Origin of the sequence: uncultured Campylobacter sp., from assembly GCF_938041645.1 — a bacterium.
GTDB lineage: Bacteria > Campylobacterota > Campylobacteria > Campylobacterales > Campylobacteraceae > Campylobacter_B.
In genome coordinates, this window is sequence record NZ_CALIST010000037.1 from 1 (window position 1) to 57,671 (window position 57,671).

Below are 57,671 nucleotides of genomic sequence, written 5' to 3' on the forward strand. Positions count from 1 at the left end.
GATAAAATCTGAGCTATTAGTTATTGTTTCATATGAAACATTGGTAGAATTCCTAGCTGCAATTTCATAGCTAATCGGAGAGTATGAAAGCTCATAAAGCGCCGATATCTCACAGTTTGCAGCCGATCTGCTTTCATAAATTTTTAGAATTTTACCTTCTTTATATAGCCCTGCAGAACCCACGAAAATGATTTCACTCGGCAAGCTTTGCCTATTTTCGCATAAAAATTTAGTCAAATTTATACTCATATCCATTAGCCCTACGCCCATAGGCAGGGCAAAATCAAAAATTTCATTTCGTCCGGCAGAGATTATCATTTACGCATTCACGCTTTCATTATTTTTCACTAATCATAGCAAAATGACGATAAATTTAAGGCTAAATTTTGAAATTCTTTCGTCGTAAAGTATCGGGTGAAATTAAAATCAATTTAAGCAAATATCTATGAGAGCTGTACTCTTACCTTTCATAATGGTAGCAGTGCAGGTGGCGGGTAGAAGATGTAAAAGTATCATAAAAAAGTTTATGATTTAGCTAAAACGAATAAATTTTATCTAAGCAAAAACGATGCTTGCAAAAAACTTGCAAGATAATAAAGGCTGAAATAAAATTAATTATTTGGTCGCTTTGGCGGCTAAGTTTCAACCCTGCGGTATAAATCTGACCAAATTTACAGTCTCACTTCGATGCCTTGCTCCTGCAGATATGCTTTTAGCGCCTTGATTTCGATCTCTCTAAAGTGAAAAATCGATGCCGCCAGGCATGCGTCCGCGCCTGCTAAAAATGCGTCCTTAAAATGCTCTATTTTACCCGCACCGCCGCTTGCGATGACGGGGATGTCGAGCGCGCTAAAAATCCGCGTCAAATTTAGCTCAAAGCCGTTTTTAACGCCGTCGCAGTCCATCGATGTGAGTAAAATTTCGCCCGCACCGCGCTCCTCCACCTCTTTTGCCCAAGCAAGCGCGTCTCTGCCGGTATCCAGCCTACCGCCGTTTATAAACACACTATAGCCGCAAGGTTCGCCGTTTTTAGTTAAAATTTCATCCTGCGAGCCGCGTGAGATCTCTCCAAAATTCCGTGCCTCATTGCGTAAATTCGCATCCGAATTCCGTGCGCCGTCGTACAAACTCTCGCTCAAATTCCTTGCCGCACCATATAAATTGCCGCGCGAAATTTCATTCGAATTTCGTTTTGCGTCGATCGCTACCACGACGCACTGCGAGCCGAATTTATTCGCCGCTTTGTCTATTAAATTCGGATTTTTTATCGCGGCGGAGTTGAGGCTTATTTTGTCACAGCCGACGTTTAGTAGGCGCGAGATATCATCGATCGTGCGGATCCCACCGCCCACGGTCAGCGGGATAAAAAGCTCGCGCGCGACACGCTCTACGACGTCTACGATCGTATCGCACCCCAGATGCGACGCCGTGATATCGAGGAAGCACAGCTCGTCCGCACCCTCCTCGTTGTAGCGTTTGGCGACCTGCACCGGATCGCCCGCATCCACGAGATCTACGAAATTTACGCCCTTTACGACGCGTCCGTCTTTGACGTCGAGGCACGGGATGATCCGCTTTGCAAACTTGTTCACGGCGACCTTCCTTCGGTTAAATTTTATAATTTTAGCCAAATTTTACTTAATATAATGACTTTATAAGTAAAATTTGGATAAACTCTCGCGATGATTAGGGCGAAAAAAGAGTTCGGGCAAAATTTTTTAAAAGACGAAGCCGTTTTAAATAAGATCATCCAAGCGATTCCCGAGAATGTACAGAATGTCGTTGAGATCGGGGCTGGCTTAGGTGATTTAACTCGCAAGCTTTTGGAATTTTACAGATTAAAAAGTTTCGAGATAGATGAAGATTTATATCAAATTTTAAGCGCTAAATTTGCGCAGCAGATCGCTAGCGGTGAGCTTGAGCTCGTTTTGGGCGATGCTTTGCGGATTTGGCAGCAGCGGGGTCTTGAGCGCGGCGAATATTTTTTAGTCGCAAATTTGCCCTACTACGTCGCTACAAAGATGATTTTGCAGGCGATCGACGATGAGCTATGCGGCGGATTTTTGGTGATGATCCAAAAGGAGGTCGCTTTAAAATTCTGCGCTAGAGCAGGGCAGAGCGATTTTAACGCTCTTTCGATCCTGGCCGATCTTGCGGGCGGTTGCGAGCTTCTGTTTGACGTTGAGCCTGGCTGCTTCGAGCCTGCGCCAAAGGTGACCTCATCGGTGATTAGGCTTGTAAAGGGCAAAAATTTCAAGCCCGGTGCCGAGGAAAGCGCGGAGAGTTTCGGCGCAAAAAGTTGCGCCCGTTTCCAAAGTCTCGATGAATACGAGAAATTTAAAAGCTTTTTGCGCGTATCTTTCAGTGCGCCGCGAAAGACGCTTATTAAAAATTTAAGCGCAAAATTTGATAGAGGCTTAGCCGAAGAGATCTTTTTAAATTTGAAAATTCCGTCCGCGGTTCGGGCGCACGAGTTAAATTCCACCCTTTTTTTAGAAATTTTTAAAAATTTAAAGGCAAAAGATGGAAGAAAACAGAAATGAAAACGGCGTCGAACGACTCAAAAAAAGCAATCGCTATAAAAAACGCAAGGAAAATCTAAAAAAATCTATCGCAAGCGAAGGCTCTGCGGGCGATGTGGAATTCGGCGGCGAGCATGAAAACGGCCCCCGCAAAAATAAAGGCGCGAAAAACGCGCAAAATTCCGCTCGTTCAAAGGGTTCAAAAAACGGCTCCCGCAACGGATCGAATTCTGTGGGTGGCGCGTCAAATGGCGGTTTAAATGCTACGCATTCAAACGGCGCGAGCGGTGCGCATTTCGGCGGTGCATATCCAAAAAGCAACGAAAACGGCGCGGGCGGCGCAAATTTAAACGGTGCCGCAAAACCGGGCGGCAATAACGCAAAAGGCGCAAATTCTAACGCCTCGGACGATACGAACTATTCGGACTCGCAGAAAAGGAAAAAGCACAAAAAGCGCTCAAATATGCCAAAAAGTCTTACTGGCAACGAGCCGTGGCAAAAGGCGATGGACGATGCGATCGCGCAAAACAAGCTGATCCACGAGGAGCGCCTGCACCCGCTTAAAGACGCTAATCGCAGCGATGAGACGGTGCGTATCACGCCGCTTGGCGGACTGGGCGAGATCGGCGCGAATATGACCGTTTTTGAGACCAATACGAGTGCGATCATCGTCGATGTGGGCATGAGCTTTCCGGAGGAGAGTATGCTTGGCGTGGACATTTTAATCCCCGACTTCGATTATGTTCGCAAGATAAAAAACAAGATCAAAGGCATCATTATCACCCACGCGCATGAGGATCATATCGGCGCGATGCCATATTTTTTCAAAGAATTTCAATTCCCGATCTACGCTACACCGCTTCCTTTAGGGATGATAAGCAATAAATTTGAAGAGCATGGCCTAAAAGCCGAGCGTAGCTACTTCCGCCCCGTGCAGAAGCGCCAGCTTTATCAGATCGGTGATTTTGAGGTCGAGTTTATCCACATAACGCACTCGATTATCGATGCAAGCGCGCTTGCGATCACGACGAAGGCGGGCACAATCATCCATACGGGCGATTTTAAGATCGATCACACGCCGATTGACGGCTATCCGACCGATCTGAACCGCCTGGCGTATTACGGCGATCGCGGAGTTATGCTTTTGATGAGCGATAGCACAAACTCGCACAAAGAGGGAATCACAAAGTCTGAAAGCTCGGTAGGAAAGACCTTTGATACGATATTTTCAAGCTGTAAGGGGCGCGTGATAATGAGCACCTTCAGCTCAAACATCCACCGCGTCTATCAGGCTATAGAGCGCGGCGTAAAATACGGCCGCAAGGTCTGCGTCATCGGACGAAGCATGGAGCGAAATTTATTTACCGCGATGGAGCTCGGCTATGTAAATTTAGACAAAAAAATCTTCGTCGACGCCGATCAGGTCTCCAAATACCCTGATAATGAGGTTTTGATCGTAACTACTGGCTCGCAGGGAGAGACGATGAGCGCGCTGTACCGCATGGCGACGGACGAGCACAAATACATTAAGATCAAATCCACCGATCAGGTAATCATCAGCGCCAAGGCGATCCCCGGCAACGAAAGCAGCGTCTCGACCGTGCTTAATTACCTGCTAAAAAGCGGCGCGAAGGTCGCGTATCAGGACTTCAGCGAGATACACGTAAGCGGGCACGCCTCGATCGAGGAGCAAAAGCTCATGCTGCGCCTGATAAAGCCGAAATTTTTCTTACCCGTGCACGGCGAGTACAACCATATCGTAAAACACAAAGAGACTGCGATGGAGTGCGGCATCGAGGAGAAAAATATCTATTTGATGAACGACGGCGATCAGATGGAGGTTTGCGAAAAATACCTAAAGCGCGTCAAGACCGTCAAGACGGGCAAAGTCTTTATCGACAATCAGATCAACAAGCAGATCTCCGACGAGATCGTCAAACACCGCCAAAATTTAGCCGATGCGGGCGTCGCGGTCATCATCGCGCAGATCGACAAAAACGAAAAGAGGCTCATTCAGACGCGCGTCATCACCTACGGGCTCGTCGCCGATAATCAAACGGCGCACTTTACCAAGGAGATGCAGGGCATCATCGAGCAGTTTTTAGCAAATTTAAAAGATGAAATTTTGCTCGATCACTGGGCGCTGGAGGGCAAGATTCGCCAGGCTGTGCGAAAGCATATCTTTAGAAAGATCAAAAAATATCCGACCATCGTGCCGGTGATTTATTTGATGTAGGCGCGGCTAAATTTAGTGAGCAGGGGCGACTTTGATCTGCGACAGGCAAGTGAAATTTTAATGGCGCCGGTTAGCGTTCGGGCGTGAAATTTTGCGACGTAAGTGGGCTTTGCAGCGTTGGAATTTCAAGGCGGCATTAGCAGGTCTTGCAGCGCGAAATTTTAAAGCGGCGAATAAAATTCAAGCGTAAAATTTTGGCGTAAGGCAAAATTTAAAGAATGCCTAGGAAGCCTGCGGCAAGCGGGCAGAGCGGCGCAGAATTTCGCGGATTAAAATTCTATGGCGCAAATTTCAAAGGCGCGAAATTTCAGCTAGCGTAAATTTAGGCGTGGCGCAAAGAGGCGTAAAATGAAAGCAAATTTTAAAAAGAAGGTTTAATGAGTGAAATTTTAGATACGGCACGAGAGGTACTGAGGCTCGAAGGAGCGGAGCTTTTGCGGCATGCGGATCTTATCGGCGACGAAATTGAGCGAGCCGTAAACTTGATCCTTGCTTGCAAAGGCAAAGTAATCGTCACTGGCGTGGGTAAGAGCGGTCACATAGGCGTTAAGATCGCCGCGACGCTTGCTAGCACCGGCACGCCGTCGTTTTTCGTCCACCCTACCGAGGCGCTGCACGGCGATCTGGGTATGATCGGCAAGGACGATATGGTGCTTGCGATCAGCTTTAGCGGCGAGAGCGAGGAGCTGGTTAGAATTCTGCCTCACCTCAAACGCTTCGGCGTGAAGATCATCGCGATGGCGCGCGATAAAAACAGCTCGCTCGGCAAAGTTTGTGATGAGTTCATAAGCCTTGGTATCGTCAAAGAGGCCTGCCCGCTCGGCGCCGCGCCTACGGTTTCTACGACGCTAACGCTCGGTTTGGGCGACGCGTTAGCGATCTGTTTGATGAGGCAGCGCAGATTCGGCAAGGAGGATTTTGCAAATTTTCACCCAGGTGGCAGCCTCGGCAAGCGACTCTTCGTCAAAGTAAAAGACGTAATGCAAAGCAAAAATTTGCCAGTTGCAAAGCGTAACGCCAGCTTAAAACAAGCTATCGACGTTATGACGCACGGAAAGCTCGGCACCGTTTTGTTAGTGGACGAAAAAGGCGCGCTCGAGGCGATTTTAAGCGACGGCGATCTGCGCCGCGCTCTGATGCGAGAGGATTTTGACATCAATGACGGCGCGCTGAAATATGCCACCAAAAATCCTAAAATGCTGGACGATAAAAATATGCTCGCAATAGATGCGCTAAATTTGATCGAGCAGTTTAAAATTCAAGTCCTGCCCGTGGTCGAAAACGGCGCGCCCGTGGGGATATTGCATATCCATGATCTAACGAGTCTGGGGCTAAAATAATGCAAAAGATGCGTCTGAATAAATTTATCTCTCATAACACCGGCTACTCACGCCGTGAGGCGGACGAGCTGATCAAGCAGGGCAAGGTTAGCATTAACGGTCGCGTCGTTAGCGATTTTATAGAGGTTAGCGGCGAGGAGAAGATCCGCATAGGCTCGCGCCTCATTAAGCCTAAGACGGAATTTACGATGATCGTTTATAACAAACGCAAAGGCGAGTTAGTTACTAAAAAGGACGATCGCGGCAGGCGGACGATTTACGATAGCTTGCCGGAGGGGTTTAGCAGATTTGTTAGCGTGGGGCGTTTGGATTTTGCAAGCGAGGGGCTTTTGCTGCTGACCGATGCGCCGGCGATCGCTATGGCGCTGATGAACAGCGACATCGAGCGAGAGTACTATCTAAAGGTAAAAGGCGAGGTGAAGGACGAGGTCGTAACGTCGATCCGCGAGGGTTTTTTTGCTGCAGATGCGAGCAAAGGTGCGCACGCTAAAAGCAAGATCAAATCGATGGAATTTAAGCCCTTCTTGGGCTACCGCATAATGCCCAGCAGCGGCGGTTATACGAAAATAAAAGCGATCATTAACGAGGGGCAAAACCGCGAGCTGCGTAGATTTTTCGGCTATTTTGATCTGGACGTCGTGGAGCTTAAGCGCACGGCGTTCGGTAGAATGACGCTTGGGATGTTAAAACCCGGCAAATGGCGCTATTTCGATCAGAGCGAATATGAAGATCTGCGCGATTTTTTGAAAGAAAACAAAATCCGCTATTAAATTTAAGGAGGCGAAATGAGTTCAAAAACAAACGCCGCGCGTGTACTGGACGGTCTGAAAATCCCCTACGAGATCAAAGAATACGCGGTGGATCCTTTAAATTTAGACGCGGTACACGTGGCAAATAGCGTGAGCGAGCCGATCGAGCAGGTTTATAAAACGATAGTTTGCACGGCGGATCACGAATATGTCGTAGCCTGCCTGCAAGGCGATCTAAATCTAGATCTCAAGGCGCTCGCGCACATCTGCGGCGCGAAACGTTGCGAGCTGATGGATTTGAAGGATTTGCAAAAGGTCACGGGCTACGTCAGGGGCGGCTGCTCGCCGCTTGGGATGAAAAAGCACTTCCGCACCTTCATCGATGAAAAAGCGCTAACGCAGGAGAAAATTTACGTTAGTGCAGGCGTACGCGGAAAACAGATCGCTCTCGCGCCGAAGGATCTCGCAGTCGCAACCGAAGCGCAAATTTGCAAAATAACACATGATTAACGTGGCGTTGCTTTTGCTGCCGCTTGCGTAAGTAACGCCGGCGGCAAGCTAGCCAAAATTTACGCTGCGAAATTTAGACTTTTAAAATTTGGCGTTGCGCCGTTTATTAAAATAAGCTCCTGCGCGCCGAGAAAATACAAATCAAATTAGTTTTATAAATTTTATTGTTAAAATTCTAAGTACCGCGCATCGCAAAATATCTCAAACGAGATGACGAGCGCGCGCGGTGCGGAGTAAATCCTTTAAAGAGCATATTTTTCGCGCGATCTGTTTTGTTTGCTACGAAATTTAGCTTTGCGGCGCTCGCATTATCTGCGATGAAATTTTAAAATTTCATCGCAAATTTTCTACGTCTCGCGCTTATTTTTTGAAAAGCTCAGAGACGTTTGGGGCTTGCTTTTCTTGCTCGCTGGCGGCGAAAAATTCCGCTTTGGCGAAGTTAAAAACGTTAGCGATTATGTTAGTAGGAAACATTTCGCAGGCGTTATTATAAACCGTAACGGCGCCGTTATAAGCGCGGCGTGCGGCGCTGATCTGCTCCTCGCACTCGCCTAACGCGTTTTGTAGCTTGGCAAACGATTCGTTAGCCTTGAGGTTCGGATACGCCTCTACCGCAATGCGGATCTGCCCCAAAAGAGCCGAAATTTCGCTATTTAGCTTAAATTTATCCGCGTTAGAAGCCGCGTTGATCGCCTGTGAGCGAAGTTCGCTAACGCGCGTTAGCACGGCGTTTTCGTGGCTCATATATTCGCGCGTGGTGCTAACTAAATTTGGGATGAGGTCATAGCGCTTTTTAAGCTGCGTATCGACGGTGGAGGCGATATTTCGTACCTGGTTGCGCTTAGCGATGAACGAGTTGTAAACGCCCACTAACGCCAGAACTAACAAAACTATGACGACTAATAAAATCAAAGCCGCATTCATTTTCTCTCCTTTTAAAGTATTTCAATTAAAAATAAGAATATTTAGCTATACTGCCACTTCTTTATTCGTGTCAAGGTAGCTCAGCTGGTTAGAGCGCTGGTCTCATAAGCCGGAGGTCGAGAGTTCAAGTCTCTCTCTTGACACCATCTTTAATCCCTTTAAGAGCCGCAACGGCGCCCCAAAAAGTTCGAGATTATATCTTACTTATACTTGAAAAATAATGAAAATTAGCAAAAGCATAAAATTTACCTTCGGGCAAATGTGAGTTTTTTTGAATTTGTTGCTCCGTCTCTAAAAGATAAATTTACGCAAAGTATCTTTACCTACGAGCCTTTAAGATATTTTGGCAAAAGTTTTTTATTCGAGTCTCTTTCGCGTTTTCACATCGGTAATCCGTATCAGCATAACCTATCACATTCCGCGTAAATTCACACTATTTAGATAAAATTTTGATATAATTTCTCGCTTTAAAAGCTAAAATTCAAAGGAAAAACATGAAATTTATTTCTCACAAAATTTTAAAAAGCGCGGTTTTGCTGGCGGCATTGGGGTCTTTCGCAACTTGCGGTGCCGAGACGCAGCAACCTAACGGCTACGCCATAAGCGGCGCGGCGCTATCAGCAATAGAGGAGGACAATAGAGCGAAAGAAAATTATCTGGTCATTGATGTCAGAAGTACGGAGGAATACGCCACAGGACACATAAAACACGCGATCAACATCCCGCTTGGAGAGCTTGAAAGCAGGCTGGATGAGATAAACGCCTACAAGGATAAAAACGTCGTGCTTTATTGCAATACGGGCAACCGCAGTGGAAAGGCACTTGATCTGCTTAAGCAAAAGGGCTTTAGTATGCTTATGAATGCGCCTGGCGTGAAGCAGTACGACTACGAGCTGTATAAGGTCGGCAGCATAAACGCGGAGGGGTTTTTAAAAATAGCAAATGAGCCGAACGTACTGATCATCGACGCTAGGCAGAAGCAAGACTACGACGCGGGGCATATGAAGGGTGCGATAAATATTCCTGATGGCGAGCCTTTAGAAAACTACAAGGGCGTGCTTGAGGTCAATAAAGACAAAAAGATAATCACGCACTGCTACAGCGGCAACCGCAGCGCCAAGCTCGCCAAGGCCTTAAATGAGCTAGGCTACAACGTCACAAATCTACTCGACGGAACGAAAGAGTATAATTACGAGCTGGTGAAATAAATCGAGATTGGCTCTTGGGGTAAAATTTTACGATTGCTTTTTGCATTTGCCAGGTCTTTGTAATATGCAGCTTCGCGGCACCCGATAAGACAGGCGCCGCTAAATTTGAAATTATTTGCTCCGCCTGCTCATTTGGCGCCTACTTTGCATAAAATTTGCCTTTGATGTAGGACGTAAATTTTAAATTCTCCATACCGAGGCGGCAATAGCGCTTGGGAGTTTAACTCCTTTTAGAGGAATTTTTGAAATTTAAATCATAAAGTTGTAGCGGGAAAGCAAGTATTTAGAGCTAAAAATAGAATTTTATAAGTTAGCGCGGATTTTACGGAACGTAAAATTCAAACGAGCTCTATAAAAGTTGCGTAAATTTTAAATGCAGTCGAATCGCTTAAAAATTTTACTTCCGAAAATGGAATTTCACGCTAGTGGTGCGCGCGTTTTAAATAGCCTCACCAATTTCGATAAAATCTGCGTTTTGGCGAGACTAACAAAATCAAAGCCGAATTCTAAAAGCAAATTAAGCCCGCAACGTATTTTTAACTCCGTCATTACAATGAATCGAATTTTACGCGGGAATCAAACGCACGAATTAAATTCTGCACGAAATTTTATTCAACCAAGAATTCCTTCTTATCGATCGTGCCATGATAAAAAATCCCGAGCGTATCATCAAAGGTCTTATCCAAAAATCCATCTTTTTTTAGTCCTGCTAAAGATGTATTGATTAGCTCTAGCAGCGCATTATTGCCCTTCTGCACGGCGATTGCGTTGTAAGTTTGCTTACCTAGACCATCCAAAGCAACCTGCGTTTTATTATCGATGATTGCGTATGCGTGCAGGATTAGGTTATCATCGACATGCACGGCATTTTTCGCCCTTTTGAAAGCGCGGTAGCATTTAGCCGAGCTGGCGCAGAAATTCAAATTCTTTCTGAAGCCCGCTTTGCGTAAGAAATTGTGAATAGGAGAGTGTTTGATGACGAAAATCCTCTTTTTGCGGAGTTGATCGAAGCTCGTGATATTTTCGTCTTTTTTGGCTAACACACCTACCTGCACCTTAAAATAAGGCTCTGAAAAATCCACCTTCTTAGCTCGCGCGGGCGTCGGAGTAAAGGTCGCAATCACCATATCCGCTTCATTGCGCTGTAAAGCGCTAATGCGTCTTGAAGCCGTGATCGGGATAAATTTTACCTTGCCGGGATTATCGCCGAAAATCTCCTTACCGAGCTTTTCGCCAAGAGCAATCTCAAATCCCCTGTATTTGCCGTCTACGAGCGCACTAAACGGCGGCTGATCGTTATATACACCGATGCGAACGAGCCTACCTTTTTTGATCTGATCCAAAGAATTTGCAGATAGAAAACCAAGTAGCAGAGCCGCCAAAACAAATACTTTCATTTGCTCTCCTTTTAGTTGAAATAAGGCGCAATTATAATAAAAAGAAATTATAGCCAGCTAAAATTCTGCGATTTATGGCGCATTTTCATCTAAATTTATGAAAAGATGAAATTCGCGGAGAAATTCTATGTCCAATTTACAAACGAAATCTCGTAAAAAACTTACACGAGCGAAATAAGAAGTTCCTTTAATTAAATTTTATAGACAAAATCTACGGATGAATTTCACGCTAGAAAACCTTAGCTAAATTTACGATATTCTTAAAAGCAAGCACCGAAATTCTACGCAGATTTAGCGTCTAATTGCGAATTTAACTAAGGGGCGAAATTTAGCACTGCATCAATTATACAGAAGCCAAGCTCTTAAAATTTCGTAAAGACCAAGCCAAGATGAAACGTAGCGACCGATAAGCCTAGATCGGCATTACGCGGATGTTTGGACTAAGGTTTTCTTGCAAAACATTTTCGATCGCGTATAATGTACCGCTCGCACCGCTGGCGCAACCGCTACAAGCGCCTAGGTAGCGGATGTAGATATCGGTTTTGCCGTCGTCTGCGGGCCTGATGTCGATGACGTCGAGATTGCCGCCGTCCATCTGGAGCATCGGGCGGATATCCTCGTCAAGCACTCCTTCGACCGCTTTAAATTTACCGATCAAATTTAACTGCTCAAAGCTCATCTCGGCTCCCGCTTTCACGTTATTAGCGGCACTCGCGTCGGCTTGAGCTTGAAGTCTCTCTCGCTCCATCTCCTCTCTGGTTTGCTTTAAAATATCGACCAGATAGTAATCCTTCTCCTCGTGTCCGCCCGGGCGCACGCAGGATTTACAAAACGCGCCCGCTTTGGTGTATTGTGTGATCTCCTCGACAGTATGGAGGTCGTTTAGACGGATCACCTCTTTGATCGTGCCGAGGCTTACGCGCGCGCAGTCGCACACGATGATCTCATCCTCGAAATGCGCAGGATCGATGCCCTTATAATTCGCCGCAGCCTGCTTAATGACATCGTATGCCATGACCGAGCAGTGCATCTTTTGCGGCGGTACGGCAGGCTCATCTGGGGTATCGCGCATCGCGTGCTCTACGTCTAAATTTGTAATCTTTACCGCTTGATCGACGGTCTTTCCGATACAAAGCTCAGCCATCGTATCCGAACTCGCAATCGCCGTGCCGCAGCCGAAGCTTTTAAATTTTGCGTCTAAAATTCTATCGGTTTTAGGATCTATCAGCCAGTACAGCCGCACCGCATCGCCGCAACTCTCGGCGCCGAAGTCAGCGACCACTAGCTTACCACCTCTAGCCTTTGCTTCCTCCTCGGTGATCTCGCCCATATAGCGAGGATTATTCATGCGATCCTGCACTTTTTGCGAGTATTGCTCCCAGATTGAGCCGTTTATTAAACTATTTTTTGCCATTTTTTATCCTTTATTTTTCTCATAACCTTGCGGTGCATAAGCAAACGTGCTTGAAATCCCGCGCAGACGAGCGATAGCCTTACCTATATGCTCGATCGCGTAATCGATCTCCGCCTCCGTCGTAAAGCGCGACAGCGAAAGCCTTAGCGCCGTATGCGCCAGCTCCTTATCCGCGCCGATCGCTTCCATTATCGGGTTATTCTCGAGCGCCTCGCTCGCGCACGCGGAGCCCGTAGAAGCGGCGATGCCGGCTTTATTTAGATCCCACAGCATCGCCTCTCCCTCGACGCCTTGGATCGAGGCAAGGATGGTGTTTGGCACACGGATGCTGCGATCGCCCACGACGCTAACGTTTGGAATTTGCAAAAGCGCGTCCTCTAACTTATCGCGCAGCCTGCTTACCTGAGTGCGCTCAAAATCCATAAATTTATTCGCTAGCTCCAAAGCTTTGCCGAGCCCCACGATGCCTGCGACGTTTAGCGTGCCGCTGCGGCGTCCGCCCATATGCTCTCCTCCGTGAAGCAGGCTCGTAAGCGGCTTACTATCTTTTATGTAGAGTGCGCCGACGCCCTTTGGAGCGTGAAATTTATGCCCGGAAAGGCTCAAAAAATCCACATCCGCATCGCGTACGTTCACCTTTATCTTACCTATCGCTTGCACCGCGTCGGCATGATATAGCGCGCCATGCTCGTGTGCGATACGCGCGATCTGTTTGACAGGGAAGATCGTGCCGGTTTCGTTATTTGCCCACATCACGCTAACAAGCGCGGTTTTGTCGTTGATCTTTTCGCTAAGCTCGTCAAGATCGATCTGTCCGTTTTTATCGACGCCGAGGCGCGTGATCTTTACGCCGCAAATTTTTTCTAAAAAAGCACAGGTCGCGCTGATTGCGGGGTGCTCGACGGAGCTTATGACGATATTATCCTTCTCGCCGGTTAGAATTTTATCGTAGTAAATTCCTTTTAAAACCCAGTTATTGCTCTCGGTCGCACAGCTCGTGATGACGATATCGTCCGCATCCGCAGCGCCTAGTCCCGCATAGAGCCTATCCATCGCAGTTCTTAACGCGGGGTGAGTCTCGCTGCCGAAGCTGTGAAGGGAGTTTGGATTGCCATATTTATCGCAAAAAAATGGTTTCATCTCCTCAAAAACTTCGGGATCGACCATAGTAGTGGCGTTATTATCTAAATAAACGCGCTGCATAAAATTCCTTTCTAAAATTTGTCTGAAATTTAATCAGACAATTTCGCTCTTTTATCAATTTCGCACGATAATATAACATAATTGCTAAATTTTTCTTTAACGCTCGCCGTTTTAAAAACCAAAAGTTTTCGGAGAATTTATTAGATCGAAAAATTCCTTGCGCGTGTCGTTTCGGCTGATAAAAAGCCCTCGCAGTGCCGACGTAGTCGTGGTCGAGTTGATCTTTTGCACGCCGCGCATCTCCATACACATGTGCCGCGCCTGCAGCACCACGCCCACGCCGAGCGGATGGATCACCTCTTGGATTGCGCTTGCGATCTGCTCGGTAAGCTGCTCTTGGATCTGCAGCCTGCGCGCGAAAATATTTACCATACGCGGAATTTTGCTAAGCCCCACGACCTTTTTATTCGGGATATACGCAACATGCGCGCGTCCTATAATCGGCAGTAGATGGTGCTCGCAGAGACTATAAAATTCTATATCTTTTATCAAAACCATCTCATTGTTGCTGCTCTCAAACAGCGCGTCGTTTAAAATTTCTTTTGGATCCAGCTCGTAGCCGCTAGTTAGAAACTCATAGGCTTTGGCCACGCGCTCGGGCGTCTTCGCAAGCCCGTCGCGTTTCGGATCCTCGCCTAAAATTTCAAGCATCTGCGACACGCAGTTTTCAAATTTAGCTCGGCTTTTTTCGTCCATTTTTAGCAATTCCTTAAAGATCGATGCGCGATATTACTCAAAAACGCCTTTTATAACGCTGATAAATTTTAAAATTCCGCGCGAAATTTTATCAATCTCATTATGTTAATGATAATATATTTAAATTTAAGAAATTTTTATTTAAAATCCGCCGTTTCGATAAGCTTTATCTATAAGGAGTTCAGTAATGAAATTTAAGATGAGTTTTGGCGCGGCTTTGGCACTTTTTTCCTTTGCTTGCGCCGAACAAAACGCCGCGGCAAGCTCCGCCTCGGGCGAAAACCTAGGCGATATCGAGGTCGTAGAATGGGCGAATAACGACGACGGTTACCGCGCCGTACGCAGTGAGATCGGCAAGACGACTAAGAGAATTTTAGAAATTCCACAAACCGTAAATGTCGTAACGCAGCAGCATCTAAAGGACAAAAAGCCAGAAACCTTAGCGGAATCGCTACAAAACGTAAGCGGCATAAGCTATGCAAATACGACGGGAAATATTTTCGATGCGATCATCAAGCGTGGCTTCGGCGAGGGTCGCGACGGCTCGATTATGCGCAACGGCGTGCCTGGCGCCGTGATGCACAATTTCAACAAAACTATTCAATCCGTCGAGGTTCTAAAAGGACCCGCGAGCATGCTCTACGGCGCGCAGCAACCGGGCGGCGTCATAAACATGGTAACCAAAAAGCCGCAGTATGAGTTTGTAAATGAAATTTGGGGTGGGCTGGGCAATCGCAACTATTGGGACGCGGGATTTGATACTACAGGGCCGATTGCAGATAGCGGCTTTGCGTATAGATTTATATTCGATTACTACGCGAAGGATTATTGGCGAAATTTCGGCGGTGTAAAAAACACGCTCTTTGCGCCGTCGCTTGCGTATCAAGGAGACGATTATTCGATAAGCTTAGGCTACACCCATAGCCGCTCTACCGATCCGGTGGATCGTGGCGCGTTTTTGGTGCCGAGTACGGGTAAAATTTACGGCAGCGGCAAAGTCCGCTTCGACGAGCCGGTAAATAAACTACAAAGCAAGCTCGATACGGTTGATTTCGGCTTTGAGAAGGAATTTAACGAGGATTGGATATTAAAAGGCGCCTATGCTTTCTCGCGCAGTAAGCACGAATACGGCTACGTCCGTCCGAACAATCCATTCACGCCCCAAGGCCTTACCGGCACGACGCGATCGTATAACTACTACGATAATTTCATACACCGCACGCACGCAGCAAGCGTCACGCTAAATGGCAAATTTGAAACGGGCCCGCTTAAGCACGATGTCCTTTTCGGCACGGATTACAAAAACTACTACAGATACCGCCCGGGCGCGCTAAAAGGCACCGCAGGGCGTATCAATATGCTTACCGGACAGACCGCTTCGGGCGCCATCCTAACGAACGATAGAGAGCCAAAAATACAATATCAAAAGCTAAGAACGATCGGTCTTTACACCCAAGATAATATAAATTTAACCGACGAGTTAATACTTTCTTTGGGCGTGCGTAGGGAATTTTACGATCAAGTAGCCAAACAAAGCTGGCAAGGACCGAACAACACCGATCAGAAAAAGGCCGCTACGACCTATCAGGGCGGGCTTTTGTACCTGTTAAGCCCGCAGTGGTCAGTATATACTAACTACTCGCAAAGCTTCACGCCGCAGATGTCCATAGGCGAGGCGATAGGCGGCGATCTAAAGCCGGAGGAAGGCAAATCCGTGGAGCTCGGCACTAAATTTCAAAACGATCGCGTCACTGCAGGCGCGGCGGTGTTTAATATCGATAAAAGAAACATCCTGCGGACGGTAAATAATATAAGTGAGACGATCGGCAAGGCTCGCTCGCGAGGATTTGAACTCGATATAAACGGGCGCGTGACGCAGGGACTTAGCATGTCAGCGAGCTATGCATATACCAAAACGAGGGTGCGCGAGGACGACGGCGCTTTTGCGGTGCTAATCGGCAAACCGCTGGAAGCGACGCCGAAACACCAAGCAAGCCTATTTGCCAACTACGATTTCGCGCATCTAGGCGCAAAGGGGTTTAGGCTTGGCGGCGGCGCGCGATACTTCGGCTCGTGGTACACCTATTATATGCGCACGAACCTACCGAGCGTGCCCGCAGGAACGGCGTTTAAGCTGCCTCACGCCGTAGTTTATGACGCCTTCGTGAGCTACGATACTAAAATTTCGGGCTATGATACGAATTTTTCGTTCAACGTCAAAAATTTGACCGACAAAAAATACTACACCTCATCCTCAACCGGCACGACCACGAGCGTGATACCTATTCAAATGGGCTACGCGCGGCAGTTTATGTTTAACGTATCGGTAAAATTTTAACCTCAAGCCCGCTTTAAATTTTAAGGCAGGCTTTTAAAATTTTAAAATTTTGATAAATACAAACCGCTTAGGCTCGGCAAATTTTAGGAATTTATACTTTAAATAAGAAATTTTTTGATATATTACGAGCTATTTTTAAATTTTCTAAAGGAATTTTATGGAAGTAAAAGCAAAAATGAAAGACGCCGCGAATGCGGTGGCTGCGAGCAAGATCGAAGCAAAGCAGGTCGCGGCAAAAGTAGAAGAGCTAGCCAAAAAGGCCTCCAAGCAGCTAAGAATCGACGGATTCAGACAGGGTAAAGTGCCTACCGCAGTGGTTTTGAAGCGATACGGCAAGCAGCTTGAGGGCGACGCAAAGCAGGAGCTTCTTAAAGATATGATCGATCAGTCTCTTAAAATTTTAAAGAAAAAACAAGATCAAATTTTATCCGAGCCGGTCTTTTCTAAATTTGACGAAAAAGAAGGCGACATCGACGTGGAGATCGAAATTTCTTTCAGGCCCGAGGTTAACGTCGAGGGATACGAGGAGCTGATCCCTAAATTTAGCAGCCCGCGCGTTACTCAAAAAGAGATCGACGAGAAAGTAGCGGAATTTTTGCAGATGATCGCGCCGCTTTCTAAAACCAACAAAAAAATTCTAGCCAAAGACGATTTTGCAAAATTTGATTTCGAAGGCTTCGTGGACGGCAAGCCATTCGACGGCGGCAAGGCGCAGGATTACGTCCTTCAGATCGGCTCAAATCAATTTATCCCGGGCTTTGAAGACGGAATGATCGGACTTAGAGTGGGCGAAGAGCGCGACGTAGCAGTTAAATTTCCGCAAGATTACGGCGCGAAAAGCTTAGCCGGCAAGGACGCGATTTTTAAAGTCAAACTTCATGAAATTCAGGCTAAAAAACCTGCCAAAGAGCTCGGCGAGGAGGAGTTAAAGCAAGCGCTTCCGGGCGAGAAAGAGCCGAGCAAGGAGAAATTTGAAGCGCGCATCAAAGAGCGCATCAAAAACGATAAGCTTCAAAAGCTGATAAACGAGGATCTAAAGCCTAAATTTGCAGACGCGCTCGCCGAGAAATTTAACTTCGCGCTTCCAAAAGCGATCGTCGAGCAGGAGATTAATTTGCAATTTAACAACGCCTGGAGCGGCTTTTCAAAAGAGCAGATCGAGGAATTTAAAAACAACAAAGACGCCCTAGATAAAAAGCGCGAAGAGTTTAGAAAGGCTGCCGAAAACAGCGTCAAACTTACATTCTTAATCGACGAGCTAGCCAAAAAACGCAATATCGACGTGAGCGATCAGGAGCTCGTCCAATCGGTCTATATGGAGGCCTACACCTACGGCGCCGATCCGAAGGAGCATCTAAATAGATACCGCAACAACGGCATGCTGCCGGCCGTTAAAATGGCGCTAATCGAGGAGAAGCTATTTAACGATATTTTCTCCAAACAGGGCAAAAAAGAAGAGAAGGGCGAATAGATGGTGATTCCTTACGTTATCGAACAAACTAGTCGCGGAGAGCGCAGCTACGACATCTACTCGAGGCTGCTAAAAGACCGTATCGTAATGCTTAGCGGTGAGATCGACGACACAGTGGCAAGCTCGATCGTCGCGCAGCTTCTGTTTTTGGAGGCGGAGGATCCGGATAAGGATATCTATCTATACATCAACTCCCCTGGCGGCGTGGTTACGAGCGGATTTAGCATTTATGACACGATGAATTACATCAAACCCGACGTAAGCACGATCTGCATCGGTCAAGCGGCGTCGATGGGAGCGTTTTTGCTAAGCTGCGGCGCAAAAGGCAAACGCTACGCACTTCCAAACTCGCGCATAATGATCCACCAGCCCCTAGGCGGCGCGCAGGGTCAAGCTACAGATATCGAAATTCAAGCCAAAGAAATTTTACGAATGAAAGAAATTTTAAATAACATCCTTTCGCAAAATTCCGGCAAAGATCTCGCGCAGGTCGAAAAGGACACCGATCGCGACTTTTTCATGAGCGCCGAGGATGCTGTGCAATACGGGCTGATCGATCAAGTACTTCAAAAGAGCTTTAAATAGATGATCCTGGACGTCCTTACCTATCCGAATAAAAAGCTTTATCAAAGATCGACCGAGGTCGTGAAATTCGACGCGGCGCTGGGCGAGCTTTTAGACGATATGTATGAGACGATGATCGCAAAAAACGGCATAGGCCTTGCCGCCATCCAGGTAGGCAGGCCCGTGCGCGCTCTGATTATAAATTTAGCCAATGAGGAAAAGATCCAAGACAAAAACGACCTCATCGAGATCATCAATCCGCAAATTTTAAAAAAGGAAGGCGAGGTCGTATTCCAGGAGGGCTGCCTGTCGGTGCCGGGCTTTTACGAGGACGTCACGCGCGCCGAGTTTATTACGGTGCAGTTTCAAGACCGCGCCGGCAATATCCAGCAAATGGACGCTAGCGAGCTGCTAGCCGTCTGTATCCAGCACGAGATGGATCACCTCGACGGACATCTTTTTATCGAGCGCATCGGATACAACAAACGCAAAAAATTTGATAAAGAATTCAAAAAAAGCCTAAAAGAAAAATCGAAATGAAGTCCCTAAAATGCGCTGCCTTCACGGATGCACTGATCCCCGTAGAGGTCGAGTCGACATTCGTGCGGGGGCTGCCGGGATTTAATATCGTAGGCCTTGCGGGCGCTACGATAAAAGAGAGCGAAAGCCGCGTAAAAGCCGCACTTATGAGCCTAAATTTTAAATTTCCTGCCTCCAAAATCATCATAAATCTCTCCCCCTCCGATATGCCCAAAAACGGCTCGCACTTCGATCTTGCGATCGCACTTCTCATCGCGCTGCAAAAAGAGCGCATCGACGGCGATTTCTTCGTCTTCGGCGAGCTCGGTTTAGACGGCAGCTTAAAGAGTACGGCGAGCCTCTTTTCGATCCTGCTTTTTTTAAGCACGAAGGTGAAGCGCGCTAAAATTTTAGTGCCGCAAAGCATAGCTCTAAAGGCCTGCACGATCCCAAACTACGACGTTTATGCAGTAGATAGCCTAAGCGACGCGGTCAGATTTTTTTTAGACGAGGAGTTCGCCGCAAGCAGGCTCATGCGAGAAACCCATCCGCTTTTTAAAAACGTCGTGGAGATTGACGGGCAAGCTTACGTCCCCAACCGCGATTTTTCGCTCGATTTCAAAGACGTCAAAGGACAGAAGCGCGCCAAGCGCGCGAGCCTGATCGCCGCGTGCGGCATGCACAATATCCTCTTTGAGGGCAGCCCCGGCTGCGGCAAAAGCATGTGCGCAAAGCGGATAGCCAGAATTCTACCGCCGCAGAGCCTGGGCGAAGTGCTACTCTCGTGCGCCTACGAGTCGCTAAATAACAAAGACATCGATTTTAGCGCGCTACGTCCCTTCCGCTCGCCGCACCACACCAGCACTCGCAGCTCGATTTTCGGCGGCGGCAGTAGCGGCGCAAAGATCGGCGAGGTCGCGCTCGCAAACGGCGGCGAGCTGTTTTTCGACGAGCTGCCGCACTTCGGCAAGCAAATTTTAGAAAGCCTGCGCGAGCCGCTGGAGGATAATAGAATTTTGATTTCGCGCGTAAATTCCAAGGTCGAATACCAGACGAAATTTATCTTCGTCGCGGCGCAAAATCCCTGCCCGTGCGGAAATCTATTTTCCAAAAACCTCACCTGCACCTGCTCGCTAAACGACATCAGGCGCTACAAAAACACGATCTCCGCGCCGCTGCTCGATCGCATCGACATATATGTCGCGATGGACGAGACCGGCGCGGACGACAAGAGCGACGTTTGCAGCGAGGAGATGGCGGACGCGGTGCTGCGGGCGTTTCGCGCGCAAAAGGCTCGCGGACAGAGCGAGCTAAACGCAAAGCTACGTGACGAGGATACCGAAAAATTTTGCGTCTGCGAAAGCGCTGCGCGAGAGGTTTTGCAAACGGCGATCACCCGCTACGATCTTTCGCAACGCGGCGTAAATAAAACGCTAAAGCTCGCGCGCACGATCGCCGATCTAGCAGGCGCCGAGATCATCGCCAAGGCGCATATTTTGGAGGCTCTTAGCTTTCGCATAAGGAGCGAAATTTGAAAAAAATTTTCTTTAGCACCGAGGAGCTCGACGCGCGAGCTAGCGCGAAATTTGGACTTGGCGAGCAAATTTTAATGGAAAACGCCGCAGGCAGGATCGAGGACGAGATCAGAAAGCGGCTCAAAAAGGGCTCGCGCATTTTGGCGCTTTGCGGCGGCGGAAATAACGGCGCGGACGCGATGGCGGCGCTGCGAAAGCTAAGCGGCGATTTTAGCTGCACCGCGCTTTGCGTGCTTCAAAACAGAAGCGCGGCGGGTAAATTTCAAACGGAAGCGGCGCGGGCTGCGGGCGTTAGGCTTATCGATATCGCAAGCGCAAAAGCCGCTTACAAGCACGCAGGTAGCGCATCTAGCAAGGATGCTTGCGCGCACGAAAGTGCAAGCGGCTCCTATTTAAAAGACGCTGGCGCAAGCGAGCCGCAGGGCGAGCGCGAAAGCCTAAGCGGCGCGGACATTTCGGGCGGCGACGATAAATTATGCGCGAAATTTACAAGCGCTAAATTTGAAACCGCAGAAGACGGCGGAGATTTCGGCAAGCTAGGCAACGAATACGGCGAACCGCGCATCCTGCACGATGAGATTACAAGCGCAGACTGCATAATCGACGGGATTTTCGGCAGCGGTTTGAATAAACCGATAAGCGCTGAAATTTGTGAAATTTTATCTCTCGCAAACGGCACGAAATCCCTAAAAATCGCAGTCGATATCCCAAGCGGCATCGATAAGAGCGGGCGCATTTTAGGCTGTGCCTTTTGTGCGGATCTGACGATCGCGATGGGAGCGCTGAAGCTCGCGCTGTTTTCGGACGGCGCGAAGGATTATGTAGGGCGGATCAAGGTCGCAAATCTTGGAATTTCGCGCTCAAATTTTGAAAGGAGAAGCGAATATTTTCTGCTTCAAAAAAGCGATCTGAAGCTGCCGCTACGCATGAAGCAAAATACCAATAAAGGCGACTTCGGGCACACCTACATCGTAAGCGGACAGATGAGCGGAGCGGCGCAAATGGCGGCTCTGGCGGCTCACGCGATCGGCAGCGGGCTCGTTAGCATCGTTAGCGATGAGCCGTTAAATTTAAGCCCGATTTTGATGCAAAAAAGCTCGTTTGAGCACGCACGGGTCGTGGTCTGCGGCTGCGGCCTTGGAGAGCGGAAGATTGATCTTGCCGCACTACGGGACAAAAGCTGCGTCATCGACGCCGATCTGTGCTATGAGCGTGAAATTTTAAGCTTACTAAACGCCAATTCAAATTTAATCATAACGCCCCATCCGAAGGAGTTCTGCTCGCTTTTAAAGATCGCAGGTATCGCAGATCTTAGCGTGAGCGAGCTGCAAGAGCGGCGCTTCGAGCTTGCGCGGGCATGGAGCGAGAAATTTAGCGGCGTGCTCGTGCTAAAGGGCGCAAACACGCTCATCGCCCAAGCTGGCATCATCTACGTCTGCGACAAGGGTAGCGCCGCGCTCGCAAAGGGCGGCAGCGGCGACGTACTCGCAGGGCTCATCGGCGGGCTGCTCGCGCAAGGCTACTCGCCTCTGCAAGCCTCAATCTGCGGCGTCCTAGCCCACGCACTCGCCGCGCGAGCCTTCGCCAAAAACTCCTACGCGCTAAATCCGCTCGATCTCATCGAGGAGGTAAAATGGTTGTGAAAAAGCTCGCCGTGCTTTTTAGCGGTAGCGGCTCAAATTTGGAGGCGATCCTGCAGAAGCTGCACGGCAAAACTTTTGGGGACACCAAGATCGAAGTCGCGCTAACGCTAAGCAACAAAGCGGACGCCGGCGGTATCGCAAAAGCCGCGAGATTCGGACTTAAAAGCGTGATCCTAAATCACAAGGATTTCGCTAGCCGCGAGGAATTCGACGCCGCGCTCGTGCGCGAGATCGAAAAAAGCGGCGCGGAGCTTACGGTGCTTGCGGGCTTTATGAGGATTCTAACGCCTGTTTTTACGAGTAGGGTTCGCGCGATAAATTTGCACCCGTCGCTGCTGCCGCTTTTTAAGGGCGCGCACGCGATAAAGCAGAGCTTTGAGAGCGATATGAAGGTGGGCGGCGTGAGCGTACACTGGGTCAGCGAGGAGCTTGACGGCGGCGCGATCATCGCTCAGCGCGCGTTTGAAAAGAGCGCAGGCATGAGCTTTGAGGCTTACGAAGCCAAAATCCACGAGATCGAACATGAGCTATTGCCGCAGGTGATCGTAGAAATTTTGTGTCAAAGCTAAATTTTACGCTAAATTTAAAGCTTAGTCCTTTAAATTTAGGGGCGGTTCAAGGCTAAGCTTTAAAATTTGCTAGCTAAATTTAGAAAGAGAAAGATGACCGCAAACGAACTGGAAAAACTAAGGCTCGGCATCCTGGATGAGGCGGAGCAACGCAAAGGCACGGCGTTTTCGATAATAGTACTAGCGGTGCTAGCCTCGGCGCTGTGGCTGTTTTTCAATCTTAGAGATCAAAATGCAGCAATGGTTCTCTGCTGGATCATAGTGGTATTTAGCTGCGGCAGCATCTCTTATAGAGTAGTGAATAAAGATACCAATATAGTGCGCGTATTTATCTTTTGCATCTTGCTGTGGATGCTTGCCAAAGGCGTAGAAATGTGCGAGAATGAAACCTTGCGCTTCGTCATCGCACTCGTAACCATCTGCCTTTCTTTGTTTAATATCGCAGATGCCGCGCTGGAGCGGATCAAATACAACAGATCCAAAAAATTCGTCCGCGCCTTTAAACACCAATATATTGCGCCCTATATCGCAAGCCTAGGTTATCGCTACGAAATTTCAGGCTCGTTTAGGCCGGCGTATTTGCGCGCAAGCGGTCTTTTTGTGGACGGCATAAGCTATTTTGATTGCGAAGATAAAATTTCCGGCGTTTATGACGGAGTATTTTTTAGCTTTGCCGATGTCTGCGTGACTCATACTGACGAACGACGTAGCAGCAGGGGGATCTTTTTCTACGCAGAATTTAAAAAGCGCGTAAACTCGGTGGCGGTGATCCTGCCTTCGCTCAGCGCGAGGCCAATACTCGGCGGACTTAAGAAGATCGCTATGGACGATAGCGAGTTTAGCTCCGCATTTAGCGTATATAGCGCCGATGCGGTGTCTGCAATGTATGCCCTCACACCCGCCTTTATGCGGCGCTTGCTTCGCTTTAGAAGCGGTGCCGGCGGACCGATCAGTTTAAGCTTTTCTGGTAGAAACGTCTATATTTTCATCCGCACGGGATACGATAGTTTCGAGCCTAGCGTAGATCGCAGCGTATTTGGATTTGATCCCGCCGCGTCTATCAAGCACGAGCTTCTATTCTTTCTCTCCATAGTAAAAAGTCTAAAATTAAACGAAAATATCTGGCGAGATTAAATTCTAAATTTGACCTTAAATCCGCAAATACAGAGGCTTTGCACCGCCGCGAAATTTTAAAATTTAAAAGTACTCTTCCCGGCTCGGCGCCGCTATGATTTAGAATTTTCGCGACAAGGTCTATTACATTTTCGGCGGAGAGCGAAGTTTGAAATCTATCGCGATGAAATCCCATGCGGTTTATAAATTTTTGCGGTCCACATAGAGGAGTTGAGCAAAGATGGATACTGATATGACGATGATTGCACCGTACGCTTTCCATAAGGAGATTACCACGCTGCCTATAATCGTGCCGTAAACGCTACTTTTACCGTCGCGAGCCCACGTCAAAAAAATTGAGTGCCCATCGCGGCAATGATAGAAGAGATAATTTACTCATATTTGCATCGTTCATTTCGCCATCCTAATGCTTTTAAAAATCGACGATTAAAAAGCTCACACAAAAGCAGGCCACACATTTAATCTGCCTCCAAGCATTTTTAAGCGACAATACGAAAATCAAATTTTCGGAGTCCCCATGACGATTTACGAGTTAAAGCCCAAATTTCAAAATTTACTTCGTCCGTTAGTAAGACGTCTTCACGGCGCGGGCGTCAGCGCAAATCAAGTCACGATCACAGCCTGCGTCATTTCCGTTCTGCTGGGCGGACTTCTGATAAAATTCGCCGAAATTTCGACGCTATTCTTTCTGCTGCCCGTTTGGATGTTTTTGCGTATGGCGCTAAATGCCATCGACGGCATGCTGGCTCGCGAGTTTAATCAAAAAAGCCCGCTGGGCGGCTACCTAAACGAAGCCACGGACGTCATCTCGGACGCCGCGCTGTATCTGCCGTTTGCCTTCATGGCGCCGTTTGACTGGGGCGTTATCGTGCTCGTTATCTTTCTATCTTTTATGAGTGAGTTTTTGGGCGTCCTAGGGCAGGTGCACGGTTGCGGCAGGCGATACGACGGGCCTATGGGCAAGAGCGACCGCGCGTTTATATTCGGGCTTATCGGTACGGTATATGCGCTATCTGGGCGACTACCGGAGTGGTTTAGCGGGGTACTTTACGCCGCGATATTTTTACTCGCGCTTACTTGCGCAAACCGCGTGAGGATGGGACTAAAAAGCTGGGAATAAGGCGCCTCGGACGAGGATAAATTTAATATCTATCTCCAAAATCGACGCAAGGTAAATTCGCCTAAATTTGATATAATTGCAAAAGTTTTAAGCTCGCCTCGACGCGGGCACGCAATCGTTATAAATTTGATCTTGTTTAAATTTACGAGATTTTTTGAGGCGAGGATAAAATATCACGGCGAATTTGTCCGCTTAATTTAGACGTTTTAAAAGACGCTAGGCGCGCAAAACGCGCTCGGTTAATTTCGAGCGTTTTATCAAAGTCGGTGAAATTAAAGGCAAGTAGCAAAAGTGGCAAATTGCAGGCGTTACTTAAAACCGTATCGGCTTTAATCGCCTCAAATTTATGTCTAAACGCTCGTTTTCGGCAAGGTGGGCAAGAAGCTTATTTGCCGCACGCAACCGTAAAATTGAGGGCACCGTAAAAAGTGAATTTGAAAAGTAAAAGAGTAAAAAGGATACAAGATGAAAGAGTTTTTAGCTGCAGCGCTTGATTTTATCCTTTGCCGTATCACGATATTTATCACGGGCGTACGGCCGCCGCAGGAGCTTTTAAACATCGGCGAGGGCACTAAAATTTACTACGCTAACCACGCCAGCCACGGCGATTTTTTGCTGATTTTCGTCTCGCTGCCGTATCGCGTGAGAAAGTGCGTGCGCCCCGTCGCGGCGGCGGAGTACTGGGAGAGCGGGCCTATGCGCAGATTTCTTGCTAAAAACGTGTTTAACATGGTGCTAATAAGTCGCCGTAAAGATCCGCTGGAAGCGCTAGCGCAAATGAGCGAAGCGCTGCAGACGCACTCTCTCATCATCTTTCCCGAAGGCACGCGCAAGATGAACGACGACCTAGCGCTTCAGCCGTTTAAAAGCGGGATATTTCGTTTAGCGCAGGAGTGCCCCTCCGTGCCTTTGGTGCCGATTTGGATCAAAAATGCGCGTAACGTCCTGCCTAAGGGCTTTATGATACCTATCCCGCTGCTTTGCGAGCTGATAGTGGGCGAGGAGATATTTTATAGCGGCGAGGGTAAGGGCGAGTTTTTACAAAAGGCGCAGGACGCGCTGCTAGCGATGAGCGATACGCAAAATGATAGAACGAAAGCCTAGCGCGACGGCTTTGGCCAGGGCGGTAAATTTGAGTCCTATAAATCCGTCAAACGAAAAGGCAAAATTTGCGACCGATTTTTACGAAAAATTTGACGGCGAGCCTTCTAAAGCGGCGGCCGAAAACGTCAAATTTGAGCGCGAAACCCGGATCAAAACGCTCGCCTCGCCGCAAATCAAATTTGACCCAAACGTGGGCTCAAAGCGCGAGCAATTCTGGCTAGCAAATTTAACCGCCCGCAGGGCAAACCAAACGCGCGTAAATTTGACTCGCTTGGAGCACTCCGAAACATACGTCAAATTTAGCTTCAAATTTAACCAAAAGGCCCTAAAATGAACCCGCAAAATCATATCTTAAATCTATTTTTAGGACTCATCGCGGTGCTAGTCGTCTCTAGCGCCGTTGCCTTTATGCTAAAGGCTAAATTCGGCGCCGAGAACAAAACCATCGCAAATTTGACCTCGCGCATAAATGCCTGGTGGGCGATGATTTTGGTGATTTTTGCGTTTACGTATATGGGCAAAAACGCCGTAATATTTTTGTTTTTGCTAGTTTCGTTTGCCGCATTGCGCGAGTTTTTGTCGCTCATCTACATCCGCAGAGGCGATCACATCGCGCTCGTGGCGTGCTTTTACGTGATTTTACCTATGCAGTATATTTTTATTTATGCAGATTGGTACGCGATGGCGATGATATTTATCCCGGTTTACGGATTTTTATTTTTGCCGATTTTGGCGGCTATTTGCGGCGATGCGGCATATTTTTTAGAGCGCTCGACGAAGATCCAGTGGGCGCTGATGATCTGCGTCTTTTGTATCTCGCACATCCCCGCGCTTCTTTTACTGGGTCTTGAGCGAGGTAGCGGCATGGAGCTGATGCTGTTTTTGATCCTGGTCGTGCAGGCTAGCGACGTGCTGCAGTACATCTGGGGTAAACTTTTTGGCAAGCACAAGATTGCGCCTAGCATCAGCCCGTCTAAAACGGTGGTCGGCTTTGCTGGCGGCGTACTTAGCGCTAGCGCGCTGGCTGCGTGTTTGCATCATCTCACGCCTTTTGGCGCGACGGGGGCGTTTTTTATCGGGCTTGCCGTTTGCATGATGGGCTTTTTAGGAGGGCTTGTTATGTCGGCAATCAAGCGCGATCTGGGCGTCAAAGATTGGGGATATATGATCAGCGGGCACGGCGGGATGCTTGACCGTATGGACTCGCTGTGCTTTGCTGCGCCGATATTTTTTCACATAGTTAGATACTTTTACGCGTGAGGTTTTGATGAAAATTTGGAGCAAAATTTTACTTTTAGCGCTAACAGCAAATTTGGCTTTTGCTTTTTCTGCCCAGAAGCTCGTGCAAGACTCTAGAGCGCAAGTAGGACAGACGCTGTTTTACGATCCTTCGTACTCTAGGCTAGCCTATCCGATGGGTGACGTGGATATGATAAAGGGCGTTTGCACCGACGTCGTAGTTAGAGCGCTGCGCGGGCAGGACATCGATCTACAGAGGCTCATCCATGAGGATATGAGCGCGAATTTTAGCGTCTACCCAAAAAACTGGGGCGCGAAAAAGACCGACAAAAACATCGATCATCGCCGCGTACCAAATATCGCCACCTATCTAAAACGCAAGGGTTACGAGGCGAAGGGCGAGTTTAAAGCGGGCGATATCGTGACGTGGCGGCTGGATAACGGCAGGCCTCATATCGGCATAGTTTCGGATAAATTTGCAGGCGACAAAACCCCGCTCGTGATCCATAACATCGGGCTTGGCGCGCAGGAAGAGGACGTGCTAAACGTTTACGAGATAACGGGGCATTTTAGGATAAAATAAGCGCAAAAATCGATAAATTTAAGCAAGAAAGGCGAAAAATGGAGTTTAAAGAGAGTTGCTTTATAACGAGCGATGGAGCGAGGATATTTTACAGATACCGCCTGGCTAGCGACGTAGCGTGCGAAAACCCGGGTGCAGACGAAGTAAATTTGAGCGAGGACGATAAATTTGACGGGTCAAATTTGAGCGTCCAAACTGCAAACGAAACGTCAAATTTGACTATCGAGCAAACAGGCGGCTCGGATGAAAATGCGGAGCCGGGTTTTGGCGGCGAAGGTAAATCGGACGAGCAAAATTTACCAAACGGCGGCGAAAACTCGGACTCAAATTTAAATGAAGCTAGCAAATGCGGCGCGTCAAATTTGAGCGAGACGCCTTGCGAAAACGCCGAGCAAAATCTCAAATTTAAAGCCGCGCCAAACGCCAAAGCAGTAGCGATATTTCACCGCGGACACGAGCACTCGGGCAGGACGACGCACGTAGCGGACGGGCTAGCGGACGAGAGTTTGAGCTATTTTGCGTGGGATCAGCGCGGACACGGCAGGAGCGAGGGCGAGCGTGGCGATGCGCCAAGTATCGGTCGCCTCATCGCCGACGTGGACGAGTTTGTAGCGCATATCGAGCAGAGATTTGGCTTTGAGACGCAAAATCTAGCCGTGATAGCCCAGAGCGTGGGAGCGGTGCTGGTCTCGGCGTGGCTGCACGACTACGCTCCGCGCGTTCGCTGCGCGGTGCTGGCTAGTCCCGCGTTTAGCGTGAAGCTTTACGTACCGTTTGCCAGGGCGGGACTAAAGGCGCTCTACTCCTCTCGCGGAAATTTTTTCGTAAACAGCTACGTCAAGGCTCACTATCTCACTCACGACAAGGATCGCCAGGCCAGCTACGACGCCGACTCGCTCATCACTCGCGCGATCTCGGTGCGCATACTGCTGGGGCTTTACGAAGCGGCGCAGCGAGTGGTTTCGGACGCCGCGGCGATCACGACGCCTACGCTGCTGCTGGTTTCAGGCGATGATTGGGTCGTGGAGCACGCCCCGCAGCACGAGTTTTACAACGCTCTTGGCGCGCGCGTAAAAAGGCGCGAGGTTTTAGAGGGATTTTACCACGATACGCTGGGCGAGAGCGAGCGGGAGAGGGCGTTTGAGATCGTGCGTGAGTTCGTCGGCGAGAGGTTTAGAGCACCTTTTAGCGAGGTGGACTGCACGCATGCGGATGAATACGGCTTTAGCCGCGAAGAGGCCGATAGGTTAGCTACGCCGCTACCGAAATTTTGCCCGAAAAATTTGATATTTAAGTTTCAAAGAGTTGGTATGCAGGCGCTCTCGCCGTGGGTCGGCGGGCTAAAAGTGGGCGAAAATACGGGCTACGATAGCGGCAGTACGCTTGACTACGTTTACCGAAACGAGCCGCAAGGGGCGAATAAATTTTTTAAATTTATCGACGAAATTTACCTAAACGCCATCGGCTGGCGCGGCATCAGAGAGCGCAAGCGAAATATCAAGCTAGCCATCGACCAAGCCGTAGCAAAGCTGCAAGAGCGCGGAGAGCCGCTACGACTGCTAGACATCGCCTCGGGGCACGGCAGATACATACTAGACGCCGTGCAGGGGCATAAATTTGAGCGCATAACGCTGCGCGACTACAGCGACATAAACGTGAAAGCCGGCAGCGAAATGATAAAAGAGCGCGGGCTGCAGGACGTCGCGAGCTTTACGCAGGCAAACGCCTTTGACGCCGCTAGCTACGAGGGTCTGCAGGACGCATATACGCTAGGCGTCGTGTCGGGACTGTTTGAGCTCTTTCCTGACAACTCGGTCGTGCGCACCGCGCTGCAAGGCTTTTCAAGCAGCGTAAAAAGCGGCGGCTACCTCATCTACACCAACCAGCCGTGGCACCCGCAGCTCGAGATGATCGCGCGCGCTCTATCTAGCCACAGGCAGGGCGCTGCATGGATCATGCGCCGCCGCAGCCAAGCCGAGATGGATCAGCTCGTGGCGAATGCGGGATTTAAAAAGGTGAAAGAGTGGATAGATGGGGATGGGATATTTAGCGTGAGTTTGGCCGTTAAAATTTAAGCGGCTTGTCTCGCGAGTGCTTTTCCGAGATTTCGCAAAATTTTCGCTCCGCAGGCTATATGCCTAGCGCACGCTTAATTTTGCTTCAAAACTCGAAAAGTCATCTCGCGATACTTCGCCTTATCGTTTTACGCTCAAATTTGCAAATTTGAGTCGCCGAGACCTGTACCCTGAAAATGTCAAATTTAAATTTTCGGCGCGACAGCGCCAGATAAACCTGCACGCAGTGCAGCAACCTCTCACGTCGTAGGGGTTGGGGGATTGTTAAGGGGGAAGGGAGCGACTTCGTAATTCAAGCCCCTTCCCCCTTAACAAGAAAGATTGACTTGCACAAAAAGTTTAATTCATAACGATAAATTTGACTAATTCAAATTTAGCACCTTAAAGATACGGGTCTCGGCGAGTAAATTTTACGCCTTTTGCGTCAAGCGAGCGATCTCGGCCCATTAAGCCGCCAACGCGCAAATCTGCTAAAATTTGATAGAATTAGCAAAAAAGGCAAAAATGAAAACAAAACCGTTTTTATATCAGCTGGCCGCGCTAGTCGTCGTTGCGGCGATATTTTACGCTAGCTACGGCGCCACGAACGCCCTCGCGAGCGCTCGCGCAAACGTGCCCGAGATTTATTTCGCGTGGGAGCGCGCGCTACCGTTTTGGGCGTGGAGCATCGTGCCGTATTGGTCGCTAAATTTGCTCTACGCGCTTGGATTTTTCCTCTGCCGTGACGCCGGGGAGCTCGCGCGCTACGTTACACAGCTGCTAGTCGCTCAGATGATCGCGACGCTGTTTTTTATCGCTTTTCCTCTGCAAATGTCGTGGGAAAAGCCCGCAGTTTCAGGCTTTAGCGGTTTTTTGTTCTCGAGCCTCGCCGCCTTTGACCTCCCGTTTAATCAAGCCCCGTCACTGCACATCATACTTTGCGTCGTCGTGGGCGCATTTTACCTTCGCAAGGCGCGCGCGGTTTGGCTTAAAGCGGCGCTCGTAGCGTGGTTTGTGCTCATCGGCTTTAGCGTGCTGACCACGTATCAGCACCATTTTATCGACATTCCGACGGGGCTAGCCGCGGGATGTTTTGTGCTGCTCGTTCGTCCGATGGATGGCGAGCCGCTTAGTTTTGCTATAGCTATGGAGGCTGCTCGCTACAAATGGGCGGCGCTATATCTAGGGCTTGCGTTTATGACGCTTTTTGCGGCGATTTTGGGAGCTAAAATTTGGGGCGCGTGGATGCTGTGGCTGTCGTGGGCGAGCCTTAGCTTCGCGCTAGTCGCTTGCGGTTACGCGTTTTTGGGCGCGCGGGTTTTTGCTAAAAACGGGCAAGGCCGTCACGCCGCCGCGGCTAAAGCTTTACTCTTCCCGTATCTTTGCGTCGCGCGGTTAAATGCGCTCTTTTGGCTGCGCGGACGCCGGCTTTCAGACGAGATTTTGCCAGGGCTGTATCTTGGCTCGGTTAAGCAGGCAGGTAAATTTGACGCGGTGCTTGACTGCGCGGCCGAGTTTGAGCGGCCTAGCGGCGCGCAAATTTACGCGAGCCTGCCTATGCTAGATATGATAACGCCTGGCGCGGACGAGCTAAAACGCGGCGCAGATGAGCTCGAGCGACTCGTGAAAATGGCTTTTAGCGGCGGCGAAATTTTACCGCAAAGGGCGGAGCTAGGACCAAATTTTAGCGCCAAAGCGGGCTACGCGCACGGGCGAGATTTTAAATTTAACGAGCAGGTGGACTCGCGGACAAACCTGCAAACCCGCGGCACGGCAAACGAAAGCGAAATCGCCGAGGCGGGGCAAAATCTTACAGGCGCGAACGAACGAGCCGCCGAGACAAACGGCAAAAAGGTGCTGGTGTGCTGCGCGCTGGGCTACGGCAGGAGCGCGTCGGTGCTGCTTGCGTGGCTGGTGATTTATGCGGGACTGGGCTTTGACGAGGCGCTAAATTTACTAAAATCTCGCCGCGAAAAGATCGCAGTCGCTAGCTCGCTGCGCGAGAGGATAACGCGGCTAGCCGCAGAAGCCCGCGTAAGTTCGAAAGCGGAGTAAAGACCGGCCAAATTCGCAAAAGCAAGTGCGGCAAATTTAAGCGCGAAATAGATGCGGGCCAAATTTGATCAAGTCCGGTTTGAGGGATCAAATTGAAAAATCTACAGGCTGGAAACAAGCGGCATGGCAAAATTCTCGGCGAAAACAAACGAGAATTTAACTAAAGACAAACGCCCAAAATGAGGAGAGAAAATGACGAATGCGGAGCAAAGCAAAAAAGCGGCGCAAGACGGGGAGCGGGAATGCCGCCAAAGGGCGGACGATAGAGTCTTGGCGCTGGTTACAGCTAGGTTTTTGGCGACACATAGGCTGTTTTTCTTGTTAAATTTACTCCAGCTAGCCGTCTGTCTTACGATTTTTACGAATTTTGCCGTGATTGCGAGCTTTTTGACGGCTTTTGCGGGGCTATTTTATCTGCACGTTAGGCTGCATTTTGATACGCTGATTTTTAGAGATTTTGCGGAGTGGAGGCTTGATTGCGGCAAATTTGACGCGGCGCTTGCGGAGCTAAATTTAGCTAGCAAGCCGCCCAAAATCCGCGATATGAAAAGTCGCTGCGCGGGAACTTTGCGGCTATATAAATTAACGGCCGCGCTTACTTTTATCGTCGCCGTTGTGGCTTTTGCGTGTTACTATCTGAGCTAAATTTGCTTGCCCGCTTAGACGGTTACGGAATGCCGATTTAGACGGCCTCATCGGTTTGGTGCGCAAAATTCAACAACTGTTTTTCATGGCGAGATAAACGGGATAAAATTGATTGCTTTTGCGGGCCATTTTTGTAGTGACTATTTTAAGCGATGAAACAGCGGTTAGTATCGCCGGCGCACCGTATCGAGCGCTTTTAAATTTGACGATTTCGTCGGTATTTTAAAATTTCAAAGCATAAAAAATCCAGTGCAAAAAGACGGAATGGACAACCGAGTAAGTTTAGTCGGGGCAAAATATACGAATTTCCTTTTATAGCACCACGACCTCGGTTTCCAGTTCGATACCGAATTCCTCAAAAACGCGGCTTTGCGCTAAATTTATGAGCGCAATCACATCCTCAAAGCTCGCGCCGCCAAAATTTATGATGAAATTGGCGTGCTGCTCGCTAAATTTCGCGCCGCCGATCGCGTGGCCTTTAAGCCCCGCCGCTTCGATCAGCCTGCCCGCGGCGTCATTCGGCGGGTTTTTAAAGCAGCTTCCAAAGCTAGCTCCCTTTGGCTGGTTGGCGCGCTTGGCGGCGAAATCCGCGGCGACTTCGGCATCAAAGCCGCGCGAAATTTTAAACTCGGCGCCTAAAATCGGCTCATCTATCCCGCTTCTTCGGTAGCCGAAGCTTATCCTCTCGCGCTCCACCCAGCCGCGAGCCAGGCGCACGGCAAGCAGGCTATCGCTAATGCTCGCGCCGGCGAGCCCCGCGTTCATTTTGATTAGCCCGCCGAGCGTGCCCGGGATGTTGCGCAAAAACTCAAAGCCGCCGAGACCCTGCTTTTTGGCGAAGTTATAAATTTTGCCCGACTTCGTTGCAGCCCCGATGCTAAGGACATCGCCGCTTAAGCTTATGCGGTCGAACTCCTCGCTTAGCATCGCAAGGTGCGGCGGCGCGGGCGAGATAAGCAGATTGTTGCCGCCACCGATGATCGCGCCCCCCGATATGCTCTCAAACTCCGCAAAATCGGCCTCGTCCTTTAAAATTTGCACCGCAAAGCTCCCGCCGATGCGCACGGAGGTGTATTTGCTAAAATCTATCTGCTTTGTTTTCAAAATTCTGCCTTTTAAATTTCATTTCTAAATTTCACGCTCGTCGCTCGCCGCGCATCGTTTTAAAGTTTAGCGATACCGCCGCACCGCACGGTGCAAAACGCGAACGCTATTTCAAAATTTGACGCTGCTGCTGCGATTAAATTTATCTCGCCAGTGTATTTGGGCTGCGCGATACATCGTGTGCGCAGGGCTCGCACTCTGCGGTACAAAATACAGCCGCGCAATGTAGCGCCGCACTGCAAAATTTCATCGCTGCGTAGCCGTAAATTTAAGGCGCAGCTACAGATTGCACGGCGATAATAACGCTACAGCGCGGTCGATTGACGAGCTTGGCGGCAAAATCCGCGGCAAGCTCGGCGCTAAATTTTACGCGCAAATTTAAATTCACGTCGCACTCCGCAGCTAAACCCAAAAGCGGCGGAGGGGCTGCACCACAATGGCAAGAACGCGGGGTAAAATTCTACCTCGCGCGGCGACTTTTACGCCGAAGTAAAATTTAACCGAGGCGCAAACCTCTTAACGCCGAGGAATTTAGCCAAATGTGATTTCATTTCTAGTAAAAATTTAGCCGAAACAAGCGCTAAATTTCAACTAAATTTTAACCTCGCCCGCCTTTACATCGGGTTTTGTCCGCCGCAGTCCGCAAAACGGATCTCGTTATATTCGCGCGGGATAAAATTCTCCTGCGCGCTAATCGGCGCAGGGTAAAATCCGCGCTCATAACCAAGCTCAAACAGCCTATCCACCGCCCTTATCTGTGCCCCCGAAAGCTCGATCGAGGCCTCGTTGGCATAAAGGCTCAGATATTTTTCGAGCTTTGCGTCGTCCACGCGGATGAGATTTCGCTCCATGAGCATGTGCGACAAAAGGGGCTTATGCGCGGTGGCGATGCGCACGCCCTCGGTTAATACGCGCTCGCACTCGATGGCGTCGGTTATCGGCAGGCTGCGGCGAACCGCCATGCCTCCTAGCGGCAGCGGCAGATTTTCGCCCGCTAGCTCGCTCCAGATATCCCAGATCTCGCGCTCCACGCAAAGCTCGTCCGAAAAGTCCAAAATACTCTCGTGTATCAGCACGCCGGCGTCCACCTCTCCGCTTAAGACCGCGTCCTCGATCTCGAGAAAATTTTTATAAATCACGCGCGCTTGCGGGTATGCCATGCGAAAAAGCAGGGCATTTGTCGTGTGTTTGCCGCTGAGCGCGACTTTGAAATTTCGCTTTAAAACCGCGCCCTTTTTCTTAACTAGCTTTGGGCCGTAGCCCTCACCGAAGCTCACTGCCGTGCGCAAAAGCGCGTATTCATCGCAGATCAGCGGATATAGCGCGAAGCTAATCGCCGTGGCCTCATAGGTGCCCTTTAGCGCCTCGTCGTTTAGCGTCTGGATATCAAGCGCGGTGGCGCTAAGCTTTAGATTTTTGGAGCTTACCCAGCCAAAATCAATCGCCTTATACATAAAAATATCGTCGGCGTCGGGCGAGTGGGCGACGTTTATATGCTTAAAAATCTTCAAATTTTATCCTTTTTGCTCCGCTTTAAATTTCGCACGCGGCGTAATTTTTAAATGTTGCGAAATTATAGTGAAATTTTGCTACAGCCCTTATAAAAATGCGGAATTTCTAAAGAAAAACGTGAAAACAGGGCCTGTTTAAAAGGCTAAATTTAAAGCTTTGAGGCTCGTCCTGCAGAACTTTTTGCGCTCCTTAAAAATTTCAAATTCCGATGCCGCGCCGAATTTGGGCGAATAATCAAAAATTCATTTCAAATTTGGTAAAATCAAGCGAATTTATTTTTAAGGAAAAACATGGACGAGGGAAAGAAAAAGACGCTGGATGCGGCGCTAAAATCGATCGACAAAGCTTTCGGCAAGGGCACGCTCGTGCGGCTAGGCGATAAGCAGGTCGAGCCGATAGACGCCATCTCTACGGGCTCTGTGGGGCTTGACATCGCGCTTGGCATCGGCGGCGTGCCGAAAGGGCGCATCATCGAGGTTTACGGGCCAGAGAGCTCGGGTAAGACGACGCTTACGCTTCATATCATCGCCGAGTGCCAAAAAGCGGGCGGAATTTGCGCATTCGTAGACGCCGAGCACGCGTTAGACGTCAAATACGCTTCAAATTTAGGCGTCGATACCGACAATCTCTACGTCAGCCAGCCCGACTTCGGCGAGCAGGCGCTCGACATCGTAGAAACCTTAGCAAAGAGCGGCGCGATCGATCTTATCGTCGTAGATAGCGTCGCCGCGCTCACGCCAAAAAACGAGATCGAGGGCGACATGGGCGATCAGCACGTGGGGCTTCAGGCGCGACTTATGAGTCAAGCGCTGCGTAAGCTCGCCGGCGTCGTGCATAAGATGAACACCACGGTGATCTTTATCAACCAAATCCGTATGAAGATCGGCGCGATGGGCTACGGCACGCCAGAGACCACTACGGGCGGCAATGCGCTTAAATTTTACGCTTCGGTGCGCATCGATATACGCAAGATCGCTACTTTGAAACAAAATGAAGAGAGTATCGGCAACCGCGCCAAGGTCAAGGTCGTAAAAAACAAGGTGGCGCCGCCGTTTAAGATCGCGGAATTTGACATAATGTTCGGCAAGGGCATCAGCAAGGTAGGCGAGCTGATCGATTACGGCGTCAAGCTCGACATCGTCGATAAAAGCGGCGCATGGTTCAGCTACGGCGACACTAAGTTGGGACAAGGGCGCGAAAACGCTAAAATTTATCTAGAGAATAACCCTGCTGTCGCTGAAGAGATCACAGCAAAGATCCGCGAGCAGATGGGTAGCGTAAATTTCAGCGCAGGCGCGGACGATGAAGAAAATTTACAAAGTGGAGATGAGTAATGATTTATATCGAAGATGTTTATGCGATAGAGGTACTTGACAGCCGTGGCAACCCGACCGTGAAAGCGACTGTGGCTCTAAGCGACGGCACCGTAGCAAGCGCGATAGTCCCAAGCGGCGCAAGCACGGGCAAACGCGAGGCACTAGAGCTTCGCGACGGGGGCGATAGATACTGCGGCAAGGGCGTGCTAAAAGCGGTGGAAAACGTAAATTCGCAGATCGCCGAAGCCGTGATCGGACTAGATGCTTTTGGTCAAAAGGCGCTTGATGATGAGATGAGAGAGCTTGACGGCACCGATAACTATTCAAATTTAGGCGCAAATGCGGTGCTTGGCGTATCTATGGCGGTAGCGCGCGCAGCGGCAAAGAGCCTTGACGTGTCTTTGTATCGCTACCTAGGCGGCGCAAACGCTAGCGTACTGCCGGTGCCGATGTTTAATATCATCAACGGCGGCGCGCACGCGAACAACAGCGTGGATTTCCAAGAATTTATGATTATGCCGTTTGGATTTGATAAATTTAGCGACGCGTTGCGAGCGGCGAGCGAAATTTACCACACGCTAAAAGGGCTTCTAAACGCAGCCGGTCACAGCACGGCGGTGGGCGACGAGGGCGGATTTGCGCCAAATTTAAACGATAACGAAGAGCCGATCAAGCTAATCATGCAAGCTATCGAAAAAGCGGGCTACAAAGCAGGCGAGCAGATCAAACTAGCCCTTGACGTCGCAGCTAGCGAGCTGTACGAAAACGGCAAATATAAGCTAGAAGGCAAGGAATTTAGCAGCGAAGAGCTGATAGAGCGATACGCGCAGCTTTGCGAGAAGTATCCGATATTTTCGATCGAGGACGGCCTAAGCGAGGACGACTGGGTGGGCTGGGCGAAGCTAACGAGCAAGCTTGGCTCTAAAGTGCAGCTCGTGGGCGACGATCTATTTGTAACGAACGAGAAGATTTTACGCGAAGGCATCGCCAAGGGCGTAGGCAACGCGATTTTGATAAAACCAAATCAAATCGGCACCGTCAGCCAAACGATGCAGACGATCCGCCTAGCGCAGCGCAAAGGCTACCGCTGCGTGATGAGCCACAGAAGCGGCGAGAGCGAGGATAGCTTTATCGCGGACTTCGCCGTCGCGATGAATACGGGCCAAATCAAAACGGGCGCGACCTCAAGAAGCGAGCGCAACGCCAAATATAACCGCCTGCTTGAGATCGAGCGCGAGACGGACGAGTTTTTAGGAAGCCGAATTTAAAATGTTTTTTAAAAAAAAGTCCAAGCGGGGCTTAAAAGGCGGCGCGCAGCGCACCTATACGGGCACGCAAGGCAGATATTCAGACGCAGACTTTGACGAGGACGATTTTTTTGACGATGAAGAATTTTATAGCGATGAAAATTTTGGCGGAGGCTTTAGCGAGGTAGGGGCTGGCTTCCGGAAAAATCGCAACGGAGCTTCGCGCGGTATAGACGAAGCAGGTTCTGCCTCTGAAGCCACAAGCAGCAGCTCTAATTTAAGTGGCAAAAGCTCCGCTGCAAGCGGAAACTACGAAGGCAATATGCAAGCAGACGCGGGCTTTTACAGCGCGGAATTTATTGGGAGCAGCGATTTAAAGAATGCAGAGTTATACGCTAAAGAAAACTGCTTCCCAAACGACGCGGATTTTGCGGCTCAGAGCGTAGACTACGGCTCTCAAGGCACGAGCTTTGCAGCGCAAGACATAAATCCTGCTACGCAAGGATTTTCTTTTGCGCCGCAAAACGCAGATCCTGCCGCAAAAAAAGCTTTAAAAAAGCGTAAAAATTTAAAAGAACGGCTGAATTTTATCAATCCGTTTTCGCCGCTTAAGCAGATTTTTGCAGCTCTTGCGCTGATCGTCTGCGTCGTTTTTGCGGGCATCTTTGTGGGTGACGTGCTGTTTGGCAAACGATCGTTTGAGGTGCTGCGCCAGCTGCAAAAAGAAAAGGCGTTTTTATTCACCGACGTCGAGCGGCTAAAAGAGGAAAACGCCGAACTGCAAAAGCTTTATTTAGAGCGTCGCTCGCTCGATCCGGACCTTAAAAAATGAGAAAAATTTCTTTGCTAATTTTAGGTCTTTGCGCTTTTTTAAACGCTGAGAATTTAAATGGCGCAAATTCAAACGCTACGAAACTCAGCATCGTCGCGGTAAAAGAGCAAAATTCTACCAATTTGGCGATTAAAGGGCCAAGGACAGGTGCACAAAGCCCAAACGCTAAAAAGCAAGCTGTAATGAAACCTGAAACATCTAAAAGCCCTACCGCAGCAATGCAAAAAAGCGCCGCAGAAGCTAATTCCAGTATTAAAGCAAGCGCCGCCAAAAAAGCCGTGAGCGCACAGCTCTCGCAGACCGAAAAAAAAGCTCCTGGCCCCAAAGCGGGCATCGGCGCTCCTTTGCAGGTCATTAAAACGGAGCTGAACTCTTCTGCGCAGCCTTCAGTTGCGATGCTTCCGCCTCCTGATGAGTTACCGATCGTGCCAGAAGTAAGCGAGCCAAATTCTACGATAGCGCAAAATTTCAAAGCGGCACAGAATTCTACAGCTCAAAATTCTACGGTGCAAAACTCCACTATGCAACAAAACGCGCAATCTGCTCCGCAAAATTCCAATCCGGCGCAAAGCTCCGCCGCCGCGTCGCAAAATACTCCCGCGCCTAAAAATTTTACGCAGCAAACCTTTGCGCTTCCCTCCGACGCCCTTACGATCGAAAGCTTAATTGTGCGATATAGGGACGACGACGGGGTCCTGCACGAAAAGATCGTTGATGTCAATCGCTCGATTGATTGGCACGATGACTTCGTGCTAAGCGCTAGCGCCAAACCCGCGCTACATAGGGCACTGGACGTCTCGGTTACTTCGACTGATCCAAATTTACAAAAGCAGGCCTCGCAAAGTGGCATCACGCCTAGCTTCGCGCCGCGCCTGGAGCTACCGTTAGAGACGCTTAAATTTGATGACGGATTGAAATTTGTCATCCGCAAAGACAGCGTGCAACTAATCACCGCAGATGATTTCAAAAGCTCCGATGCAAATGCTTCGGGCACGCTTGAAGCGGAGTTTTGGCGCCAAGAGATCCCACTTAGCGGCGCGAGCTTTGCTGTAAATATCGGCGGTTTTAGCGACATCAACGTCACCAAAGAGGACGGCTACTACCGCATCGGCGTGCGCTCACATGAGGGTAACCTCAGCATCAGACGCAAAGATGGCGGGTATTTGATCTACAAAAATTCTAATTAAGGAGAGGCTATGACGCATTTAGAGATTATGAAATTTCGCCACGCGTGCAAAATTTTTGACGAGAATAAAAAGATCGGTAAAGCCGATTTTGACGCCATTTTGCAGGCAGGCATCTTAGCACCTAGTTCTACGGGGCTAGAGCAATGGAACTTTTTGGTTGTGCAAAACAAGGCGTTGCGCGAGCAGATCCGCGAAAAATCGTGGAATCAGCCGCAGATCACCTCTTGCTCACATCTGGTTGTGATTTTAGCAAAGATCAAGGACATAAAGCTAGGAAGTGATTATATCGAGCGAATGATTACGCGTAAAAAAGATGAAGCGCCCAAATATATCGGCGACAGGCATAAATTTTATCAAGATTTTTTAAGCGGTTATTTTCACAACGACGATGAGGAGCTATTTAATTGGTCGCACGCGCAGTGCATGTTCCCGGCTTTGGCGATGATGAACGAGGCCGCAAGTCGCGGCATCGACAGCTGCCCGATGGAGGGCTTTGATCGCGCAGCGCTCGGAGAGATTTTGAATCTAAAATGGAATGAGCGTCGCGTGGCGCTACTCGTGCCTTTCGGCTACCGCGTAAATCCACAGCCGCAAAAGATCCGCCGCAGCATGGATGACGTAGTAAAGTGGATCGAATAAGCTAGCAAGCGCTTTTGAATCGCTAAACTTGAGGCGCAGTAAATTCCAAAGTCTAGAGTCTAGTGTGCGAAGCGGCAAGCGCGTTTTTAGGAATTTACCGCGCTTTAGCCTTTTTTCTCGCCCCCAAATCTTGTGTGGCGAGATTTAAAATTTTATAAAATCACCGAAAATTTAAACGAAGGAGCGAGCGTGAAAAAAATGTGGGAGGGGCGCTTTAGCGAGGCGAGTTCGGCGCTTTTGGAGGAGTTTAACGCCTCGATCGGCTTTGATAAGGCGCTTTGGCAGGAGGATATCGCAGGCAGCAAGGCGCACGTTCGGATGCTCGGTGCTTGCGGGATCTTAAAGCCTGACGAGAGCGAAAAGATCGCCGCGGGGCTTGACGCCGTGTTTGAAGAGATAAAAAGCGGTAAATTTGAGTTTAAAACCGCCGACGAGGACATCCACATGGCGGTCGAAAAGCGCCTAAGCGAGCTTATCGGAAGCGATCTTGGCGGCAGGCTGCACACCGCGCGCAGCAGAAACGATCAGGTCGCGCTTGATTTTCGCCTCTACGTGCTCAAAAGCGGCGCTCAGGTTGCCGAAAAAACTCGCGAGCTAGTCGCCGCGCTACGAGATATCGCTAGCGAGCATGCGGACACGCTGATGCCCGGCTACACGCACCTTCAGCACGCCCAGCCCGTGAGCCTTGCCTATCATTTGCTAGCTTACGCGTTTATGTTTCGCCGCGACTACGATCGCTTTGCCAGCTCGCGCGAGCGAAACAACCTCTGTCCGCTGGGCTCCGCCGCTCTTGCCGGCACGCCGCACCCTATAAACCGCGAGCTGGTCGCGCAGCAGCTCGGCTTTGCGGGAGTGACGCCAAACGCGATGGATAGCGTCAGCGACCGCGACTTCGCGCTGGAGATTTTGTTTAACGTAAGCGTGCTGATGACGCATGCGTCGCGCTTGTGCGAGGAACTCATCTTGTGGAGCTCTCAGGAGTTCGGCTTTATCACGATCAGCGACGCCTACAGCACGGGCAGCTCGATCATGCCGCAGAAGAAAAACCCCGACGTCGCCGAGCTCATCCGCGGCAAAACGGGGCGCGTAAACGGCAATCTCGTCGCGCTGCTAACGGTGATGAAGGGCTTGCCGCTAGCATACAACAAGGACATGCAGGAGGACAAGGAGGGCGTTTTTGACAGCGTCGCCACCGCGCTTGCGAGCCTTGAAATTTTAAAACAGATGCTAAAAACGGCTAAATTTAACGAGCAAAATATGCTAGCAATGACCAGGTGCGGGCACCTCACGGCAACCGATCTAGCCGACTATCTCGTGCGGGAGAAAAACGTGCCGTTTCGCCAGGCGCATTTCATCACGGGCAAGGCCGTGGCGTATGCGGAAAATTTGGGCCTGGATTTGAGCGAGCTAAATGCGCAGCAGCTTGCAAGCGTGGATGAGAGCTTGGACGCGGGCGCGGTTAAATTTCTTGATCTAAATGCTTCCAAAGAGGCGCGCAAGTCGCAAGGAGGCACGGCGAACGAGAGCGTGGCGGCGCAGATTGAAATTTTAAACGGGTGGCTGAAAATTTGAATTATTTTGCTTAAATATAGCAGTATAAAATTTTTATAAAAAGGTATCTGATGCTTGAGTATCTCAAAGCACATATAATTGCCATTATTATAGGCGTATCTGGTTTTTTATCAGCTATGGTTACTTTATTTGTTAATGTGGGCGACTTAATAAGTATTAAGTGGCTTATTTTGTTTATTTTCATCTTTCTAATCGTAGTCTCAATACTTGTTGGTTACTTGTATAATATGAGGCAGTATGTGACAGATTATAGCTTAATTAAAAAACTTAAACTTAGACCCTTACATAGAGAGGTGGATGGCAACGAGCTATTTTTAAATAAATCATCCATTAAATTAACCTATAATGATATTATAAGGCTTTACTTTATAGATAGTGAAAATATTGAGGTATTTGTCGGTATAGGCATTGTAAAATATGTACAGGGTAATGATAAGACATGCCATATTCAAATTTTGTATCGAATTGATAAACCTCTGCCAAAGCAGTATAATAGTAGTTTGTATTTTAGTTTACAACTCAAAGAAAGTGATATTGAAGAAGTGATATCGAAAAAATTTTTAAACTTACAAGGAGAAAATTAATAATGGAAGCACGAATTGTAAAAATAATAGATAGTCATAGAGTGGCCATAAACAAAGGCGATTTAGATGGTGTTAAAGTTGGAGATATATTTATTATTTTTGAAAAAGATGATGAAATCTTTGATCCTGACACAAACGAGAGCTTGGGAGTTTTGGAAATTCCAAAACTAAAAATGAAAGCTAGTAGTGTTCAAGATAGGTTATCTATACTGGAGAGTAATGAGGTTAAAATAATAAAACCTAGCACTAAAAAAACTATAACAAGAACATCTGATGGAAGAAACGCAAACACGATTGCTTATTGGCAAGATATTTATTTTGGAAAAAAATATCGAACCGAAGAAGAAATAGAAACTTCAGCACCCGAGAACAAGAGAGTTGAGATTCGAGAAAGAGGAATAACTGAAAGAGATTTTGCAAGAAAAATAAATTGATTCGAAATTTTACCATTGTTAGGCAAAATTTTTATTCTATTTTATGAAAAAATAATGAAGTAGAAAATCGGAGAATAATTATAAAAAAGAGGTTGGGAGGTAAAAGAAGCCTTTAATATATGAAACTAAGACATAAAAGCGCAAAAGTATCTTCAACCAAACTCTATAATTAACTTTTTAAAGATGGAAATATACTAGTTGTATAAAATTAAAATTAGAGGTGGCGTTTTGATATATCTGGTGTCTAATACGAGATTTGATCATCCGCAGGTGAGGCAGCTTGCGGTCTGCGAGATAAAATTTCTCAAATTTAGCCTGCCTGCGCAGACGGGCGCGCTAATTTTTACCTCCAAAAATGCGGTGGCGGCGATAAAATTTAATGAAATTTCGGTCGATTTAGATACGCCCGTTTACGCTATCGGCGAGCCGTGTGCGGCGGCTGCGCGCGAGTTTGGATTTCGCGATATTTTTGTGGCGCAACACGGGCACGGAAATGAGTTTGCCGCGGAGATCGCGCCGCTCTTGCAGGGCAGAGACGCGCTGTATCTGCGCGCGCGCGAGACGGTATCGAGGCTGGAGCAAATTCTATCTAGCGCCGGCGTGCGGCTGCAAAGCGTGATCGCCTACGAAAATTGCATCCTTAGCCTCCCCGCCGCCGCAAAGCCGCCGCAAGGCAGTACGCTGATTTTTACCTCGCCTAAAAACGTTCGCGGCTTTACCGCAAATTTCGGCTGGGACGAGGGCTACAAGGCGATCTGTATCGGCAGGACGACGGCGGGCGTTTTGAGCGAGGTTTGCGAGCCGATAATCTGCGAAAGAATGTCGATAAAATCCTGCGTCGATCTGGCGCTTTTGCCATAGTTTAAGCAAATTTTGACTATAATTTTGCCCAAGCCTGGGTGAAGCGAGAGCGTTTTATATGAGGGTTCAACATATTTGTATAAGCGACGACGTGAGAGGTCCGTGTGACGCGGCTCGGCTCGAGCTTTTTTAAAGTTACGGGTTGCGACCTAGAGATTTTTCCTAGTTGCAAGATTGGCTTTGTTTGAGCCGATTCTTTTTACGCAACGCTCACTTGGGTTTTTTACGTTACGGAGGCTTCATTGAATATCCTAATAATCGGCGGCGGCGGTAGAGAATACGCGATCGGGCTAAGACTTCGCGAGGATAAAAACGTTTTAAATCTGTATTTTGCTCCAGGGAACGGCGCTACAAAGGCGCTCGGTAAAAATTTAGATTTAAAAGATTTTTATGAACTCGCGCTCTTTGCGAAAAACAACGAGGTAGCTCTTACCGTCGTGGGCGCCGAAGAGCCGCTTACAAAAGGTATCGTGGATATTTTCAAAGCGCAAGGTCTAGCGATATTCGGTCCTAGCGCCGCTGCGGCGAAGCTAGAGGGCTCTAAGGTCTATATGAAGGACTTTCTGGCGCGAAATCATATTAAAACCGCAAAATTTCTAAGCAGCGACGATCTCTCCGAAATTTCAAAATTTATCGATACCCTAGACGGCCGCGTAGTGGTTAAAGCGGACGGCTTGTGCGCAGGCAAAGGCGTCATCATCGCAAATTCCAAAGATGAAGCTAAAAAAGCCGCTGCAGATATGCTAAGCGGCGAAAGCTTCGGCGAAGCGGGCAAGCGCGTCGTCGTGGAGGAGTTTTTAGAGGGCTTCGAGCTGAGCTTTTTTGCGATCTGCGACGGAGAGAATTTCGTAAGCCTGCCCGTGGCGCAGGATCACAAGAAGCTTCTTGACGGCGATCTGGGTCCGAACACCGGCGGCATGGGAGCTTATGCGCCAAGCCCGCTAGCGGATGCCGCGCTGATAAAAAGAGTGGGGAGCGAGATCGTAGCACCTACGCTAAAAGGGATGCGGCAGCAGGGCGCGCCATTTTGCGGCGTGCTGTTCGTGGGGCTTATGATCGTGGGCGGCGAGCCTTACGTGCTGGAGTACAACGTCCGCTTCGGCGATCCGGAGTGCGAGGTTTTGATGCCGCTAATTGACGGAAATTTGAGCGAAATTTTATACAACGCCGCCGTAGGCAAGCTAAGCAGCATAAGCTTAAAAGAGCGATTTGCGGTGGGCGTCGTGATGGCTAGCGAGCGCTACCCTTACGGCTCTTCACAGCCTGCGTTGATCGAGGTCGGCGAAATTCCCGCGGACGCGCATATCTGCTATGCAGGCGTGAGCGAGCGGGAGGGGCAAATTTACGCTAGCGGCGGACGCGTTTTGGTAGGCGTGGGTGTCGCGCAGAGCCTAAAGCAGGCGCGCGATGCGGCTTACACGCTGTGCGAAAATATAAAATTTAGCGGCGCGCAGTATAGGCGCGATATCGCGCACCAAGCCTTAAGAGATAAAATTTGATCGTCGCTCCGCTTAGCAAGCGCGTAATTGCGTTTAGTATCGACGAAGCGGTGAGCGTAACGCTTTTTGTGGTTGTGCTATTTGCTATCGACGAGCCAGAGCTTGTCGCAGCGGCGCAGAGTGGAAGCAATCTTGAGGTACAAAAGATCGCGTCAAAATTCATTTTGCATTACGCGATAATAAAATTTTTATATCAAGCGATTTTTGTCTATCTATACGGCGCGACGCTAGGCAAGCTTGCGGTTAAAATTTATTGCGTCCGCGCTGACGGCAGCTCTATGGATATCGCTACTGCAGCGATCCGCGCGGCGGTTAGGTTGATAAGCGAGATGATCTTTTATATGGGATTTTTGGTGGCGCTTTTTACGAACTCGCGTCAGAGCCTGCATGATATGGCGGCGAAAACATTGGTGGTAGAGATTGAAAAAGAGTAAAAAATTTAAAATTCTAGCGCTTAGTTTTAGCGCTCTTTTAGCAAGCAGTGCGAGCGCAAAGGTCCAAGACGTCGAGCTTATAGCAGATAATGTCGAGAAAAAGGGCTTTTTGACGGAGGCTAGTGGCAACGTAACGGTGTATTCGCAGGACTACTTTATCACCGCCGATCGCGCTACATACGACGAACAAAACGGCATCATCGAGCTTTTCGGCAACGTCAATGCGATGCGCGGCAGCAGCGAAACTACGCGCGCGCAGCATGTCAAAATCGATCTGAAAAACGATAAGCAGCAAGCCTACGTAAATTTTATGATGGACAAGGACTCTGAGCTTTGGATGCAAAACGACGCCAGTTGCAGCGACAGCGAGTATTACCGCGTGGAGGGCTCCAGCGTATCTAGTTGCAACGTTACCGATCCTGATTGGCGTATCAAATTTAGCAGCGGCATGCTTAATAAAGAGAGCAAATTCCTCCATCTTTTCAATCCGAGATTTTACGTGGGCGACGTGCCGGTGCTCTATCTGCCGTATTTCGGCTTTCCGACTGATCGCACGCGCCGTACGGGCCTACTGCCTCCAGAGGCCGGCTACATCAGCAAGGAGGGGATTTACTACAAGCAACCGATCTATTTTGCGCCTTACGACAGCTGGGATTTTCAGCTCGATCCGCAGGTGCGCAGCAGAAGGGGCTTTGGCGTATACGGGACATTTCGATTTACGGAGTCGCCGTATTCTTACGGCGAGATCAGGGGTGGAGTTTTCGATAACTTCTCGCGAGCGCAAAAGCGCCTCGAATACAAAAACGAGCGTCACCACGGCTTTGAAGTGCAATACGATCGCAGCAAGCTTGCGACCTATCTGCTAGACGGCGATCTGCGCGAAAATTTATGGATCGATTTTACCCAGCTAAACGATCTGGAGTATTACGATCTGAAGGAAAAGGGAGGTCTTGGCAACGATGCGGATAACTCGCTCGTAACTTCACGGCTGAATTATTATTTGACCGGTGACGAGCACTATTTTGGCGCTTACGGACGCTACTATATCGATACAAGCAAGCTAAACGCCGATAATACCTTCCGCAACGAAGATACCGTCCAAGAGCTTCCGACGCTGCAATATCATAAATTTAGTAATGATTTGGGACTGCCAAATTTGATCTATTCGCTTGATGCGAAGGCGCGTAATTATACCAGATGGGAGGGCGCGACTGCTCGCCAATACGAGTTTGACGTGCCGATTAGTATAAGCACGCCACTACTGGCGGATTATTTAAATTTCGCCTTTACCGAGCGAGTGTATATGACTAATATCGATTGGCACGATAAATTCTACTACGCAAACGGAGATCTTGACGAGGATAAAAGCACTTTCTACGCTAATCAATACACCGAGCTTTCGCTCTACACCGACGTAGCCAGGGCTTACGATAGCTTGTATCATACGATGAGCTGGAGAGCGGATTTTAGAATTCCCGGATGGCAGCAAGGCGACATCGAGGATAGAATTTTAAAGTATCATCAGTATAAATACGACCTTGCTCGCGGTGCAGTAGATCGTTCGCGGCTAGGTAACTTGCAAGACTCGCTTTATTGGGAGGATAACTTCTTAAGCGAGCTTAGTGACGAATACACCCACGAAAATGCAGCTTTAAGTATGACGCAGTTTTTCTATAATGAAGACGGACGTAAATTTTTACGCCATAGCGTCAAGCAGCGATATGACTTCGACGATCATGAGTTCGACGATTTAGAACACCGCATCGATGCGTATTTTGCAAATGGGCTAAATATCGGAAATCGCTTTACCTACTCGCATAAATATAAAAGCTTTGATAAGGTCTATACTTACGCCAACTACTCTAACGACGATTTTAGCTTTGGACTTAGTCACGCTTACGAATATGAAAAACTTAGCATGGAGCCCAAACGCTATACGAAAGATAACTACGGCATCGTAAACGCTTCGGTAAATTTGCCTAGGAATAATAAAATTTTCGGTCGTTGGGATTACGATTTGGAGCGATCTTATTCTAAAATGTGGCGCGTGGGACTTTCTCATACGCGCAAATGCTGGAATTACTCTTTTGTGTATCAAGAGGATATCGAGCCTAAAAACACCAGTACGACGGGCTACAGCAAAGCAAGTAAGGAGCGCGGAATTTACTTTCTCGTAAATTTCTATCCATTCGGCGGAGTAGGGTATGATTTTTCAGTAGATAGTGAATACGGAAGCGAAAAATAATGACGCCTAGAGCTGAGCTGATGTTTGAAAACCAAATCGACGCCGCGATGAAACTCGCAGAAATTTTACCCGCTACAGTGATAAAAAATGAAAATTTTCTGATAATCGCTCAGTCTCTGGAGTCGCTTCCTATCGCAAATCATCTTGCTCTAAAGCTGGGGCTTCATTATGAGTTTTTATTCACAGAGCCCGTTTTGGCGCCCAATAATCCGGAATGCGCGATCGCGTGCGTAAGCGAAACCCAAGAGATCGTGATGGTAGATGAGCTCGTGCGAAGCTTCGGCATCAGCCTGGATTATGTTTACGGACAGGCAAACAGACTTTATGAGGAGAAAATTTTAAAAAACATGTATAAATTTCGCAAGGGCGAGCTTTTGGGAAATTTAGAGAAAAAAAACGTCATCTTGGTAGATGAGGGGTGTGAGAGCGGGCTGACCGCACTTACTTGCATAAAGACGCTCGTAAGCTTAAACGCCAAAGCGATCTTTTATGCCACTCCCGTTATCGGCAGCGATAATGCAGACGAGATCGCCATGCTAGTAGATGGAATTTATGCTGTTCATAAGATCAGAGATTTTGTGAATGTGGATTTTTATTACAAAGAAAAAACACTCTCAAGCGCGGAGGAGATAATGCAAATTTTAAACAAATGCCCGCTTTATCTGCCGTTTCACGAGACTAACAAAAACAAGGAGAAAATTAATGCAGTGCAAAATTGAAGTAAATGGCAATACCGAAATTTTCGATATCAATAAGGTCGCAAAGCAAGCCGCGGGCGCGGCGCTTTTGCGCGTAAAAAATACCGTCGTGCTAGCTACCGTAGCGCGCGAAGAGACGCAGGTGCAGGAGGATTTTTTGCCCCTTACTGTGCAATATATCGAAAAGATGTACGCGGCAGGCAGAATCCCGGGAGGCTATATCAAGCGCGAGACCAAGCCGGGCGATTTTGAGACGCTTACCAGCCGCATCATAGACCGCTCGCTGCGCCCGCTCTTTCCAAAGGGATACGCATATCCGACGCAGATCGTAGTTTACGTGCTATCGGCAGATCCGGAGGTTGATTTGCAAGTCGTCGCTCTTAATGCGGCGTCTGCAGCGCTGTATCTTAGCGACATCCCGATTAAGGCGCCCGTTTGCGGCGTGCGCATAGGTTATCAAAACGGAAGCTTCATCTTAAATCCTAGCAACTCCGCGCTTAAAGCTAGCGCGCTCGATCTTTACGTAGCCGGCGTCGGCGATGAGCTTTTGATGATCGAGATGCGCTCCCTGCCGCAGATTAACGGCGGCGCGCAGCAGATGAATGAATTTGGCGAAGATCTGATGGTGGATGCGATCGATTTTGCCGCAAAGGCGATAAGCGCGGGCTCGGGCGCCTACGAAGAGGCTTTTTTGCCGCTTAAAAAGCCCGATGCGAGCCTGGAGTACAAGCCCGAGATTGAGGATGAGGATATCGCGGATTTTATTGACGCGAACTACAAAGACGCCGTTAAAGCGGCGATCAATCAGATGGCAAAGAGCGAGCGCGCTACCGAGCTAAATAAAATCGTGGATCAAATTTTAACTACCGAAGCCGCGGCGCAAAATGAATGGAGCCAAGAGGTGATCTCCAGCGTCATCGGCAAGTATAAGCGCGGCATCATCCGCACGCAGATCATCGAGGATCGCCGCAGAGCCGACGGACGCGCGCTTGATGAGGTGCGCCCGATCAGTATCGAGACAAATATTCTGCCGTGCGCGCATGGAAGCTGCCTATTTACGCGCGGGCAGACGCAGGCTTTGGTCGTCACCACGCTAGGCGGCGATAGCGACGCGCAGCTAAGCGACAGCCTAACGCAGCTCGAGCCGATCGGCGATAGATTTATGTTTAATTACAACTTCCCCGGCTTTTGCGTCGGCGAAGCAAGCCCGCTCAAAAGCCCGGGCAGACGCGAGCTGGGACATGGAAATTTAGCCAAAAGAGCGCTGTATCCGAGCATCGATCTAAACTCGCCGCAGTCCATCCGCGTGGTGAGCGAAATTTTAGAGAGCAACGGCTCAAGCTCGATGGCTTCGGTCTGCGGCGGCGCGCTATCGCTTCGGGCAGCAGGCGTACCTACGCTAAAGCTCGTTGCGGGCGTTGCGATGGGCTTGATTTTTGAGGGCGAAAAACACGCCGTGCTAACCGACATAATGGGGCTTGAGGATCACGACGGCGATATGGATTTTAAGGTCGCGGGCACCTATGAGGGCATCACCGCGCTTCAGATGGATATCAAGCTCGGCGGCATCAGCCTGGAGGTTTTAAAAGAGGCTCTCGCGCAGGCAAAGCAGGCTCGTGCGCATATTTTGGGCCTTATGGAGCAGGCGGATACGGCGATCGTTATAAACGAGGACGTGCTTCCGAAGCTTGAAATTTTTAGCGTCGAGGCGAGCAAAATCCCAGACATCATCGGTCAGGGCGGCAAGGTCATCAAAGAGATCACCGAAAGCTTCGGCGTAAATATCGATCTGGATCGAGAAAAGGGTGAGGTCAAGATTCAAGGCGCCAAAGCTAGCGGCGTATCGGGCGCGAAAGAGAAAATTTTATCGATAGTTTCAAATTCTCGCGATTTTCGTAAGCCGCGCGGTGAACGCAAAGAGGTAAAATTTCAGATCGGCGAGGAGTTTGACGGCGTGGTGCAAAGCGTGCTGGATTTCGGCACCTTTATCTCGCTACGAGACGGCGTGGACGGATTGCTGCGCGCTAAATTTATCACGACGCCTTACAAGGCGGGCGACGTGGTGCGAGTGCGCGTGACCGATCAGAAAGGCACTAAAATTTCACTGGAATTAGCTTAAAATTTTAATAGGAGTATGAGATGCAGCTTAAAAAGATTTTTTTCCCTATCGGCGGCGGCGAGGAGCTAGCCGAGCGCATACACGGAGCGCTACTCGTGAATAAATTTTTCGGTACACACATAAACATAATGGCGTGCCAGCTCGATCCTAAGATGATTTACAACGTCCGCATGACGCTAAAAGGCGGCGTGTTGATGGAGGAATTTTTAAAATCCGCGGGCGATGAGATGAGGGCCGAGCGCGAGGTGATCAAAGCTATCTTCGACACTGAATGCGCCAAGCTAGGCCTAGATCAAAGCGACGACGATCACGTCCCAAATAGCGCCGCTTTGAGGCATATGGTGGGCATCCGTTCCGAGCTGGTCGAGAAATACTCCAAATATTGCGATTTGGTGTTAGTCTCGGTGCCGCCTACGGGCTCTATCACGGGCACGTTCGAGGCGGCGGTCACCAAAAGCGGCAAGCCTTGCATCGTCATACCGCGCAAGCTGAAGGAGTTTAGGGCGGATAAAATTTTGGTCTCGCTTACCGGTACTGCGGCGTCTGCGCGAGCGCTCGATAATTGGCTGGAGCTTTTACAGCGCGCCAAATCTATCACCGTCATTACCGCAAACCACTATCTTCAAGACGACGTTTCCGAAACGAAGCGCCGCATAAGCGATTATCTGGCTCTGCACGGCATTAAAATCAACGTTTTCGAGGCACTGAATGTCGAGGGTAAGATCCCGGGGCAGGTGCTGCTAGAGTACGCCGATGCCGGCGATTTTGACCTCATCGTCGCGGGCTTGCACTCAGACAGCGGCATAAAGGAGATCTTTTTAGGCGGCGCGTCGAAATACTTCCTGCAAAAGACCAAAATTCCGGTCTTAATGTAGCTTAAAGCTTAGGCGCCGCGTCGCGGCATATCGCTCGCATCGCGTCTAGGCTTAAGTCGGCTTTTAAGCGCCGCAAGCTAAAGCTTAAATTTTAATCGGCTCGCTTTGGCTTTGTTAGCTCGCCCACAAATCGTGCAGTTATGCTTCTTGCAGATGGGTTGCGATTAATTTTATCGCTAGCTTTGCTAACGAAGCCGCATTTGCTTTGCCGCGGCTAGCGAAAGCAAATATATCCGCGGCGAGCAGAGTTAGCGGTCGCGGCAATCTCGCCGGTCTATCTTTAAGCGCGGCGAGTTTGGAATTTCCACGCTTACCATTTTCGATTGCGTCGCAAAATTTTGCATAAATTTGCACTTGAAATTTTCGCTTGCACGCTAAATTTTAAATTCCAAGGAGTGTAGATGGCTTTTGAAAATGCAACCATCACCAAAGAGGATGATGAGAAGTATGGATTGAGTAAAATTTACTACAAATATAATCCGAAACGCGAAGTTTTTATCAATAAACAAGATTGGGTGATAAACAGAGAGCTTGATTGTTGGCTATGGGATATCTTTTATTTCCTCGATCCCGAATATGAACATGGAACTCTTGTTAAAGCTATTTGGATTTTATATTATAAAGGTGAAATTATTGAAGTTGTCCTTGATTATGACATCAATAGGGCGCTAAGACCTAAGCAATTTCATAGAATTTGGCAGCTACTTGATCTAAATCCAAAACAAACTAAATTGATTTCAAGGGATGAAATAATTATACTTCTAGATAATGCTTTGCAAACATATGGATATGATGGCATATGGGAGCAAATCCCAAACTACACCATGGAGCTCCAAGACCTAACCGATCGTAAAATCTAGAATTATTAAAATTTCTTGAGGAGGAGAGAATGGTATTTGAAAATGCAATCATCACAAAAGAGGATGATGAGAAGTATGGATTGAGTGAAATATTTTATAAATATAATCCGCCGTATAAAGAATTTATTAATAAACGAAAATGGACTATTGACAAAAGTAGAAATTGTTGGATGTGGTGTCTTCATAACTTTCCTAGTAATGAGTTTGATCATGCTCTTAGTACAGAGACTATTTGGATTCTATATTATAATAATGAATTACTAGAGTTGATTATGGATTATGAAATTATTAAAAACAGAACTTTAAAACCAGAAAAATTTCATAGAATCTGGAAACTCCTAGATTTAAAACCAAATCATACGCAAAGTCTTAATAAGCAAGATATTTTGCATTTACTAAAAGAAATTTTAGAGGTATATAGAGATCGTGATTTGTTCGGAGAGGAGCCGAATTATACTATGGAGCTACAAGACCTAACCGATCGTAAAATCTAAAATTATTAAAATTTCTTGAGGAGGAGAGAGTGGCGTTTGAAAATGCAACCATCACTAAAGAGGATGATAAAAAGTATGGATTGAGTGAAATTTACTACAAATATAATCCATACTATGAGACTTTTATTAACGAGCTTGATTGGACTATTGATCGAAATGCGGATTGTTGGCTAATGCCAGTATATAGTTTTCCCGATCCAGACTATGATCATGCAAGCCTTGCTAAAGGCATTTGGATTTTATATCATAAAGGTGAAGTTGTTGAGGTCACATTGGATTATATATTCGATGAAGGCAAAAAGCTTCATAGAATTTGGCAACTTTTGGAACTAAATCCAAAAAGCACAAATGCTCTTTTCGAAAAGGATATAGTAGCTTTGCTATTTAAAATTTTGAAAGCTTATGGCTATGCCGGAACATGGCAAAAAGAAAACTACACCATGGAACTCCAAGACCTAACCGATCGCGGCGCAAAATAGGGCTTTAAATTTAACTCCATCTTAGTCCCGTATCAAATCAAATTTTATAGAATTCTAAAATTTCGCGAAATTTTGAAATTCTAAAATTCCAAAATCCTATAATTTCAAAATTTTAAAATTCCCGCCCTAAAATTTCTTGTAAATAAAATTTATCAAAATCATCGACGCAAGCGCCTCTATGAGCGAGGCGATGATCATCGCGAAGTATATCTCTTGCGAGATCGCGGCGGTGGAGTAAAAAAGCGTCGCCGTGGCGATCACTAGCGTCAGAGGCATAGAAAGCGATAGTGCGAAAAGCGCCGCGCCTTTGCGCCCTAGGGTGCTTAAAAACGTAGCGCTCGCAAGCAGCCTGATGCCAAACATCAGCGCCGCTAGGCTTACGGCAAAGCTCATCACTCCGGGCATAAGAAGCGCTTCTAGCTTGATCACGGCTCCGGTGTGTATGAAAAATATCGGCACCAAAAAGCCGAAGCCGAACGACGATAGCTTCTCGATGAGGTCGTCCTTGTGCGAGAAAAAGGTCGGCAGGAAGGTGCCTGCGATGAAGGCGCCGATGACGACCTCAAGCCTCAAAAGCATCACCCCCGCGCAGATGAGGCAAAACAGCGCCATCGCAAATCGCACGTCCTTTTCGTTTTTGTCGTATTTGGGCATGATGACCGTTTTTAGCGCGGGAAACCACCAAAATAAAATTTCAAGTCCTTTAAAAACCGCTAGAGCGGCCGCCGAAAAGCCCAAAAGCGCGCCGATATGAAGCGCCATCTCGACGCCGAAGCCGTTTTTAAGGTAGATGCCGCCCACTGTGAGGACGGCGATGCTGATGAGTTCGCCGATCACGCCCGCGGGCATCGCGAGATTGAGCCACGCCTGATCCTTGCCGTATTCCTTATACAGCGCCGAAAGCAGCCCGACGCTCATCAGAGGCGCTGCGATGATAAGCATCTGCGGCAGTTCAAACACCCAAACCGCAAGCGCGCTTAGGATATAAAGCAGCGCCAAAAAGATTAGGATTAGCCGCAGAATTTTACGCGGCATCGCAAGCAGCGCGCGAAAATCCACCTCGCAGCCCGTCAAAAACATAAGGTAACAAAAGCCGATCTGCGCGGCTAGATCGAAGGTTGCGCTTGGCGGCAAAAGCCCTAAATTTGCGGCTATGATGCCAAGCATGATCTCCATAGGCGAGAGCGGAATTCTAGCTAAGCTAGCCAAAAAGGGCGAAGCAAAGATCAAAAACGATAGCGCGATTAGGACGTAAATTTCATTCATACGCTTTGGCCTCGCACCCTTTTATATTTTTCCCACGCTGTTTTAGAATTTTTTCGTATCTTTCTAGCATTTTCTCTGGTTGCTCAGGGGCTTTTCGTATCATTTCAAGACTTCCTTTCATTCGCTTTATAGTTCTTTGCGCTGCGAACGGAGACGAGATGCACGCAATTTTTGCTCTTGTGCCACGACGTAAGCAAACTCGAAAAGCCGCTTTTTGCGCCCGCAAATCTCGCCCGGATTTAGCACGAGCGCGCCGTTTTTATCCATCGCTGCGGCGAAAAAATGGGTGTGGCCGTAAATTTTGATAGTTGAAATTCTATCCGCGCCTCGCCCGCACAGGCCCCGATTTTTACTTTCGCCGCTTGTATTGGGGCTCAAACTCGCGGTCAAATTTGAGTTTAAGTTTGGTGCGACTAAATTTACGCATGAGTTTGGCGTGGCTAAATTTGCGCTTAAGCTCGGCGCCGTTAAATTTACTGCGCGATTGGCACTTGAGCTTGCTTTAGAATTCATATCTGGGCTCATATCAGCGGCTAAATTTGCGCTTGCATTTGAGTTTAAATTTGCGTTCGAGCCCGAAGCAAGGTCCGCGCCTAAGTCTAAATTTACGTTTGAGTTCGCGCCTGCATTCAAGCTCAAGCTCGCATTTAAACCCGCGGATTGCCCACTTTTTAAATTTACGCTCGCTTTATGCGCGTTTTTGAAATTTTCGTCTGCACGGCGCGCGCCGTTTAAAATTTTATCTGCACTCGCAGCATTAAAATTTGAGTTTAAATTTACCGAGCGACCCGCCGCTTTAGAATTTGCGACTAAAATTCCCCTGCGATCTATCTCGCAGCCTGAGCCTAAATTCAGGTCACCGCTCGCTTCGTCGCTAAAGCTAGAATTTTTGGCTAGGTCCGCGCCGTAATCCTTGCGAAAATTTACCGCGCGATCTGCGCCTGTACCCAAATCCAAATCCGCGCCTAAATTTAGTCCGTCTGCTTCGTTTTGCGCCGCGGGCTCCTCGTCAAAGAGATAAAACGGATGGTGCATTATTTTTAGTCGCAGCCCTGCAAACTCCGTGCAAAAGGGCTCGTCGTATAGGTTGAAGTCGTTTTTTAGCTCAGCAAGCGCTTCGTCGTTGTTCCCTAAAACCGCAAAGTAGGGCTTGCCGCTTTGTCGCAAAAGCCTCAGCGTCTCGCTCTCGACGATGTCGCCTGCGTGCACGAGCAGATCGGCTCCGCGCGCGAGCAGCCATTCTATGGCGCTTGCAGCGACCTTTGTTTCGCGATGAGAGTCCGAGATGACGCCTATTATCAATCGATCTCTTCTTTAAGCTTGCACTGCGGACACTCGGCGAAGTTGCCTTTTTTCAGCTCTTTGCGGAGCATGTATGAGTTACCGCACTGCGGGCATGCGCGCGCGATCGGCGCGTAGTTGCTCACAAAGCCGCATTTAGGGTAGTTCGTGCAGCCGTAGAATTTGCCGCGTCTGGAGAAACGCTCGACGATCTCGCCCGTGCCGCAGCTCGGGCACTTGATGCCCGTGGAGACGAGCGGTTTTTTCTCCTTTGCCGCGCCCTCGATTTTGCGCGAGTATTTGCACTTCGGATAGCCCTCGCAAGCGATAAACTCGCCGTATCTGCCCTTACGCTTGATCAAATTTTTACCGCACTGTGGGCATTTCTCATCTAGCACTTCGGGCGCCGCCTTCTCCTCGCTCGCCCCCTCGGCGCTGGCGTCCGCGTTGCGCGAGTATTTGCACTTCGGATAGTTCGAGCAGGCGATGAACTCGCCAAATCTGCCCTGGCGCCTAAGTAGCTCGCCGCCGCAGTTCGGGCATGCTTCGCCGATCTTTTCGGCTAGCTTTTGGCTTGCGATCGAGGTTTTTCCTTTGGCGATCTCGTCCATAAAAGGGTAGTAGAAATCCGCTAAAATTTGCTGCCAGTCCGCTTTGTTTTCGGCGATGTCGTCGAGCTTCTCCTCCATTTTGGAGGTAAACTCGCTATCGACGATATTTTTAAAATTTTGCTCCAGCATCTCGGTGATCTTAAAGGCGATCTCGCTCGGCACCAGATGCTTTTGCTCAATATTTACGTAGTTGCGCGCCGTAAGCAGCGAGATGGTAGGCGCATAGGTCGAGGGCCTGCCAATGCCGAGGCTTTCGAGCTTTTTGATGAGGCTCGCTTCCGAATAGCGCGCCGGCGGCTCGGTGAAATGCTGCTGCGAGCTTAGACTTTGCAGGCTCATCGCGTCGCCCGCGCTAAGGCTCGGTAAAATTTTATCCTTATCCAGATCGCCGTAAGCCTTGTAAAATCCGTCAAATTCCACCTTGCGCCCGCTGATCTTAAACGCGCCCGCTTCGCCGCGCACGATGATCGTTTGGATCTGCGAGACGCTAGGGCTCATCTGCGAGGCTATGAAGCGGTTATAGATGAGCGCGTAAAGGCGGTATTCGTCGCGAGGCAGGATTTTTTGCGCGAGCTCGGGGGTAAGCTTTAGATCGGTAGGCCTTATCGCTTCGTGCGCTTCCTGCGCGCCTTTGCTTTTGGTAGCGTATAAATTCGCGCTTTTGGGCAGATATTTTTCGCCGAAGCGCTCGCCGATTAGCTCGCGAGCCGCCGCGATCGCTTCTTTGGCGATATTTAGCGAGTCGGTTCG

Annotated in this window: 51 protein-coding genes, 1 tRNA gene and 1 pseudogene (1 of these 53 running past the window's edge); 41 read left to right on the top strand and 12 right to left on the bottom strand. The window is 48.8% G+C overall.

Annotated features, from left to right (window positions below; all coding sequences use genetic code 11):
* Together Q0600_RS05640 and hisF are read right to left on the bottom strand one after the other, a co-directional pair.
* Positions 1-318 (bottom strand): annotated as a pseudogene (locus Q0600_RS05640) (purine-nucleoside phosphorylase); the annotation flags it as partial.
* 353 nt (positions 319-671) lie between these two features.
* The gene (gene hisF, locus Q0600_RS05645) at positions 672-1,592 is read right to left on the bottom strand and encodes an imidazole glycerol phosphate synthase subunit HisF (protein ID WP_298757910.1); all 921 of its coding nucleotides are present in this window, start codon (positions 1,590-1,592) and stop codon (positions 672-674) included.
* A gap of 90 nt (positions 1,593-1,682) precedes the next feature.
* Between hisF and rsmA the strand changes: the two genes are divergently transcribed.
* The 5 genes from rsmA (at position 1,683) to ybaK (ending at position 7,357) form a co-directional block, all read left to right on the top strand.
* On the top strand, positions 1,683-2,543 hold the full coding sequence (rsmA, locus tag Q0600_RS05650) for a 16S rRNA (adenine(1518)-N(6)/adenine(1519)-N(6))-dimethyltransferase RsmA (protein ID WP_298757913.1): 861 nt from the start codon (positions 1,683-1,685) through the stop codon (positions 2,541-2,543).
* Positions 2,524-4,758, top strand: coding sequence for an RNase J family beta-CASP ribonuclease (locus Q0600_RS05655; protein WP_298757916.1), 2,235 nt, complete (start codon positions 2,524-2,526; stop codon positions 4,756-4,758). The genes rsmA and Q0600_RS05655 overlap by 20 nt, the downstream gene beginning before the upstream one ends.
* A 377-nt stretch (positions 4,759-5,135) precedes the next feature.
* Positions 5,136-6,098, top strand: a complete 963-nt coding sequence (locus Q0600_RS05660; RefSeq protein WP_298757919.1) for a KpsF/GutQ family sugar-phosphate isomerase — start codon at positions 5,136-5,138, stop codon at positions 6,096-6,098.
* Positions 6,099-6,106: 8 nt separating this feature from the next.
* Positions 6,107-6,868: a pseudouridine synthase gene (locus Q0600_RS05665; RefSeq protein WP_298758067.1), complete on the top strand. Its 762-nt coding sequence runs from the start codon at positions 6,107-6,109 to the stop codon at positions 6,866-6,868.
* Between the two features lie 15 nt (positions 6,869-6,883).
* Entirely contained in the window at positions 6,884-7,357 is a 474-nt protein-coding gene (gene ybaK / locus Q0600_RS05670) for a Cys-tRNA(Pro) deacylase (RefSeq protein ID WP_298757922.1), read from the top strand.
* A gap of 360 nt (positions 7,358-7,717) precedes the next feature.
* Here ybaK and Q0600_RS05675 read toward each other — a convergent pair whose 3' ends face one another.
* A complete protein-coding gene (locus Q0600_RS05675) occupies positions 7,718-8,281 on the bottom strand; it encodes a LemA family protein (protein WP_298757925.1) in 564 nt (187 codons plus the stop codon).
* Between the two features lie 69 nt (positions 8,282-8,350).
* Between Q0600_RS05675 and Q0600_RS05680 the strand changes: the two genes are divergently transcribed.
* Both Q0600_RS05680 and Q0600_RS05685 read left to right on the top strand, forming a co-directional pair.
* Positions 8,351-8,427: transfer RNA gene (locus Q0600_RS05680), tRNA-Met, on the top strand.
* 348 nt (positions 8,428-8,775) lie between these two features.
* Positions 8,776-9,489, top strand: coding sequence for a rhodanese-like domain-containing protein (locus tag Q0600_RS05685; RefSeq protein WP_298757928.1), 714 nt, complete (start codon positions 8,776-8,778; stop codon positions 9,487-9,489).
* Positions 9,490-10,097: 608 nt separating this feature from the next.
* Here Q0600_RS05685 and Q0600_RS05690 read toward each other — a convergent pair.
* From Q0600_RS05690 to folE, 4 genes are all read right to left on the bottom strand, one after another.
* The gene (locus Q0600_RS05690) at positions 10,098-10,886 is read right to left on the bottom strand and encodes a transporter substrate-binding domain-containing protein (RefSeq protein WP_298757931.1); all 789 of its coding nucleotides are present in this window, start codon (positions 10,884-10,886) and stop codon (positions 10,098-10,100) included.
* 412 nt (positions 10,887-11,298) lie between these two features.
* On the bottom strand, positions 11,299-12,300 hold the full coding sequence (locus Q0600_RS05695) for an iron-sulfur cluster assembly scaffold protein (protein ID WP_298757934.1): 1,002 nt from the start codon (positions 12,298-12,300) through the stop codon (positions 11,299-11,301).
* Between the two features lie 3 nt (positions 12,301-12,303).
* Positions 12,304-13,503, bottom strand: coding sequence for a NifS family cysteine desulfurase (locus Q0600_RS05700; RefSeq protein WP_298757937.1), 1,200 nt, complete (start codon positions 13,501-13,503; stop codon positions 12,304-12,306).
* Between the two features lie 111 nt (positions 13,504-13,614).
* Positions 13,615-14,199 (bottom strand): GTP cyclohydrolase I FolE, encoded by a 585-nt coding sequence (folE, locus tag Q0600_RS05705; protein WP_297918758.1) that lies wholly within the window; start codon positions 14,197-14,199, stop codon positions 13,615-13,617.
* A gap of 187 nt (positions 14,200-14,386) precedes the next feature.
* Between folE and Q0600_RS05710 the strand changes: the two genes are divergently transcribed.
* The 16 genes from Q0600_RS05710 to Q0600_RS05785 all read left to right on the top strand — a co-directional run bounded on the left by Q0600_RS05710 (position 14,387) and on the right by Q0600_RS05785 (position 32,772).
* On the top strand, positions 14,387-16,537 hold the full coding sequence (locus Q0600_RS05710; protein WP_298757940.1) for a TonB-dependent siderophore receptor: 2,151 nt from the start codon (positions 14,387-14,389) through the stop codon (positions 16,535-16,537).
* Between the two features lie 157 nt (positions 16,538-16,694).
* Complete coding sequence (gene tig, locus Q0600_RS05715) at positions 16,695-18,008, top strand: trigger factor (RefSeq protein ID WP_298757943.1); 1,314 nt, start codon at positions 16,695-16,697, stop codon at positions 18,006-18,008.
* Positions 18,009-18,593 (top strand): ATP-dependent Clp endopeptidase proteolytic subunit ClpP, encoded by a 585-nt coding sequence (gene clpP, locus Q0600_RS05720; protein WP_297943649.1) that lies wholly within the window; start codon positions 18,009-18,011, stop codon positions 18,591-18,593.
* Positions 18,594-19,112, top strand: a complete 519-nt coding sequence (def, locus tag Q0600_RS05725; protein ID WP_298757950.1) for a peptide deformylase — start codon at positions 18,594-18,596, stop codon at positions 19,110-19,112.
* Positions 19,109-20,626, top strand: coding sequence for a YifB family Mg chelatase-like AAA ATPase (locus tag Q0600_RS05730; RefSeq protein ID WP_298757953.1), 1,518 nt, complete (start codon positions 19,109-19,111; stop codon positions 20,624-20,626). Before def ends, Q0600_RS05730 begins: the two co-directional genes overlap by 4 nt.
* Complete coding sequence (locus Q0600_RS05735) at positions 20,623-22,269, top strand: NAD(P)H-hydrate dehydratase (protein ID WP_298757956.1); 1,647 nt, start codon at positions 20,623-20,625, stop codon at positions 22,267-22,269. The genes Q0600_RS05730 and Q0600_RS05735 overlap by 4 nt, the downstream gene beginning before the upstream one ends.
* Entirely contained in the window at positions 22,260-22,838 is a 579-nt protein-coding gene (purN, locus tag Q0600_RS05740; RefSeq protein ID WP_298757959.1) for a phosphoribosylglycinamide formyltransferase, read from the top strand. The genes Q0600_RS05735 and purN overlap by 10 nt, the downstream gene beginning before the upstream one ends.
* Positions 22,839-22,931: 93 nt before the next feature.
* Complete coding sequence (locus tag Q0600_RS05745; protein WP_298757962.1) at positions 22,932-23,972, top strand: DUF3137 domain-containing protein; 1,041 nt, start codon at positions 22,932-22,934, stop codon at positions 23,970-23,972.
* Positions 23,973-24,489: 517 nt separating this feature from the next.
* On the top strand, positions 24,490-25,092 hold the full coding sequence (locus tag Q0600_RS05750; protein ID WP_298757965.1) for a CDP-alcohol phosphatidyltransferase family protein: 603 nt from the start codon (positions 24,490-24,492) through the stop codon (positions 25,090-25,092).
* Positions 25,093-25,557: 465 nt separating this feature from the next.
* Entirely contained in the window at positions 25,558-26,196 is a 639-nt protein-coding gene (locus Q0600_RS05755) for a lysophospholipid acyltransferase family protein (RefSeq protein ID WP_298757968.1), read from the top strand.
* Positions 26,177-26,530: a hypothetical protein gene (locus tag Q0600_RS05760; RefSeq protein WP_298757970.1), complete on the top strand. Its 354-nt coding sequence runs from the start codon at positions 26,177-26,179 to the stop codon at positions 26,528-26,530. The genes Q0600_RS05755 and Q0600_RS05760 overlap by 20 nt, the downstream gene beginning before the upstream one ends.
* Positions 26,527-27,456, top strand: a complete 930-nt coding sequence (locus Q0600_RS05765) for a phosphatidate cytidylyltransferase (RefSeq protein ID WP_298757972.1) — start codon at positions 26,527-26,529, stop codon at positions 27,454-27,456. Before Q0600_RS05760 ends, Q0600_RS05765 begins: the two co-directional genes overlap by 4 nt.
* A gap of 7 nt (positions 27,457-27,463) precedes the next feature.
* Positions 27,464-28,018: a DUF1287 domain-containing protein gene (locus Q0600_RS05770; protein ID WP_298757975.1), complete on the top strand. Its 555-nt coding sequence runs from the start codon at positions 27,464-27,466 to the stop codon at positions 28,016-28,018.
* A 38-nt stretch (positions 28,019-28,056) separates the two neighbouring features.
* Positions 28,057-30,093 carry a bifunctional alpha/beta hydrolase/class I SAM-dependent methyltransferase gene (locus Q0600_RS05775; RefSeq protein WP_298757978.1) on the top strand — a complete coding sequence of 679 codons (2,037 nt, stop codon included), beginning with the start codon at positions 28,057-28,059 and terminating at the stop codon, positions 30,091-30,093.
* 504 nt (positions 30,094-30,597) lie between these two features.
* Positions 30,598-32,127: a phosphatase PAP2/dual specificity phosphatase family protein gene (locus Q0600_RS05780; protein ID WP_298757981.1), complete on the top strand. Its 1,530-nt coding sequence runs from the start codon at positions 30,598-30,600 to the stop codon at positions 32,125-32,127.
* Between the two features lie 192 nt (positions 32,128-32,319).
* A complete protein-coding gene (locus tag Q0600_RS05785) occupies positions 32,320-32,772 on the top strand; it encodes a hypothetical protein (protein WP_298757984.1) in 453 nt (150 codons plus the stop codon).
* Positions 32,773-33,084: 312 nt separating this feature from the next.
* Here the strand turns inward: Q0600_RS05785 and Q0600_RS05790 are convergent, their stop codons facing one another.
* Together Q0600_RS05790 and Q0600_RS05795 are read right to left on the bottom strand one after the other, a co-directional pair.
* Positions 33,085-33,876, bottom strand: coding sequence for a UDP-N-acetylmuramate dehydrogenase (locus Q0600_RS05790; protein WP_298757987.1), 792 nt, complete (start codon positions 33,874-33,876; stop codon positions 33,085-33,087).
* Positions 33,877-34,490: 614 nt separating this feature from the next.
* On the bottom strand, positions 34,491-35,387 hold the full coding sequence (locus Q0600_RS05795; RefSeq protein ID WP_298757990.1) for a menaquinone biosynthesis family protein: 897 nt from the start codon (positions 35,385-35,387) through the stop codon (positions 34,491-34,493).
* 291 nt (positions 35,388-35,678) lie between these two features.
* Between Q0600_RS05795 and recA the strand changes: the two genes are divergently transcribed.
* From recA to Q0600_RS05885, 18 genes are all read left to right on the top strand, one after another.
* Complete coding sequence (gene recA, locus Q0600_RS05800; protein ID WP_298757993.1) at positions 35,679-36,722, top strand: recombinase RecA; 1,044 nt, start codon at positions 35,679-35,681, stop codon at positions 36,720-36,722.
* Entirely contained in the window at positions 36,722-37,972 is a 1,251-nt protein-coding gene (gene eno / locus Q0600_RS05805; RefSeq protein ID WP_298757995.1) for a phosphopyruvate hydratase, read from the top strand. The genes recA and eno overlap by 1 nt, the downstream gene beginning before the upstream one ends.
* A gap of 1 nt (position 37,973) precedes the next feature.
* Entirely contained in the window at positions 37,974-38,783 is an 810-nt protein-coding gene (locus tag Q0600_RS05810; RefSeq protein ID WP_298757998.1) for a hypothetical protein, read from the top strand.
* Between the two features lie 182 nt (positions 38,784-38,965).
* Positions 38,966-39,970: a hypothetical protein gene (locus Q0600_RS05815; protein WP_298758001.1), complete on the top strand. Its 1,005-nt coding sequence runs from the start codon at positions 38,966-38,968 to the stop codon at positions 39,968-39,970.
* Between the two features lie 9 nt (positions 39,971-39,979).
* Positions 39,980-40,609, top strand: a complete 630-nt coding sequence (locus Q0600_RS05820) for an NAD(P)H-dependent oxidoreductase (RefSeq protein WP_298758003.1) — start codon at positions 39,980-39,982, stop codon at positions 40,607-40,609.
* Positions 40,610-40,807: 198 nt separating this feature from the next.
* Positions 40,808-42,181, top strand: coding sequence for an argininosuccinate lyase (argH, locus tag Q0600_RS05825; protein ID WP_298758070.1), 1,374 nt, complete (start codon positions 40,808-40,810; stop codon positions 42,179-42,181).
* Between the two features lie 50 nt (positions 42,182-42,231).
* Complete coding sequence (locus tag Q0600_RS05830; RefSeq protein WP_297900925.1) at positions 42,232-42,765, top strand: hypothetical protein; 534 nt, start codon at positions 42,232-42,234, stop codon at positions 42,763-42,765.
* A 2-nt stretch (positions 42,766-42,767) separates the two neighbouring features.
* Positions 42,768-43,199 (top strand): hypothetical protein, encoded by a 432-nt coding sequence (locus Q0600_RS05835; protein WP_298758005.1) that lies wholly within the window; start codon positions 42,768-42,770, stop codon positions 43,197-43,199.
* A gap of 228 nt (positions 43,200-43,427) precedes the next feature.
* Positions 43,428-44,060, top strand: a complete 633-nt coding sequence (locus Q0600_RS05840) for a uroporphyrinogen-III synthase (RefSeq protein ID WP_298758008.1) — start codon at positions 43,428-43,430, stop codon at positions 44,058-44,060.
* Positions 44,061-44,302: 242 nt separating this feature from the next.
* Positions 44,303-45,559 (top strand): phosphoribosylamine--glycine ligase, encoded by a 1,257-nt coding sequence (gene purD / locus Q0600_RS05845; RefSeq protein WP_298758011.1) that lies wholly within the window; start codon positions 44,303-44,305, stop codon positions 45,557-45,559.
* The gene (locus Q0600_RS05850) at positions 45,556-45,993 is read left to right on the top strand and encodes an RDD family protein (protein ID WP_297882073.1); all 438 of its coding nucleotides are present in this window, start codon (positions 45,556-45,558) and stop codon (positions 45,991-45,993) included. Before purD ends, Q0600_RS05850 begins: the two co-directional genes overlap by 4 nt.
* Complete coding sequence (locus Q0600_RS05855) at positions 45,980-48,238, top strand: LPS-assembly protein LptD (RefSeq protein ID WP_298758014.1); 2,259 nt, start codon at positions 45,980-45,982, stop codon at positions 48,236-48,238. The genes Q0600_RS05850 and Q0600_RS05855 overlap by 14 nt, the downstream gene beginning before the upstream one ends.
* Complete coding sequence (locus tag Q0600_RS05860) at positions 48,238-48,957, top strand: phosphoribosyltransferase family protein (RefSeq protein WP_298758017.1); 720 nt, start codon at positions 48,238-48,240, stop codon at positions 48,955-48,957. The genes Q0600_RS05855 and Q0600_RS05860 overlap by 1 nt, the downstream gene beginning before the upstream one ends.
* On the top strand, positions 48,941-51,055 hold the full coding sequence (locus Q0600_RS05865; protein ID WP_298758019.1) for a polyribonucleotide nucleotidyltransferase: 2,115 nt from the start codon (positions 48,941-48,943) through the stop codon (positions 51,053-51,055). Before Q0600_RS05860 ends, Q0600_RS05865 begins: the two co-directional genes overlap by 17 nt.
* A 20-nt stretch (positions 51,056-51,075) precedes the next feature.
* A complete protein-coding gene (locus tag Q0600_RS05870; protein ID WP_298758024.1) occupies positions 51,076-51,930 on the top strand; it encodes a universal stress protein in 855 nt (284 codons plus the stop codon).
* Positions 51,931-52,331: 401 nt separating this feature from the next.
* Positions 52,332-52,790 carry a hypothetical protein gene (locus Q0600_RS05875; protein WP_298758027.1) on the top strand — a complete coding sequence of 153 codons (459 nt, stop codon included), beginning with the start codon at positions 52,332-52,334 and terminating at the stop codon, positions 52,788-52,790.
* A gap of 29 nt (positions 52,791-52,819) precedes the next feature.
* A complete protein-coding gene (locus Q0600_RS05880; RefSeq protein ID WP_298758030.1) occupies positions 52,820-53,284 on the top strand; it encodes a hypothetical protein in 465 nt (154 codons plus the stop codon).
* A gap of 29 nt (positions 53,285-53,313) precedes the next feature.
* Complete coding sequence (locus Q0600_RS05885) at positions 53,314-53,763, top strand: hypothetical protein (RefSeq protein ID WP_298758033.1); 450 nt, start codon at positions 53,314-53,316, stop codon at positions 53,761-53,763.
* Between the two features lie 126 nt (positions 53,764-53,889).
* On the opposite strand, the gene Q0600_RS05890 is transcribed toward Q0600_RS05885, so the two are convergent.
* The 3 genes from Q0600_RS05890 to topA form a co-directional block, all read right to left on the bottom strand.
* Complete coding sequence (locus tag Q0600_RS05890) at positions 53,890-55,029, bottom strand: cation:proton antiporter (protein WP_298758036.1); 1,140 nt, start codon at positions 55,027-55,029, stop codon at positions 53,890-53,892.
* 126 nt (positions 55,030-55,155) lie between these two features.
* On the bottom strand, positions 55,156-56,331 hold the full coding sequence (locus Q0600_RS05895; RefSeq protein WP_298758039.1) for a metallophosphoesterase family protein: 1,176 nt from the start codon (positions 56,329-56,331) through the stop codon (positions 55,156-55,158).
* A protein-coding gene (topA, locus tag Q0600_RS05900; protein ID WP_298758040.1) for a type I DNA topoisomerase crosses the window boundary here: on the bottom strand, positions 56,328-57,671 show its 3' portion. It continues 888 nt past the right edge of the window; only the last 1,344 of its 2,232 coding nucleotides appear in the window; the start codon falls outside the window, past its right edge — the gene reads right to left on this strand; its stop codon occupies positions 56,328-56,330. Before topA ends, Q0600_RS05895 begins: the two co-directional genes overlap by 4 nt.

Coding starts and splice junctions, on each gene's coding strand:
- Q0600_RS05775 (WP_298757978.1), top strand. CDS start 28,057: ATGGAGTTTAAAGAGAGTTGCTTTATAACGAGCGATGGAGCGAGGATA.
- Q0600_RS05690 (WP_298757931.1), bottom strand. CDS start 10,886: ATGAAAGTATTTGTTTTGGCGGCTCTGCTACTTGGTTTTCTATCTGCA.
- argH (WP_298758070.1), top strand. CDS start 40,808: ATGTGGGAGGGGCGCTTTAGCGAGGCGAGTTCGGCGCTTTTGGAGGAG.
- Q0600_RS05665 (WP_298758067.1), top strand. CDS start 6,107: ATGCGTCTGAATAAATTTATCTCTCATAACACCGGCTACTCACGCCGT.
- Q0600_RS05745 (WP_298757962.1), top strand. CDS start 22,932: ATGACCGCAAACGAACTGGAAAAACTAAGGCTCGGCATCCTGGATGAG.
- tig (WP_298757943.1), top strand. CDS start 16,695: ATGGAAGTAAAAGCAAAAATGAAAGACGCCGCGAATGCGGTGGCTGCG.
- Q0600_RS05700 (WP_298757937.1), bottom strand. CDS start 13,503: ATGCAGCGCGTTTATTTAGATAATAACGCCACTACTATGGTCGATCCC.
- Q0600_RS05685 (WP_298757928.1), top strand. CDS start 8,776: ATGAAATTTATTTCTCACAAAATTTTAAAAAGCGCGGTTTTGCTGGCG.
- Q0600_RS05710 (WP_298757940.1), top strand. CDS start 14,387: ATGAAATTTAAGATGAGTTTTGGCGCGGCTTTGGCACTTTTTTCCTTT.
- purN (WP_298757959.1), top strand. CDS start 22,260: ATGGTTGTGAAAAAGCTCGCCGTGCTTTTTAGCGGTAGCGGCTCAAAT.
- Q0600_RS05770 (WP_298757975.1), top strand. CDS start 27,464: ATGAAAATTTGGAGCAAAATTTTACTTTTAGCGCTAACAGCAAATTTG.
- Q0600_RS05835 (WP_298758005.1), top strand. CDS start 42,768: ATGGAAGCACGAATTGTAAAAATAATAGATAGTCATAGAGTGGCCATA.
- Q0600_RS05830 (WP_297900925.1), top strand. CDS start 42,232: ATGCTTGAGTATCTCAAAGCACATATAATTGCCATTATTATAGGCGTA.
- Q0600_RS05865 (WP_298758019.1), top strand. CDS start 48,941: ATGCAGTGCAAAATTGAAGTAAATGGCAATACCGAAATTTTCGATATC.
- recA (WP_298757993.1), top strand. CDS start 35,679: ATGGACGAGGGAAAGAAAAAGACGCTGGATGCGGCGCTAAAATCGATC.
- Q0600_RS05880 (WP_298758030.1), top strand. CDS start 52,820: ATGGTATTTGAAAATGCAATCATCACAAAAGAGGATGATGAGAAGTAT.
- Q0600_RS05820 (WP_298758003.1), top strand. CDS start 39,980: ATGACGCATTTAGAGATTATGAAATTTCGCCACGCGTGCAAAATTTTT.
- Q0600_RS05675 (WP_298757925.1), bottom strand. CDS start 8,281: ATGAATGCGGCTTTGATTTTATTAGTCGTCATAGTTTTGTTAGTTCTG.
- Q0600_RS05810 (WP_298757998.1), top strand. CDS start 37,974: ATGTTTTTTAAAAAAAAGTCCAAGCGGGGCTTAAAAGGCGGCGCGCAG.
- clpP (WP_297943649.1), top strand. CDS start 18,009: ATGGTGATTCCTTACGTTATCGAACAAACTAGTCGCGGAGAGCGCAGC.
- Q0600_RS05815 (WP_298758001.1), top strand. CDS start 38,966: ATGAAACCTGAAACATCTAAAAGCCCTACCGCAGCAATGCAAAAAAGC.
- Q0600_RS05780 (WP_298757981.1), top strand. CDS start 30,598: ATGAAAACAAAACCGTTTTTATATCAGCTGGCCGCGCTAGTCGTCGTT.
- Q0600_RS05870 (WP_298758024.1), top strand. CDS start 51,076: ATGCAGCTTAAAAAGATTTTTTTCCCTATCGGCGGCGGCGAGGAGCTA.
- Q0600_RS05875 (WP_298758027.1), top strand. CDS start 52,332: ATGGCTTTTGAAAATGCAACCATCACCAAAGAGGATGATGAGAAGTAT.
- folE (WP_297918758.1), bottom strand. CDS start 14,199: ATGGACGAAAAAAGCCGAGCTAAATTTGAAAACTGCGTGTCGCAGATG.
- Q0600_RS05860 (WP_298758017.1), top strand. CDS start 48,238: ATGACGCCTAGAGCTGAGCTGATGTTTGAAAACCAAATCGACGCCGCG.
- Q0600_RS05785 (WP_298757984.1), top strand. CDS start 32,320: ATGACGAATGCGGAGCAAAGCAAAAAAGCGGCGCAAGACGGGGAGCGG.
- rsmA (WP_298757913.1), top strand. CDS start 1,683: ATGATTAGGGCGAAAAAAGAGTTCGGGCAAAATTTTTTAAAAGACGAA.
- Q0600_RS05730 (WP_298757953.1), top strand. CDS start 19,109: ATGAAGTCCCTAAAATGCGCTGCCTTCACGGATGCACTGATCCCCGTA.
- eno (WP_298757995.1), top strand. CDS start 36,722: ATGATTTATATCGAAGATGTTTATGCGATAGAGGTACTTGACAGCCGT.
- Q0600_RS05660 (WP_298757919.1), top strand. CDS start 5,136: ATGAGTGAAATTTTAGATACGGCACGAGAGGTACTGAGGCTCGAAGGA.
- def (WP_298757950.1), top strand. CDS start 18,594: ATGATCCTGGACGTCCTTACCTATCCGAATAAAAAGCTTTATCAAAGA.
- Q0600_RS05695 (WP_298757934.1), bottom strand. CDS start 12,300: ATGGCAAAAAATAGTTTAATAAACGGCTCAATCTGGGAGCAATACTCG.
- Q0600_RS05750 (WP_298757965.1), top strand. CDS start 24,490: ATGACGATTTACGAGTTAAAGCCCAAATTTCAAAATTTACTTCGTCCG.
- Q0600_RS05890 (WP_298758036.1), bottom strand. CDS start 55,029: ATGAATGAAATTTACGTCCTAATCGCGCTATCGTTTTTGATCTTTGCT.
- Q0600_RS05760 (WP_298757970.1), top strand. CDS start 26,177: ATGATAGAACGAAAGCCTAGCGCGACGGCTTTGGCCAGGGCGGTAAAT.
- Q0600_RS05655 (WP_298757916.1), top strand. CDS start 2,524: ATGGAAGAAAACAGAAATGAAAACGGCGTCGAACGACTCAAAAAAAGC.
- Q0600_RS05765 (WP_298757972.1), top strand. CDS start 26,527: ATGAACCCGCAAAATCATATCTTAAATCTATTTTTAGGACTCATCGCG.
- ybaK (WP_298757922.1), top strand. CDS start 6,884: ATGAGTTCAAAAACAAACGCCGCGCGTGTACTGGACGGTCTGAAAATC.
- Q0600_RS05755 (WP_298757968.1), top strand. CDS start 25,558: ATGAAAGAGTTTTTAGCTGCAGCGCTTGATTTTATCCTTTGCCGTATC.